The organism is Pseudomonas sp. DF11 (assembly GCF_058148565.1).
In genome coordinates this window covers 166999-222340 of record NZ_JBYVYN010000003.1, presented here as the reverse complement: position 1 = coordinate 222340, position 55342 = coordinate 166999, and the positions used below count along the sequence as shown (strand labels likewise).

54 protein-coding genes and 2 tRNA genes (2 of these 56 running past the window's edge) are annotated in these 55342 nt (G+C 61.6%); 29 read left to right on the top strand and 27 right to left on the bottom strand.

Features of this window, described 5'->3' with window-relative positions:
* The 19 genes from AC30D9_RS11415 to recX form a co-directional block, all read left to right on the top strand.
* Window positions 1-477, top strand: partial view of a phage late control D family protein gene (locus AC30D9_RS11415; protein WP_490144058.1) — the end only. The gene continues 540 nt to the left of window position 1, outside the view; only the last 477 of its 1017 coding nucleotides appear in the window; its start codon lies off the left edge, out of view; the stop codon is at window positions 475-477.
* A 274-nt stretch (window positions 478-751) separates the two neighbouring features.
* A complete protein-coding gene (locus tag AC30D9_RS11410; protein WP_490144057.1) occupies window positions 752-1318 on the top strand; it encodes a phage tail terminator protein in 567 nt (188 codons plus the stop codon).
* The gene (locus AC30D9_RS11405) at window positions 1315-1497 is read left to right on the top strand and encodes a DUF2635 domain-containing protein (RefSeq protein ID WP_003198311.1); all 183 of its coding nucleotides are present in this window, start codon (window positions 1315-1317) and stop codon (window positions 1495-1497) included. The genes AC30D9_RS11410 and AC30D9_RS11405 overlap by 4 nt, the downstream gene beginning before the upstream one ends.
* The gene (locus tag AC30D9_RS11400) at window positions 1497-2993 is read left to right on the top strand and encodes a phage tail sheath subtilisin-like domain-containing protein (RefSeq protein WP_134923016.1); all 1497 of its coding nucleotides are present in this window, start codon (window positions 1497-1499) and stop codon (window positions 2991-2993) included. Before AC30D9_RS11405 ends, AC30D9_RS11400 begins: the two co-directional genes overlap by 1 nt.
* A 66-nt stretch (window positions 2994-3059) precedes the next feature.
* Window positions 3060-3407: a phage tail tube protein gene (locus AC30D9_RS11395; RefSeq protein ID WP_134923017.1), complete on the top strand. Its 348-nt coding sequence runs from the start codon at window positions 3060-3062 to the stop codon at window positions 3405-3407.
* Window positions 3404-3700: a phage tail assembly protein gene (locus AC30D9_RS11390; protein ID WP_047230006.1), complete on the top strand. Its 297-nt coding sequence runs from the start codon at window positions 3404-3406 to the stop codon at window positions 3698-3700. Before AC30D9_RS11395 ends, AC30D9_RS11390 begins: the two co-directional genes overlap by 4 nt.
* 130 nt (window positions 3701-3830) lie before the next feature.
* Entirely contained in the window at window positions 3831-5405 is a 1575-nt protein-coding gene (locus tag AC30D9_RS11385) for a phage tail family protein (protein ID WP_307574969.1), read from the top strand.
* Window positions 5392-6630, top strand: a complete 1239-nt coding sequence (locus AC30D9_RS11380; protein ID WP_490144056.1) for a DNA circularization protein — start codon at window positions 5392-5394, stop codon at window positions 6628-6630. The genes AC30D9_RS11385 and AC30D9_RS11380 overlap by 14 nt, the downstream gene beginning before the upstream one ends.
* A gap of 3 nt (window positions 6631-6633) precedes the next feature.
* A complete protein-coding gene (locus tag AC30D9_RS11375; protein WP_490144055.1) occupies window positions 6634-7674 on the top strand; it encodes a phage baseplate assembly protein in 1041 nt (346 codons plus the stop codon).
* A gap of 650 nt (window positions 7675-8324) precedes the next feature.
* A complete protein-coding gene (locus AC30D9_RS11370; protein WP_490144054.1) occupies window positions 8325-8834 on the top strand; it encodes a phage baseplate assembly protein V in 510 nt (169 codons plus the stop codon).
* Complete coding sequence (locus AC30D9_RS11365; RefSeq protein WP_134923024.1) at window positions 8834-9232, top strand: phage GP46 family protein; 399 nt, start codon at window positions 8834-8836, stop codon at window positions 9230-9232. The genes AC30D9_RS11370 and AC30D9_RS11365 overlap by 1 nt, the downstream gene beginning before the upstream one ends.
* Window positions 9222-10262 (top strand): baseplate J/gp47 family protein, encoded by a 1041-nt coding sequence (locus AC30D9_RS11360; protein WP_490144053.1) that lies wholly within the window; start codon window positions 9222-9224, stop codon window positions 10260-10262. The genes AC30D9_RS11365 and AC30D9_RS11360 overlap by 11 nt, the downstream gene beginning before the upstream one ends.
* On the top strand, window positions 10250-10849 hold the full coding sequence (locus AC30D9_RS11355) for a YmfQ family protein (RefSeq protein ID WP_490144052.1): 600 nt from the start codon (window positions 10250-10252) through the stop codon (window positions 10847-10849). The genes AC30D9_RS11360 and AC30D9_RS11355 overlap by 13 nt, the downstream gene beginning before the upstream one ends.
* Window positions 10850-10859: 10 nt before the next feature.
* Complete coding sequence (locus AC30D9_RS11350) at window positions 10860-12008, top strand: tail fiber protein (protein ID WP_307574957.1); 1149 nt, start codon at window positions 10860-10862, stop codon at window positions 12006-12008.
* A gap of 45 nt (window positions 12009-12053) precedes the next feature.
* A complete protein-coding gene (locus AC30D9_RS11345) occupies window positions 12054-12617 on the top strand; it encodes a glycoside hydrolase family 19 protein (protein WP_490144051.1) in 564 nt (187 codons plus the stop codon).
* Window positions 12599-13135 carry a lysis system i-spanin subunit Rz gene (locus tag AC30D9_RS11340; RefSeq protein WP_490144050.1) on the top strand — a complete coding sequence of 179 codons (537 nt, stop codon included), beginning with the start codon at window positions 12599-12601 and terminating at the stop codon, window positions 13133-13135. The genes AC30D9_RS11345 and AC30D9_RS11340 overlap by 19 nt, the downstream gene beginning before the upstream one ends.
* A 70-nt stretch (window positions 13136-13205) precedes the next feature.
* Entirely contained in the window at window positions 13206-13706 is a 501-nt protein-coding gene (locus tag AC30D9_RS11335; RefSeq protein WP_490144049.1) for a CinA family protein, read from the top strand.
* 83 nt (window positions 13707-13789) lie between these two features.
* Window positions 13790-14842, top strand: a complete 1053-nt coding sequence (gene recA, locus AC30D9_RS11330; protein ID WP_134923029.1) for a recombinase RecA — start codon at window positions 13790-13792, stop codon at window positions 14840-14842.
* An 8-nt stretch (window positions 14843-14850) separates the two neighbouring features.
* Window positions 14851-15318 (top strand): recombination regulator RecX, encoded by a 468-nt coding sequence (gene recX / locus AC30D9_RS11325; protein ID WP_053118941.1) that lies wholly within the window; start codon window positions 14851-14853, stop codon window positions 15316-15318.
* Between the two features lie 45 nt (window positions 15319-15363).
* Here the strand turns inward: recX and AC30D9_RS11320 are convergent, their stop codons facing one another.
* Window positions 15364-16482, bottom strand: coding sequence for an LOG family protein (locus tag AC30D9_RS11320; RefSeq protein ID WP_109755669.1), 1119 nt, complete (start codon window positions 16480-16482; stop codon window positions 15364-15366).
* A 441-nt stretch (window positions 16483-16923) separates the two neighbouring features.
* Here AC30D9_RS11320 and AC30D9_RS11315 point away from each other — a divergent pair, with 441 nt between their 5' ends.
* Entirely contained in the window at window positions 16924-17118 is a 195-nt protein-coding gene (locus AC30D9_RS11315) for a hypothetical protein (RefSeq protein ID WP_109755670.1), read from the top strand.
* On the opposite strand, the gene AC30D9_RS11310 is transcribed toward AC30D9_RS11315, so the two are convergent.
* Window positions 17119-17541 carry a quorum-sensing-regulated virulence factor family protein gene (locus tag AC30D9_RS11310; RefSeq protein ID WP_109755671.1) on the bottom strand — a complete coding sequence of 141 codons (423 nt, stop codon included), beginning with the start codon at window positions 17539-17541 and terminating at the stop codon, window positions 17119-17121.
* A 184-nt stretch (window positions 17542-17725) separates the two neighbouring features.
* On the opposite strand from AC30D9_RS11310, the gene AC30D9_RS11305 reads away from it, so the two are divergent.
* The 3 genes from AC30D9_RS11305 to AC30D9_RS11295 all read left to right on the top strand — a co-directional run bounded on the left by AC30D9_RS11305 (window position 17726) and on the right by AC30D9_RS11295 (window position 19774).
* Window positions 17726-18472: a tRNA-uridine aminocarboxypropyltransferase gene (locus AC30D9_RS11305; RefSeq protein WP_307574947.1), complete on the top strand. Its 747-nt coding sequence runs from the start codon at window positions 17726-17728 to the stop codon at window positions 18470-18472.
* 213 nt (window positions 18473-18685) lie between these two features.
* Window positions 18686-19339: a response regulator transcription factor ErdR gene (gene erdR / locus AC30D9_RS11300; RefSeq protein ID WP_003198362.1), complete on the top strand. Its 654-nt coding sequence runs from the start codon at window positions 18686-18688 to the stop codon at window positions 19337-19339.
* A gap of 72 nt (window positions 19340-19411) precedes the next feature.
* A complete protein-coding gene (locus AC30D9_RS11295) occupies window positions 19412-19774 on the top strand; it encodes a diacylglycerol kinase (protein ID WP_063322710.1) in 363 nt (120 codons plus the stop codon).
* A 4-nt stretch (window positions 19775-19778) separates the two neighbouring features.
* Here the strand turns inward: AC30D9_RS11295 and AC30D9_RS11290 are convergent, their stop codons facing one another.
* Window positions 19779-20705, bottom strand: a complete 927-nt coding sequence (locus tag AC30D9_RS11290; protein WP_167659300.1) for a LysR family transcriptional regulator — start codon at window positions 20703-20705, stop codon at window positions 19779-19781.
* A 122-nt stretch (window positions 20706-20827) separates the two neighbouring features.
* Between AC30D9_RS11290 and fpr the strand changes: the two genes are divergently transcribed.
* Window positions 20828-21607, top strand: a complete 780-nt coding sequence (gene fpr, locus AC30D9_RS11285) for a ferredoxin-NADP reductase (RefSeq protein WP_003198368.1) — start codon at window positions 20828-20830, stop codon at window positions 21605-21607.
* Window positions 21608-21811: 204 nt separating this feature from the next.
* Here fpr and tsaA read toward each other — a convergent pair whose 3' ends face one another.
* From tsaA to rimO, 5 genes are all read right to left on the bottom strand, one after another.
* Window positions 21812-22510, bottom strand: a complete 699-nt coding sequence (tsaA, locus tag AC30D9_RS11280; RefSeq protein ID WP_212801954.1) for a tRNA (N6-threonylcarbamoyladenosine(37)-N6)-methyltransferase TrmO — start codon at window positions 22508-22510, stop codon at window positions 21812-21814.
* A gap of 261 nt (window positions 22511-22771) precedes the next feature.
* A complete protein-coding gene (locus AC30D9_RS11275; RefSeq protein ID WP_490144048.1) occupies window positions 22772-23233 on the bottom strand; it encodes a YehS family protein in 462 nt (153 codons plus the stop codon).
* Window positions 23234-23290: 57 nt separating this feature from the next.
* Complete coding sequence (locus tag AC30D9_RS11270; protein ID WP_109755675.1) at window positions 23291-24001, bottom strand: rRNA pseudouridine synthase; 711 nt, start codon at window positions 23999-24001, stop codon at window positions 23291-23293.
* A gap of 82 nt (window positions 24002-24083) precedes the next feature.
* Window positions 24084-24557, bottom strand: coding sequence for a GNAT family N-acetyltransferase (locus AC30D9_RS11265; RefSeq protein WP_490144047.1), 474 nt, complete (start codon window positions 24555-24557; stop codon window positions 24084-24086).
* A 278-nt stretch (window positions 24558-24835) separates the two neighbouring features.
* A complete protein-coding gene (gene rimO, locus AC30D9_RS11260; protein ID WP_003198379.1) occupies window positions 24836-26176 on the bottom strand; it encodes a 30S ribosomal protein S12 methylthiotransferase RimO in 1341 nt (446 codons plus the stop codon).
* Between the two features lie 334 nt (window positions 26177-26510).
* Here rimO and AC30D9_RS11255 point away from each other — a divergent pair, with 334 nt between their 5' ends.
* On the top strand, window positions 26511-28352 hold the full coding sequence (locus AC30D9_RS11255) for a potassium transporter Kup (RefSeq protein ID WP_373459247.1): 1842 nt from the start codon (window positions 26511-26513) through the stop codon (window positions 28350-28352).
* A 257-nt stretch (window positions 28353-28609) separates the two neighbouring features.
* On the opposite strand, the gene AC30D9_RS11250 is transcribed toward AC30D9_RS11255, so the two are convergent.
* The 4 genes from AC30D9_RS11250 to AC30D9_RS11235 form a co-directional block, all read right to left on the bottom strand.
* A complete protein-coding gene (locus AC30D9_RS11250; protein WP_134923035.1) occupies window positions 28610-29899 on the bottom strand; it encodes a virulence factor family protein in 1290 nt (429 codons plus the stop codon).
* On the bottom strand, window positions 29899-32541 hold the full coding sequence (gene mprF, locus AC30D9_RS11245; protein WP_490144046.1) for a bifunctional lysylphosphatidylglycerol flippase/synthetase MprF: 2643 nt from the start codon (window positions 32539-32541) through the stop codon (window positions 29899-29901). Before mprF ends, AC30D9_RS11250 begins: the two co-directional genes overlap by 1 nt.
* Before the next feature lie 152 nt (window positions 32542-32693).
* Window positions 32694-32770: transfer RNA gene (locus AC30D9_RS11240), tRNA-Met, on the bottom strand.
* A 207-nt stretch (window positions 32771-32977) separates the two neighbouring features.
* Window positions 32978-33054: transfer RNA gene (locus AC30D9_RS11235), tRNA-Met, on the bottom strand.
* A 284-nt stretch (window positions 33055-33338) separates the two neighbouring features.
* Between AC30D9_RS11235 and dinB the strand changes: the two genes are divergently transcribed.
* Entirely contained in the window at window positions 33339-34400 is a 1062-nt protein-coding gene (gene dinB / locus AC30D9_RS11230) for a DNA polymerase IV (RefSeq protein WP_134923037.1), read from the top strand.
* 157 nt (window positions 34401-34557) lie between these two features.
* On the opposite strand, the gene AC30D9_RS11225 is transcribed toward dinB, so the two are convergent.
* From AC30D9_RS11225 to AC30D9_RS11210, 4 genes are all read right to left on the bottom strand, one after another.
* Window positions 34558-35511: a hypothetical protein gene (locus AC30D9_RS11225; RefSeq protein ID WP_490144045.1), complete on the bottom strand. Its 954-nt coding sequence runs from the start codon at window positions 35509-35511 to the stop codon at window positions 34558-34560.
* A gap of 17 nt (window positions 35512-35528) precedes the next feature.
* Window positions 35529-37244, bottom strand: a complete 1716-nt coding sequence (locus tag AC30D9_RS11220; RefSeq protein WP_134923039.1) for a proline--tRNA ligase — start codon at window positions 37242-37244, stop codon at window positions 35529-35531.
* Between the two features lie 129 nt (window positions 37245-37373).
* Window positions 37374-38933: an AmpG family muropeptide MFS transporter gene (locus AC30D9_RS11215; RefSeq protein WP_134923040.1), complete on the bottom strand. Its 1560-nt coding sequence runs from the start codon at window positions 38931-38933 to the stop codon at window positions 37374-37376.
* 44 nt (window positions 38934-38977) lie between these two features.
* Window positions 38978-39331 (bottom strand): MGMT family protein, encoded by a 354-nt coding sequence (locus AC30D9_RS11210; RefSeq protein WP_134923041.1) that lies wholly within the window; start codon window positions 39329-39331, stop codon window positions 38978-38980.
* 154 nt (window positions 39332-39485) lie between these two features.
* Between AC30D9_RS11210 and AC30D9_RS11205 the strand changes: the two genes are divergently transcribed.
* Window positions 39486-40493, top strand: coding sequence for a DUF481 domain-containing protein (locus AC30D9_RS11205; protein WP_109755686.1), 1008 nt, complete (start codon window positions 39486-39488; stop codon window positions 40491-40493).
* A gap of 195 nt (window positions 40494-40688) precedes the next feature.
* On the opposite strand, the gene AC30D9_RS11200 is transcribed toward AC30D9_RS11205, so the two are convergent.
* On the bottom strand, window positions 40689-40898 hold the full coding sequence (locus AC30D9_RS11200; protein ID WP_002554837.1) for a cold-shock protein: 210 nt from the start codon (window positions 40896-40898) through the stop codon (window positions 40689-40691).
* Between the two features lie 354 nt (window positions 40899-41252).
* On the opposite strand from AC30D9_RS11200, the gene dcd reads away from it, so the two are divergent.
* Entirely contained in the window at window positions 41253-41819 is a 567-nt protein-coding gene (dcd, locus tag AC30D9_RS11195; RefSeq protein WP_003184751.1) for a dCTP deaminase, read from the top strand.
* A 102-nt stretch (window positions 41820-41921) separates the two neighbouring features.
* On the top strand, window positions 41922-42137 hold the full coding sequence (locus AC30D9_RS11190) for a hypothetical protein (protein ID WP_109755687.1): 216 nt from the start codon (window positions 41922-41924) through the stop codon (window positions 42135-42137).
* Between the two features lie 36 nt (window positions 42138-42173).
* Here AC30D9_RS11190 and pdeM read toward each other — a convergent pair whose 3' ends face one another.
* From pdeM to AC30D9_RS11140, 10 genes are all read right to left on the bottom strand, one after another.
* On the bottom strand, window positions 42174-42830 hold the full coding sequence (gene pdeM, locus AC30D9_RS11185; protein WP_134923043.1) for a ligase-associated DNA damage response endonuclease PdeM: 657 nt from the start codon (window positions 42828-42830) through the stop codon (window positions 42174-42176).
* Window positions 42830-45316: a ligase-associated DNA damage response DEXH box helicase gene (locus AC30D9_RS11180; RefSeq protein WP_490144044.1), complete on the bottom strand. Its 2487-nt coding sequence runs from the start codon at window positions 45314-45316 to the stop codon at window positions 42830-42832. Before AC30D9_RS11180 ends, pdeM begins: the two co-directional genes overlap by 1 nt.
* Window positions 45317-45439: 123 nt before the next feature.
* Complete coding sequence (locus tag AC30D9_RS11175; protein WP_134923045.1) at window positions 45440-46204, bottom strand: ABC transporter ATP-binding protein; 765 nt, start codon at window positions 46202-46204, stop codon at window positions 45440-45442.
* 13 nt (window positions 46205-46217) lie between these two features.
* The gene (locus tag AC30D9_RS11170) at window positions 46218-47336 is read right to left on the bottom strand and encodes a succinylglutamate desuccinylase/aspartoacylase family protein (RefSeq protein ID WP_490144043.1); all 1119 of its coding nucleotides are present in this window, start codon (window positions 47334-47336) and stop codon (window positions 46218-46220) included.
* Between the two features lie 27 nt (window positions 47337-47363).
* Window positions 47364-48074, bottom strand: a complete 711-nt coding sequence (locus tag AC30D9_RS11165) for an ABC transporter permease (RefSeq protein ID WP_109755692.1) — start codon at window positions 48072-48074, stop codon at window positions 47364-47366.
* Window positions 48071-48799, bottom strand: a complete 729-nt coding sequence (locus AC30D9_RS11160; protein WP_109755693.1) for an ABC transporter permease — start codon at window positions 48797-48799, stop codon at window positions 48071-48073. Before AC30D9_RS11160 ends, AC30D9_RS11165 begins: the two co-directional genes overlap by 4 nt.
* A gap of 57 nt (window positions 48800-48856) precedes the next feature.
* Window positions 48857-49639, bottom strand: a complete 783-nt coding sequence (locus AC30D9_RS11155) for a transporter substrate-binding domain-containing protein (protein ID WP_134923048.1) — start codon at window positions 49637-49639, stop codon at window positions 48857-48859.
* A 388-nt stretch (window positions 49640-50027) separates the two neighbouring features.
* Window positions 50028-51716, bottom strand: coding sequence for an ATP-dependent DNA ligase (locus AC30D9_RS11150; protein ID WP_307574913.1), 1689 nt, complete (start codon window positions 51714-51716; stop codon window positions 50028-50030).
* Entirely contained in the window at window positions 51713-52738 is a 1026-nt protein-coding gene (locus AC30D9_RS11145; protein WP_490144042.1) for a ligase-associated DNA damage response exonuclease, read from the bottom strand. The genes AC30D9_RS11150 and AC30D9_RS11145 overlap by 4 nt, the downstream gene beginning before the upstream one ends.
* A 241-nt stretch (window positions 52739-52979) precedes the next feature.
* Window positions 52980-55342 carry the 3' portion of a penicillin acylase family protein gene (locus AC30D9_RS11140; RefSeq protein ID WP_490144041.1) on the bottom strand. 88 nt of this gene lie beyond the right edge of the window, so the window shows 2363 of its 2451 coding nt (coding positions 89-2451); its start codon lies off the right edge, out of view; the stop codon is at window positions 52980-52982.

The window sequence follows — 55342 nt, the reverse complement described above, 5'->3', positions numbered from 1 at the left end:
CGGCGCGGTCAGGCGAAGTCGTTGTCGGGCAAGGTCTTGCCGGAGATAAAGTTGTCGGTGACCACCAATAATCGCCCGGGGGATAACGCCTTTATCTCGGCCAAGCTGGAAGAAACCGCCCGGGCGAAATACCAGGGTTGCAAGACCAGTTGGTGGGACGCGGCGACCGGCAAAGTGCGCGTCGAGGAGAGCGGCCTCGCGCCGTTCAAGACCCTGCGCCAACGTTTCCAGAGCGCAGACGATGCCCGCGCCGCTGGCGAAGGCGAGGTGCGGCGGATGATGCGCGAAGCCCTCAAGGTGAAGATTGGCTGTCCTGGCAACCCGGGATTGTCCGCCGAAGGCATCGTGCTGTTGGACCCTTCCTGGCCGGACTTCATGCGCGGTCGTTGGTCGATCGACAAAGTCACCGCCAGCGGCGACCGGGAAAAAAGCTACCGCTGCGAGATTGATGCAACCTGCCTGGATGCCAGGGCCTAAACACCACTCCCCTGTGGGAGCGAGCCTGCTCGCGATGAGGCCGTCATAGCCAGCATTGATGTTGCCTGACACACCGCCATCGCGAGCAGGCTCGCTCCCACAGTTCTGTCCCGCGTTGCACATACCTTCGCGCCTAACCGAGTTCTTCTGTGGGAGCGGGCTTGCTCGCGAAGACGCCGGCACATCCAACGTCCAGGTTGCCTGGCCCACCGCTTTCGCGAGCAAGCCCGCTCCCACAGGGGGCACTCGCACCTTCAGATACTGGAGCACCTCCATGAAGATCACTCCGATCCTCACGCAACTGCGTGAGCAATGCCCCGCGCTCGCCAATCGTGTGGTGGCAGGTGCTGACCTCGCCACCTTGCAAGCCCCCTGCGCCTACGTAGTGCCGATCAACGATCTGGCCAGTGCGAACACTGCGCAAAACGCCACCCGGCAAGCGATCCGCGACCGCTTCGAAGTGACCCTGGTACTCGACTCCACCGACGCGACAAAAGCGCTGGATCAGTTACACGACCTGCGTGCCGAGCTGTGGCGTGCGCTGGTGGGGTTCAAGGTCGGTGGCGATTACACCGGCATCGAGTACGACGGTGGCGAGCTGGTTTCCATCAACAGCAGCCGTGTGTCGTACCGGCTGCGCTTTTTCGCCGAGTTCCAGCTGGGCCGCAACCTGGCGAGCCAGCCTGCCGAAAGCTGGCACGAGCGTGAACTGGACGGCTTGTCGTCCTTTACCGGGGCCACCGTGCGGGTCGATGCCATCGACCCGGCGGACCCCAACCTGAAACGTCCCGGCCCTGATGGGCGCGTGGAACTGACCTTCTCTGGAGACGTAACCCCATGAGCAAACGCATCACCGTGCTGCCGGCCCCGGGCCGTGCCGTACCGGACCCGGAAGCGGGCGATCTGCTGCCCCTCGAAGGCCGTGAAGTGCCGGACAACGCCTGGTGGCGTCGACGTCTGGCCGATGGCGATATCACCACAAAAGCCGTGAAAGCGGCAAAACCACAGGGAGCCAAATAATGGCGATCGGATTCAGCAACATTCCCGCGGATATTCGTGTTCCGCTGTTCTACGCCGAAATGGACAATTCGGCCGCCAATAGCGCGTCGTCGGCCATGCGCCGGTTGATCGTCGCCCAGGTCAATGACAACGTCGCCCCGACCGAGGTCGGCAAACTGGTGCTGGTATCCAGCGTCGCGCTGGCCAAGAGCATCGGTGGGCAGGGCTCGATGCTCGCCTCGATGTACGAGACCTGGCGCAAGACCGACCCGCTCGGTGAAATCTGGTGCCTGCCACTGCACAACACTGAAGGCTCTATCGCACAGGGCGTGCTGACCCTCACCGGTACCGCCACCGAAAGCGGCGTGCTCAACCTTTACGTGGGCGGCGTGCGTGTCCAGGCGGCTATCGTCAATGGTGCGACGGCAGCTCAAGCCGCCACCGCGCTGGCCTTGAAAATCAACGCCGCCGCCGACCTGCCGCTGACCGCTGCGGCCGCTGAAGGTGTCGTCACTCTCAGCGCCAAATGGACTGGCGCCAGTGGCAACGACATCAGCCTGCAGTTCAATCGCCTGGGCAAGAGCAATGGCGAAGATACCCCGGCTGGCCTGACCACAGCCATCACTGCGATGGCCGGCGGCGCCGGTGTGCCGGACCAGACGGCTGCGGTTGCGGCCCTGGGCGACGAACCGTTCGAATTCATCGCCATGCCATGGTCGGACCTGGCGAGCCTCAACACCTGGCAAGCAGTCATGGACGACAGCACCGGTCGCTGGTCCTGGGCCAAGCAGTTGTTCGGCCATGTCTACAGCGCCAAGCGCGGCACCATCGGTACGCTGGTGGCGGCCGGTCAGGCGCGCAATGACCAGCACATGACCATCCAGGCCCTGGAGTTGGGTGTACCGCAACCGTTCTGGGTCCAGGCCGCCGCGTTGGCCGCCCGCACTGCGGTGTTCATCTCCGCCGACGCCAGTCGTCCGACCCAGAGCGGCAGCCTGCCGGGCTTGGATCCGGCCCCGGCCAGCGAACGTTTCACCCTGACCGAGCGGCAGTCGCTGCTCAACTACGGCATCGCCACCGCTTACTACGAAGGCGGTTATGTGCGCATCCAGCGTTCCATCACCACCTATCAGAAAAATGCCTTCGGCCAGGCTGACAACTCCTACCTGGACAGCGAAACCATGCACCAGTCGGCGTTCATCGTGCGCCGTCTGCAAAGCGTGATCACCAGCAAGTACGGTCGCCACAAACTGGCCTCCGACGGCACCCGTTTTGGCGCCGGTCAACCCATCGTGACGCCGAGCACCATTCGCGGTGAACTGATCGCCCAGTACGCCAAGCTCGAACTGGAAGGTCATGTGGAAAATGCCGAGCTGTTCGCCGAGCACTTGATCGTCGAGCGCGACAGTCAGGACCCGAGCCGAGTCAACGTGCTGTTCCCGCCGGATTACATCAATGGCCTGCGGGTGTTCGCGCTGCTCAATCAATTCCGCCTGCAATACGACGATGCCGCCTGAAGGTCGCGCTCAATCGTATGAACTCAGCCCACTTCACGTGGGCTTTTTATTGAAGGGAGAAACACCATGGGTCAACTGATTGCGGGCACCTGCTACGTCAAAGTGGACGGCGCTCAATTGACCATCAACGGCGGCTGCGAAGCGCCACTGATGTTCACCAAACGCGAAACCGTCGTACCGGGCTTCTACAAGGAAACCGACCTCGCCCCGTCCTTCAAGGTGACGGCGCTGCACACTGCGGACTTCCCGCTCAAGCAACTGGTCGCCGGCACCGACATGACCGTCACTTGCGAATTCAATAACGGCAAAGTCTACGTGCTGGCCGGCGCCTACCTGGTGGAAGAGCCGGTGTCCAAGGGCGACGACGCCACCATCGAACTGAAATTCGAAGGCATCAAGGGGACCTGGCAATGAGTGATGTCGTGACGTTGCGCGTGGCCATCGAGGCCCACGGCGAGCCGCTGAGCGAACTGACCCTGCGCCGTCCGACGGTGCAGGAGGTCCGGGCGATCAAGGCGCTGCCGTACAAGATCGACAAGAGCGAGGAGGTGAGCCTGGACATGGATGTCGCGGCCAAATACATCGCAGTCTGCGCCGGCATCCCGCCGTCGTCGGTCAACCAGTTGGACCTGGCTGACCTCAATGCGTTGAGCTGGGCCGTCGCGAGTTTTTTCATGAGTGCGGCGTCGCAGCCATCGGCGACCTGATCGCCGCCGCCTATGACCTGGCCTGGTTCTGGAAGGTTGACCCCGAACAGATGATGGCCAGGCCACTGGATGTGCTCCGTGAATCCCTGGAGCACGCGCAACGGATCAATGCGATGCAGCAGGTGCAGTGATGGCAGACACACAAAAGGTAGAGAAAAAAGCGCTGCTGCTGACTGGCATCGACGAGCTGTCACCCAAGCTCGCCAACCTTCGAGCGAAGGTCGCGAGCTTCAAGCAGAACCTCGATGCCACGGGCCTGGGCAGCCTGGATATTTCCGGCCTGCTGCCCAGCGGTGGCTTGGCCCAACCGTTTATGGACGGGCTCAAGTCGGCGCTGGCCTTCAAGGATGAAGCGGGCGCAGCGAGCGCGGCGGGCAGCGCCGTCCAGGCGCCTGAAGCGCCCCGTATAGCGGCACAGAGCCTGGATGGATTGAAGACTTCCATCAGCAATGTGTCGGTGCAGTTCGGCTCGGCCCTGGGACCGGCGGTCAACGCGGTGGCGGTCAGTTTGCAGCCCATGGTCAGCGGCGTGGCCCAGATGCTTCAGGACAACCCGCAACTGGTGCAGGGCCTGGCGACTGGTGTGGTGGCGTTCAACGCGATCCAGACGGCCGTCAGCGGTGCGAGCCAGGCCCTGGAGGTGGTCAGCCTGGCCTTGAAGATGAATCCCATCAGCTTGATTGCCATGGGCATCGCCTTGGCGGCAGGCATGATCATCGCCCACTGGACGCCGATCTCGGCGTTCTTCGCCGGGCTCTGGCAGAGGCTGGCGCCGATCGTTATGCCGATGGTCGAGTTCTTCAAGACGATGTTCGCTTTCACCCCGCTGGGGCAGGTGATCAGCCACTGGGGGCCGATCAGCAGCTTTTTTGGCGCGCTCTGGAACGTGATCGTGGCCGCGGCAACACCTGTCATCGGCTTCATGCAAACGTTGTTCGCCTGGTCACCCTTGGGCTTGATCATCGCCAGCTGGACACCCCTGACCGGTTTGTTCGCGGCGATCTGGGACTTGCTCAAGGCCCTGACTGTGCCGGTGATGGACGCCTTGAAAGGCCTGTTCGACTGGACGCCGCTGGGGCTGATCATGGCCAACTGGGGCACGATTGGTGAAGTCTTCGCCGGGATCTGGGAAGGCATTCGCAATCAGGTGTCGGTCATGCTGGCGGTGTTCAGCGGTTTGTTCGAGTGGTCGCCCATCGAGGGCCTCATCAAACAGTGGGGACCGGTGGGTGAGTGGTTCACTCAGTGGTGGGATGAGCTGCAGGGCGTGATCGCGCCGATCAAGGCGTTCTTCAACGGTGGCCTCGGCGAAATCATCACCACCTTCACCGGCAAGGTCGAAGGGCTGACCGAGGCACAGCGCGCCACCAATGCCGAAGGCAAGGGTGAACTGGCGCCGGCATTTTTTGGCGGGGCCAGCGAGCAGTCTCCGGGCCTGTCGTCCAGCCTGGCACCAGCGTCCGCCAACGTGCCAGCGAAAACCTCACTGGCACCGGGAGCATTGCCGCAAACCTCCAGTGCCCTGGTGCAACAAAGCGCCGCCAATAACCGCACACAACTCGAAGGCGGCCTTACGGTGCGCTTCGAAAACGCCCCGGCCGGGTTGCGCGTCGACCCGCCGCAGACCAATCAACCGGCCCTGGCGGTGAGTTCGCGCATCGGCTATCGCTCACTGTCCACAGGAGGCTCCAATGAGCTGGCGTGATCGTTTGTTGCCGGCGTCGTTTCGCGGCGTCGGGTTCTGGGTCGACCAGGCGAAAAACTCGGTCGGCCACAAAGGCCAGTTGCATGAGTATCCACAGCGCGACCAGCCGTTCTTCGAAGGGCTCGGCCAGCAGGCGAAGATACATGAGCTGACTGCGTTCATCGTCGGCCCCGATTGCCTGGAGCAACGTGACAAGCTGCTCAAGGCGTTGGAGCAGGGCAGCGGCGAACTGGTGCATCCGTGGTTGGGGCGCCTGCAGGTCAAGGTCGGCGAATGCGACATGACCCACACCCGCCAGGACGGCGGGCTGGTGACCTTCGCCCTGAAGTTCTACCCCGATCAGCCGCTGCAATTCCCCTCGGCTGCGATCAACAGCCAGAAACTGTTGCTGGTCTCGGCCGACAGCTTCCTCGGTTCGGCGGTGCGGCGCTTCGAAGACGCCATGACCCTGATCAAGGCCGCGCGAATCGGCATCGCTGATCTGCGCAACAGCCTCAAGGAGGTCTACGGTGTGATCGAGCAGGAGCTCAAGCCGTTGATCGAGACCTATCGGCAACTCAGCGATCTGGTCAAGGCGGTGAAAGAGCTGCCCAAGGAGGTGGCGGCCGAGTTCAAGGGGTTGCTGGGGGACATCCGGGAGTTGAAGGACTTTGCCCGTGACGGCTATCGCGGCGTGATTGCCAGCGTGTCGCAACAGGTGGAAGCGATTCGTAAGGCCGACGCTCCCAAGCTCACCACCGGCAAGGACACCACGGCGGCGGCCCAGGCCGTGGCCGATCTGGTGCAGGACACGCTGCTGGTGCAGGCCGCGCAATGGATTGCGGCGATGCCGGTGGCCGCACCGGCGGTCAAGTTGGGCGCTACGCCCTCGGTGGCGCAACAGGCGGTGCAACCGGTCCAGCGCCGGGACGTGCCGGTGGCCGACGATGTGCTGGCCCTGCGCGATGCCCTCAACGAGGCCATCTGGCAAGCCTCGCTCAAGGCTGATCCGGAGCACTACCAGGCGCTGAACAACCTGCGTCAGCAAATGGCCGCGCATCTGACGGCGGTGGCGTCGTCGGGTGTAAGACTGATCAACCTGTCGTTCAAGCAAAGCCTGCCGGCGTTGGTGGTGGCGTATCAGCAATTCGCCGATGCCACCCGGGTGACGGAAGTGACCCAGCGCAACGGCGTAGCCCATCCGGGTTTCCTGCCGCCCAATGACCTGAAAGTCTCGGGGGAGTAAGCCATGAATGAGCACGACAACGCCGTCTCGCTCACCGTCGGCGGGCTGGATTACGGCGGCTGGAAAAACGTGGAAATCAGTGCGGACCTGGAGCGCCAGTTCCGCACGTTCAAACTCGATATCACCTGGCAATGGCCGGGGCAGATCCAAGCGATGCCGATTCGGCCGGGCGATGAATGCCAGGTGCGCATCGGTGCTGACCTGGTGCTCAGCGGCTATGTGTTCAAGGCGCCGGTCAGTTATGACGGACGCCAGATCAGCCTGAGCATCGAAGGCGGTTCGAAGACCCAGGACCTGGTGGACTGCGCGGCGATCAACCGTCCGAGCCAATGGCGCGGGCAAACGGTGCTGAGCATTGTCCAGGCCCTGGCTTCTCAATATGGCGTGGGGGTGATCAGCGAGATTCCGGAAAACGCGCGGTTGAGTGAGCACAGCATCGTCCCGGGGGAAACGGTCTTTCAATCCATCGACCGTTTGCTGACGTTATTCCGGGTGTTTTCCACCGACGACGCACAAGGGCGCGTGCTACTGGCCAAACCCGGCAGCGGCGGACGGGCCAGTGATGTGCTGGAGCTGGGCAAGAACATTCTCTCCGGCAATGCGCCGATGGACTACAGCCAGGTGTTCTCCGAATACCGGGTCATCGGCCAACACAAGGGTAATGACCGGCAGAGTGGGGCGGCGGTGAGCGAAGTCTCCGGTACCGCTACGGACCTGAGCTTCAAGCGCAAGCGGGTGACGGTGATCAGCGAAAGCGCGCAGTTGACCTTCGAACTGGCCCAGCAACGGGCCGACTGGGAAAGCGCGATCCGCACCGGCAAGGCCCTGACCACCACCTACCGCGTGCAGGGCTGGCGCCAGGCCAATGGTGACTTGTGGCGGCATAACACCCTGGTGCGGGTGATCGATCCGGTGCTGGGGTTTGACAGCGACATGCTGATTTCCAAAGTGACCTACTCACTGTCCGCCCAAGGCTCCATCACTACCTTGCAAGTCGCACCGCCGCATACCTTCGATGCCAACCCGGTGCCACCCAAAACCTGAGCCAACGCACAGCGCCTTGTGGGAACGGGCTTGCTCGCGAAAGCGGTGGGTCAGCTTGCCTCAATGTTGGATGTGCCTGCCCCTTCGCGAGCAAGCCCGCTCCCACAGTATTTCGAGATCGCCTCCACGTTTCTGCCCACCGCAAATCCCTTGTGGGAACGGGCTTGCTCGCGAAAGCGGTGGGCCAGCTTGCCTCAATGTTGAATGTGCCTGCCCCTTCGCGAGCAAGCCCGCTCCCACAGTATTTCGAGATCGCCTCCACGTTTCTGCCCACCGCAAATCCCTTGTGGGAGCGGGCTTGCTCGCGAAAGCGGTGGGTCAGCTTGCCTCAATGTTGGATGTGCCTGCCCCTTCGCGAGCAAGCCCGCTCCCACAGTATTTCGAGATCGCCTCCACGTTTCTGCCCACCGCAAATCCCTTGTGGGAGCGGGCTTGCTCGCGAAAGCGGTGGGTCCGCTTGCCTCAATGTTGAATGTGTCTGCCCCTTCGCGAGCAAGCCCGCTCCCACAGTATTTCGAGATCGCCTCCACGTTTCTGCCCACCGCAAATCCCTTGTGGGAGCGAGCCTGCTCGCGATGGCGGTAGCCCAGCCAATAGAGATGTTGATTCGAACACCGCGTTCAAGTCCCCGATTCTCAAGGAAATCCTCAATGAGCCTACTGACCCGCCTCCTGGCGCGCGGCACTGTCGTGCTCGCCAATTCGGCCACCAAGTTGCAATCGCTGCAAATGCGCCTCACCGCCGGCGAAGTGAACGACGACATGGAGCACTTCGAACCCTACGGCTTCACCAGCAACCCGCTGGCTGGCGCCGAGGGCATCGCCACGTTCCTGGGCGGTGATCGTTCCCATGCCGTGGTGCTGGTGGTCGCCGACCGTCGTTTCCGCCTCAAGGCCCTGGCCCCTGGCGAAGTGGCGATCTACACCGACGAAGGCGACAAGATCCACTTCAAGCGTGGCCGCGTCATCGATATCGACACCGCAACCCTGAACATCCGCGCCAGCAGCGCGGTGAACATCGACAGCCCGATCATCAACCACACCGGCAAACTCGTTTCCCAGGGCGACCAGGTCGCCGCCGGCATCAGCCAGATCAAGCACGTGCATGGTGGCGTACAGGCCGGCAGCGGGCAGACCGGCGCGCCGGCGGGAGGCCAGTGATGTTCATCAGCCAGAACCTTCGTGCCGCGCTGACCCGCGCGGTGCTGATCAGCCTGTTCACCTGGCGCCGCGCCGCTGACGACGATGCCGTCGATGATGAGGAACGTTTCGGCTGGTGGGGCGACACCTTTCCGACTGTCGCCGATGACCGTATCGGCTCGCGGCTGTGGCTGTTGCGCCGGGTCAAGCTGACCCGCCAGACCCAACTCGACGCCGAGTTCTACGCTCGCGAAGCCCTGCAATGGCTGATTGACGACGGCCACTGCAGCGCCATCGACATCATCAGCGAACGCCTCGACGCCCAGCGCCTGAACCTGCGCACAGTCCTGACCCTGGCCGACGGCGAGCGTCTGGACATCAACCCCGATAACAGTTGGCAGGTGACCTATGCCGTTTGAAACCCCTTCGCTGCCGGTGCTGATCAAACGCGCCCAAAGCGACCTGGCCAGCGACTCGCTGCGCCAGTCCGATGCCCAAGTGTTGGCCCGTACTCTTGGCGGCGCCGCCTATGGCCTGTATGGCTACCTGGATTGGATCGCCGAGCAGATCCTGCCGGACAAGGCCGACGAATCGACCCTGGAGCGCATTGCCGCCCTGCGCCTGAACCAGGCGCGCAAAGCGGCCCAGGTCGCCAGCGGCAGCGTCAGCTTCACTGCCTCAGCGGGTGCTGTGCTGGATGTCGACACGCTGCTGCAATCCACCGATGGCCGCACCTACAAGGTGACCAGTGCCCGCACCACCAGCAACGGTCTGAACAGCACCACCATCGCTGCACTGGACGCTGGCAGCCTGGGCAACGCCGACGCCGGCCTGGTGCTGACGCCCGTTCAACCGATCCTCGGTATCGGCAGCAGCTTCACCGTGCTGGCCCCAGGGCTGACCGGCGGTGTCGCCCGAGAAAGCCTCGAATCCCTGCGAGCGCGGGTGATCCGCTCCTACCGCATCATCCCCCACGGCGGCTCGGCCCAGGACTATGAAACCTGGGCCCTGGAGTGCCCCGGCGTCACCCGCGCCTGGTGCCGTGGCAGCTATCTGGGCCCTGGCACCGTTGGCCTGTTCATCATGCGCGACGACGACCCGCAGCCGATCCCCAATGCCGAGCAACTGGAGGAAGTCCGCGCCTATATCGAACCGCTGCGTCCGGTGACCGCCGAGGTCCATGTGCTGGCGCCGACCCAGGTTCCCGTGACCTACCGGTTGCGCATTACCCCGGACACCAGCGCCGTGCGCGCGGCCATCGAAGCCCAACTGCGTGACTTGCATAACCGCGAAGCCGGTCTTGGCGAAACCCTGTTGCTGACTCACATCGCCGAAGCCATCAGCAGTGCTACCGGCGAAACCGATCACAAACTCACTGCGCCGAGCGCCGATGTGGTTGCGGCCAGCAATCAACTGCTGACTTTCGGAGGCTGCGTATGGCTGGAATAAGAACCGCCGAACAGTACCAGGCCCAGCTGCGCAGCCTGCTGCCCAGCGGCCCGGCGTGGGACCCGGAGCGTGTGCCGGAACTGGAAGAAGTGCTAGGCGGCATCGCCCAGGAACTGGCCCGCCTCGACGCCCGCGCTGCCGACCTGCTTCACGAAATGGACCCGGCGGGAGTGAGTGAGCTGGTGCCGGACTGGGAGCGGGTGATGAACCTGCCTGATCCGTGTCTTGGCGCTACACCGCTGTATGACGATCGTCGTTTGGCGGTGCGTCGGCGGTTGCTGGCGGTAGGCAGTCAGGCGGCGGCGTATTTCGTCAGCATCGCACGCAGCCAGGGTTACCCCGATGCGACTGTGACCGAGCACCGGGCGCCGCGAATGGGGCTTTCGAGGTTTGGTCAGACGCATTTCGGGACCTGGCGAGTTCAATTCATGTGGACCCTCAACACTGGCGGACGCCTCTCGCTCGGCCGCCGTTTCGGCGCCAGCTATTGGGGCGAACGTTTCGGCATGAATCCAGGCTCGGCTCTGGAATGCCTGATCCATCGCAGCGCACCCGCTCATGCGCAGGTGCACATCAATTATGACTAAGGAGTAGAAAATGGATTATCCAAAGAGCGTGCCCAGTGTTGGCTTGGTCAATGGCAAGTTTGTCGATGAGAATCCAGTAACCGGTGCACCGGGGTCGTTGATCCCGGCGGCTTGGGGCAATTCCGTTACCCAGGAGCTATTGGGGGTAATTGCTGGGGCAGGGATAGTTCCTGACGAAACCGATCTTGGGCAGTTGCTGTTGGCGGTACGCAAAATCAACCAGTCGGGATTGGTCGATTACGCATTGGACACCGGCACGGACAACGCTTACAGCGCTACTTACAAACCCGCTCCCTTGGCATTGGTGGATGGCTTGGTATTGCGTTTCAAGGCGGCGCGGGCAAATACCGGTGCCAGCACATTTTCCCCGAACGGTTTGCCGGCCAGGCCAATTGTAGGGGTAGACCATAACGCCATTCAGAGCGGAGAAATCACTGTCGGTGGTGATGTCTGGGTGCAATGGAACAGCTCGATCGCCAGCGGTGCGTGGGTGATGGTCGCGAGCACCGGGATGGTCAAGCAGACGGGCAGCGACGCTGGTGACATTAAAGCCGTTGCAACAGCTGAACCGCCCAGCGGTTGGCTCAAATGCAACGGCGATACCGTTTCACGCACACAGTATGCTGCGCTGTTCGCTGCGATAGGTACACGCTTCGGGGCGGGTGATGGCAACACAACCTTTGCTTTGCCAGATCTGCGTGGTGAATTCATTCGTGGCTGGGATGATGGGCGTGGAGTCGACTCGGCGCGGGCACTGGGGAGCGCACAAGGTGGGCAGAACGCGTCGCACACCCACACAGCCACCACAGCGGCTGCGGGAACCCACACCCACGGTGCCTCGACGGGGGCCGCGGGTACTCACACCCATACCGGTGTTACAAACAACTCCGGGGATCACCAGCATGGCATTCTGGCTAACGGTAACAATACCTCTTATGGCCGTCAGGGCACCGGTAGCGGGCCGGGCGACTACGTCGCAGTGAGTGCTGCGGGGGGTAACCATGCTCACACTCTGACAATCAACGCGGTGGGGGATCATGCTCACACTGTCGCGATAGCGGCCGTTGGCGATCATGCCCACACCGTCTCCGTGGTGGCGACCGGCGGTAATGAATCGCGTCCTCGAAACGTGGCGTTGTTGTATGTAATCAAATACTGAGGTTCAAGCCTTTTGCCAGCCATTCATTAATCACGGGAGTGAGTGATGCCCGTCACCTATCTTCAGTTGCGCACCATTTACCCCAACGCCCGCTCCCAAGCGGGCGTTTTTGTTTCCGCACTTAACAACGCCATGTCTCGCTACCGTATCGACACCCCCAAACGTATCGCTGCTTTTCTGGCGCAGGTCGGTCATGAATCGGGACAGTTGCGCTATGTGCGCGAGCTCGGCGGTGATCAATATCTCAGCAAATACGACACAGGATCGTTGGCCGCTCGCCTGGGCAATACGCCCCAGGCCGACGGTGACGGTCAGAAGTATCGTGGTCGCGGACTGATTCAAATGACCGGCCACGACAACTATCTACGTTGCAGTCTTGGCCTGTTTGGTGATGACCGTCTGCTGGCCTTGCCTGAGCTGCTGGAGCAACCGCAATGGGCCGCGGAGTCCGCTGCATGGTTCTGGGAGCAAAACGGCTTGAACGAACTGGCCGACCGCGATCAGTTCAATACCATCACCCGCCGTATCAACGGCGGTTTGAACGGGTTGGAGGATCGCCTGCAACTCTGGGCACGGGCGAGGGCGGTGTTATGTCAGCCTTCGACCTGATGCCATTTTCTTCCCGCACCCTTGTTGTCCTGATGTTGCTGGCGCTGTTGGCGGGTGGTCCGGCGGTGTTGGCATGGCGGGTCCAGGATTGGCGTTATGGCCAACAACTGGCGCAACTGGCGCAGTCCCAGGCCACAACGCTGAATCAAATAACCCAGGCTGCTGCCTTGCAACAAAAGGCCGAGCAAGACAAACGCCAAGCCTTGGAGCAACAACTGGCCGCCAGTGAACAAACCCATTACCGAGCCTTGAGCGATGCCCAACGTGACCAGGATCGCTTGCGCGATCGCCTTGCTACTGCCGATGTCCGGCTGTCAGTCCTCCTCGACGCCGACGATATTGCCGCCGGCTGTGCAGTGCCTGCCACCACCCGCCCCGGCGGCGTGGATCATGGCGCCCCACGCGCCCGACTTGACCCGGCGCATGCTCAACGAATTATCGCCATCACCGACGCCGGTGATCGCGGATTGATTGCCTTGCAGGCCTGTCAGGCCTATATCAGAGCGCTGGGTCGGTAATCCGGCGAGCCTTGCAAGCTTCGGCTGCTCGTGTACGGTAGGCCCCATTGTGTCGAATCAGGAGAGCATCATGGACGACATTACCGAACTGGCCGCCGAACTGGGCAGGCGCCTGCAATTGCTCAATGCCCATGTGACCACGGCCGAATCCTGTACGGGCGGGGGGATTGCCGAGGCAATCACCCGGATTCCCGGGAGCTCGGCCTGGTTCGAGGCGGGGTTCGTGACCTATTCCAATCGTCAGAAGACCCAGCAGTTGAACGTGCCGAGCGAGTTGTTCGAGACGGTGGGGGCGGTCAGCCGCGAGGTGGTCGAGGCCATGGCGCGCGGTGCCCAGCACAAGAGCCTGGCGCGTTTTGCCGTGGCGGTCAGTGGTATAGCGGGACCGGACGGTGGTTCGCCGAACAAACCGGTGGGCACGGTCTGGCTGGCCTGGGGCGTTGGCGAGAAGGTCGTCAGCGAGCAGCAGTTCTTTGCGGGCAACCGTGACGAGGTCCGCCGACAAACGGTGAAGGCCGCGCTAGAGGGGCTGCTGCAACATACCGCTGTAGAAATCTCAAATCAGGGGTAGGCGATCCTCGAACGCTGTGGAATAATACTGGCTACTTATACAGGTGTTGGCCGTCAGGCCTTATTGATTACGTGAGGACTTTAATGGACGACAACAAGAAGAAAGCCTTGGCTGCGGCCTTGGGTCAGATCGAACGTCAATTCGGCAAGGGTGCCGTAATGCGTATGGGCGATCAGGACCGTCAGGCTATTCCTTCCATCTCCACCGGCTCCCTGGGCCTGGACATCGCGCTCGGCATCGGCGGCCTGCCAAAAGGCCGTATCGTTGAGATCTACGGTCCTGAGTCGTCCGGTAAAACCACACTGACCTTGTCCGTGATCGCCCAGGCCCAAAAAGCCGGCGCGACCTGCGCCTTCGTCGACGCCGAACACGCCCTGGACCCGGAATACGCAGGCAAACTGGGGGTCAACGTCGATGACCTGCTGGTTTCCCAGCCGGACACCGGCGAGCAGGCCCTGGAAATCACCGACATGCTGGTGCGTTCCAACGCGGTCGACGTGATCATCGTCGACTCCGTGGCGGCACTGGTGCCAAAGGCGGAAATCGAAGGTGAAATGGGCGACATGCACGTGGGCCTCCAGGCTCGCCTGATGTCCCAGGCCCTGCGCAAGATCACCGGTAACATCAAGAACGCCAACTGCCTGGTGATCTTCATCAACCAGATCCGTATGAAGATCGGCGTGATGTTCGGTAGCCCGGAAACCACCACCGGTGGTAACGCGCTGAAGTTCTACGCCTCGGTTCGCCTCGACATCCGCCGTACTGGCGCGGTGAAAGAGGGTGATGAGGTTGTTGGCAGCGAAACCCGCGTCAAGGTCGTGAAGAACAAGGTGGCTTCGCCGTTCCGTCAGGCCGAGTTCCAGATTCTTTACGGCAAGGGCATCTACCTCAATGGCGAGATGATCGACCTGGGTGTGTTGCACGGTTTCGTCGAAAAATCCGGCGCCTGGTATGCCTACAACGGCACCAAGATCGGTCAGGGCAAGGCCAACTCGGCCAAGTTCCTGGCAGACAATCCGGAAGTTGCCGCGGCCCTCGAGAAGCAACTGCGTGACAAGCTGCTGAGCCCAGTGGCAGACGTCAAGTCGGTAGCCAACCGCGAGACCGTTGATGACCTGGCTGACGCTGATATCTGATCGATCCGATGACCGCCGTACTCGATACCCTCGTCGCGGTGCGGCGAACTGCGATGGACCTGCTCGCCAGGCGCGAGCACGGGCGAGTCGAGCTGACGCGTAAACTACGTCAGCGTGGCGCGCCCGATGAGTTGATCGACACAGCCCTCGACCGTTTGACTGAAGAGGGCCTGCTGTCGGAGTCCCGTTACCTGGAAAGCTTCGTCGCTTATCGCGCCCGCTCCGGCTACGGGCCTTTGCGCATTCGTGAGGAGCTGGGCCAGCGTGGTTTGCAGCGCCCGGATATCGAACTCGCCTTGCGCGAAAGCGGTATCGATTGGCAGGAGCAACTGACGGACACCTGGCGGCGCAAGTTCTCAGGGCATTTGCCCATCGATGCACGAGAACGCGCGAAACAAGGGCGTTTCCTGGCGTACCGAGGCTACTCCATGGAAATGATCAACCGCTTGTTCAGCGGTCGCGGTATGGACGATTAAATAAAACGGCCCGCTATTTCGATAGCGGGCCGTTTTTTTATGGGCTCAGGTTACCTTGATCGGCTCCCACGTGAGGGGATGGGGCTTTTGGGCGGGTTGGGCCCAGTTTTCCGGCAAATTGATGAAGTCCACCAGTTCCCTCAAGCGGCCGTGGTCGCGGGCATTGAAAGTAAACGCCAGTCGCGTCAGATGACTGAAGCGAGGCTCGTCGTGCTCTTCACCGCTGTACTCATGTTGATGGAAGCAGTCGTTCAGGCACAGGTCGGCAAAATCCGCCTGCATCTGCTGCAATGCCTGTTCGCTTAGCTTGTGATTCATGCGGATCACGAACTGATGCTTGAGCCAGCGACTGGAGTGGAAGTTGCGGTAGAACTGGTTGATCTCTTCCACGGCGTCTTCAGCGTTGTAAACCAGGCGCATCAGTTTCATGTCAGTGGGCAGGATGTAGCGGTTTTGCTCCAATTGCTCACGGATAAAATCCAAGGCACCTTGCCAGAACTTGCCCCCTGGGACATCCAGCAGGACAACCGGTACCAGCGGGCTCTTGCCTGTCTGCACCAGCGTCAGGACTTCCAGAGCCTCATCTAGCGTGCCGAAACCGCCGGGGCAGAGCACCAGTGCATCGGCCTCTTTGACGAAAAACAGTTTGCGGGTGAAGAAGAAGTGGAACGGCAGCAGGTTCGGCGTGCCTTCAACGGTCGGGTTTGCGTGCTGCTCGAAAGGCAGGGTGATATTGAATCCCAGGCTATGGTCACGCCCCGCGCCTTCGTGGGCAGCGGCCATGATGCCACCGCCTGCACCGGTGATGACCATCATGTCCGAGCGGGCCAGCGCAGCCCCCAGCTCTCGGGCCAGGCCATACAAAGGATGTTCGATGGGCGTTCGGGCCGAGCCGAAGACGGTGACCTTGCGTCGGCCCTTGAACTGTTCGAGTGTACGGAAGGCGTGTTCCAGTTCCCTCAAGGCCTGTAGCGTGATCTTGGCATTCCAGCGGTTGTGATCTTCCTGGGCCATGCGCAGCACGGTCAGGATCATGTCTCGGTAAATGGGGAGGTTGGGACTGTTGGGGGACACCAGGTTGAGTTGCTCTTCGACCTTGCGGGTGAGGTCGTGGCCGTGGTTCTCAAAATGACGACTGAGCAGGTCATTCGGTTTGTAAGGCATTCAACTTCTCCTTCTTAACAGAACCCTTGGCCCGAACGAGAGATTCGTCAGGGCCACGACACTCCGTGTGTCGTTGTCGGCCCAGGCCCGTGCCTGGACGTTCGACCTGGCTCGACGCGGTGTGCAGCAAAGCGATCAAGCCATCCAACAGGTTCTGTTTTTCCCTTGGATGAAAACAATCACACGGCAAGGTACTGGCAGGGCAGCCTCGTTCTGCCCGATGACAAAAGATACTTCTGAATCTAGCTGATCTTCGTAGCCCTGATCATGGCGCTCAAAAGTGACCGTTGGCAACCGCTGAAATACCCCACCGCTCGTCAGATTGGTGACTGGCTACGTGCCGCTCTGATTTACTGATAACAAGCGTGCCAATGCAATTCGGCGCTCAGGGCTGGGCGTCAGGCGATGGACTGAAGCGGATAGGGCATGGAGGCGGGAGAGATGGCCAGGGTGACTCTGGAACTCGACAGGCAGTTATACCTGACGTTGTTGGAAGCGGCTAAGGCCAATCAGGTAAGTCTTGAAGAGGAATGCTGCCGACGGCTGGAAGGCCGGACCTGGCGCTCGCGTTATCTGCAAGCGCTGGTAGCCGAACTGCGCGCCGACGATGAGCAGCGGCGCGCACGCTTGGGTTGATTACTTCTTGGTCTTGGCCGGTTTCGGGCAGTCCGATTCCTGGAAGCGCTCGGTCGCGACCGGTCGGTTGGTCTTAACTTCGGTGAATTCGTAGCGCATGGTCGCGCCCTTGGCCATCAACTTGCGAAAGCCCGGATTGGTGCACACGGTAGAGCCCAGCTGGAAATACACGGCCTTGGGGTCAGCGCGCATTTTCTGGGCATGACTGCTTTGCACGCTCAGGTGATTGATCAACTCGGTGCCTTCGACGGTATAGCCCTGGTCGAGGATGTCTTCGTTGATCGCCCGTGGCGTACCGACGCTACTTTCCCTGGCGACGTTCTGCAGCATCTTGTTCAGTTCGAGTTCTTTCAGCGAGGCAGCCTGAGCGCTGAGGGACGTTGCCAGCAAAACGGCAACGGTAGGGACGATAAGGCGCAGCATGAAACTCTCCTGGTTCAGTGACTGGTGGTTCGACCGATCACATGACTGTGCGTTCAGTGGCGGGGAATTATAGGGGAGCCTGGGCGGGCGGTACAGGCTTGCAGGCTCTGGTAGACTGCCGGCCTTCATTGCCCTGCCGAGTGTTGTTTGTGTCGAGTTTTCCTGCTTGTTGGCGTCGCCCACAATGAATCATGCCCCAAACGCCGTAGCCCGCCTGCGCGACCAGCGCATCGATGAAGGAATCAGGCCGATCCAGGCCCGTGGTTGGCGCGCCCCCCGTTGCAGCGCCTGCCGAGTGATCGAGAGCCATTGCCTGTGCGCCTGGCGTCCTAGCGTCGAGACCCGTTCCGGGGTTTGCCTGATCATGACCAACAAGGAAGTGTTCAAGCCGAGCAACACCGGTTGGCTGATTGCCGATGTGGTGCGCGACAATCATGCATTCATCTGGTCGCGCACCGACGTCGATGAACAACTGCTGGCATTGCTGAACGATCCGCAATGGCAACCGTACCTGGTGTTTCCTGGCGAATACGTCGAGCCATCGCGGGTCACCCACGCGGTTGACCTCGATCATTCCAAGCGCCCGTTGTTCATTCTGCTGGACGCGACCTGGACGGAGGCGCGGAAGATTTTCCGTAAGAGCCCGTATTTCGACCGGCTGCCGATCCTGAGCCTGCTGCCCGACAGACTGTCGCGCTACCGCTTGCGTCGTTCGACTCGCAGCGAGCACCTGTGCACCGCCGAAGTGGCGGCGTTGTGTCTGGAACTGGCGGGAGACAGCGACGCCGCCTCGGCCCTGGACGCCTATTTCGATGTGTTCAGCCAGCATTACCTGGGTGCCAAGGAGCAACAGGAGGTGAACCTGTCGACCCCGGCCCATGCGCAGTTGCAAGCCTTTATCCGTAGACCGCAAGCGGTATTGGCCCAATAGTGGCCCATACTGGACACAGTGGCGGTCGTGCTGCTTGACCACCCCGGCTTCGCTGGGCATGCTTGGCGCCGACCCGGGTGCAGCCGATGTTTGAAACGCCATGTTTGGCGTTGAACGTGCCCCTGTGGATGCCGCTGCATGGCGGCGTCTTGAGCTGTCTTGGCGAGGCGCGAATGCATCGGGCCTGCCATTAAAAACAGGATCATTGAAAAAATGGCCACATACGAAATCCTGATTGCCGATGACCACCCGCTCTTTCGCAGCGCGTTGCATCAGGCAGTGACCCTGGGCCTTGGCCCGGCTGTCCGGTTGACGGAGGTGGCCAGCATCGCGGAACTGGAGGTCCAACTGACGGCGAAGGCCGATTGGGACCTGGTGCTGCTGGACCTGAACATGCCCGGTGCCTATGGGTTTTCCGGGCTGGTACTGTTGCGTGGCCAATACCCGCAGATCCCCGTGGTCATGGTCTCGGCCCAGGAAGAAGCCTCGGTGATGGTCAAGGCCCGGGAGTTCGGTGCCAGTGGATTCATCCCCAAGTCCAGTTCTTTGGAGATGATCCAGAAGGCTGTGAAAGCGGTCCTGGACGGCGATGTCTGCTGGCCGCCCCAGGCGTTCGAAGCGGTGAGCGTGTCCGAGGAAGCCAAGGCCGCCAGCGAAGGACTGGCCAGCCTCACACCGCAGCAGTTTCGGGTGTTGACCATGGTCTGCGAAGGCCTGCTGAACAAGCAGATTGCCTATGAGCTGAACGTGTCGGAGGCCACTATCAAGGCCCACGTCACGGCGATCTTTCGTAAGCTGAACGTGCGCACCCGGACCCAGGCAGCCTTGCTGTTGCAACAACTTGAGTCAATTTCACCGCAGGCCTAGTGTTCCGGTTCACGCTTTTTTGACCGGGTTTGAATTAGCTTCTCCACTCCTTTTCGATCAGTTGCCCACTCTATGTCACCTTTTAAAGGCCAGACCGGCCTGAAACGCATCCTCAACGCCTCCGGCTATTCCTTGGACGGACTGCGTGCGGCTTTTGTCGGCGAAGCGGCTTTCCGTCAGTTGGTGCTGCTCAACGTCGTGCTGATTCCGTTGTCATTCTTCCTGAACGTCAGTCGTGTCGAGCAGGCGCTGCTGATTGCCGTGTGCCTGCTGGCATTGATCGTGGAACTGCTCAATTCGGCGGTGGAGGCGGCCATCGACCGTATCTCCCTGGAGCTGCACCCATTATCGAAAAACGCCAAGGACATGGGCAGCGCCGCCCAGCTCGTCGCCCTGACAATGATCGCGTTGGTCTGGGGCGTGGTGCTGTTGTAACGGCTCAGGCAATGGTCGGCAGCACGATTTCGTCGCTGCGTTGGGCCCCGGCGGTGAACGCTCGGCACAGTTCGAGGAATTCACGCATGGCCGAGGTCTGGTACTTCTGTTTATGCCAGATGAAATAAAACTGCCGCGCCAGGTCCATGTCCGGGGTTTCCACCGCGACGAGGCTGCCGCGGCGGAAGGCGTCGCGCAAGGCCAGGCGTGAGATGCAGCCAATGCCCAGGCCGGACTCCACGGCGCGCTTGATGGCTTCGGTGTGTTCCAGTTCCAGGCGGATGTTCAGCGCGCTGCGGTGGTGGCGCATGGCTTGGTCGAAGGTCAGGCGGGTGCCGGAGCCCTGTTCCCGCAGGATCCACGCCTCATGGGTCAGTTCCTCCATGGTCGCCTGGCCGCGCTTGGCCAGCGGGTGTTGAGGAGCGCAGAACACCACCAGTTCGTCCTCGACCCAGCTCTGCACCTCGATGTCCGGATGGCTGCAGTCACCTTCGATTAGACCCAGATCAATTTCATAATGGGCAACCTGGTGCACGATATTGGCGGTGTTCTGCACGTGCAGCTTCACCTGGCTCTCCGGATGGCGCTGCATGAAGCCGCCGATCAATAGGGTCGCCAGGTAATTGCCGATGGTCAGCGTGGCGCCGACCGCCAGCGAGCCGAAACCGGACTTGCCATTGAGCAGGTCTTCGATTTCCTTGGCCTGGTCCAGCAACGCCACGGCCTGGGGCAGCAGCTGTTTGCCCAGGGCATTGAGGCTCAGGCGTTTGCCGGCACGGTCGAACAACTGGCAGCTGGATTGGCGCTCCAGTTCAGTAATGGAGGTGCTGGCGGCCGACTGCGACAGATTGAGCAGGCCCGCGGCACGGGACACACTCTCTTGCTGAGCGACGGCGACGAAGACTTGAAGTTGACGGAGAGTAAATCGCATATCGATATAACCGATAACCCTTATCTTAATAATCCATTTAACAGATATTGTCGCCGCCATTAGAATGCGATGCAATTGCGCAAATTAACGACGCAGGCATCATTCCCCAGGAGTCACCGTACATGAGCAACATGAACCACGAGCGTGTCCTCAGTGTTCATCACTGGAACGACACTCTGTTCAGCTTCAAGTGCACCCGCGATCCGGGCCTGCGCTTCGAGAACGGCCAGTTCGTGATGATCGGCCTGCAACAGCCCAACGGCCGCCCGCTCATGCGCGCTTACTCGATTGCCAGCCCGAACTGGGAAGAGCATCTCGAATTCTTCAGCATCAAGGTGCCTGACGGTCCGCTGACTTCCCAGTTGCAGCACCTGAAGGAAGGCGACGAGATCATCATCAGCAAGAAGCCTACCGGCACCCTGGTGCTGGACGATCTCAAGCCTGGCAAGCATTTGTACCTGCTCAGCACCGGCACCGGCCTGGCGCCGTTCATGAGCGTCATCCAGGACCCGGAAACCTACGAGCGTTTCGAAAAGGTGATCCTGTGCCACGGCGTACGTTACGTCAATGAAGTCGCCTACCGCGAATTCATCACCGAACACTTGCCGCAGAACGAGTTCTTCGGCGAAGCGCTGCGTGAAAAGCTGATCTACTACCCGACCGTGACGCGCGAACCGTTCGAGAACGAAGGTCGCCTGACCGACCTGATGCGCAGCGGCAAGCTGTTCCGCGACATCGGCCTGCCGCCGATCAACCCGCAGGACGACCGCGCCATGTTGTGCGGCAGCCCAAGCATGCTCGACGAGACCAGCGAAGTGCTCAACAGCTTCGGCCTGACCGTTTCGCCGCGTATGCGCGAGCCAGGTGATTACCTGATCGAGCGGGCGTTTGTAGAGAAGTAAACCTCGACATCTGCGGTGGCTGAATGATCGCCATCGCGAGCAGGCTCGCTCCCACAATGAATCCTGTGTGAACACAAATCTCGTGTCCACTGCATATCAAATGTGGGAGCGAGACTGCTCGCGATGGTCGTGACTCGGTCCAGACAGCCAAAAAAAGCCCGCGCTACCTGAAGAAGGCAGCGCGGGCTTTTTCGTTTCTGGCGGTTACGATTTCGCCGGAATCACTTCCAGCACCCGGATCACCCCCGGCTGTGGGTAATGCCAGCGAACGTCCAGGTCCCAGAACTGCGCGCCGTATTCCCGCTCGGCTGTAGGAATCTGGTACGCCGGGCGTGGGTCTTGGGCCAGGCACTGTTCAATCAGCGCTACCAAGGGCTCTTCCAGGCGCGTGGCGTGATCTTGGGCCTGCAGCAGGGCGGTGTCCGCCCATTGCACGGGGATCAGCTCAGGCGCGGCGCTGGCAATGTCGTTGGACGCCGAGTCGATGATGTCGGCGTAGGGCACGTAGGGCTTGATGTCCAGCACTGGCGTGCCGTCCAGCAAATCGATACCCGAGATCCACAGGCGCCCGGCTTCGACCCGTTCCAGCTTCACCACCGACTGGCCGATGCCGTTGGGGCGGTGGGTGGCGCGGGTGGCGAACACACCCATGGATTTGTTGCCACCCAGGCGTGGCGGCCGCACTTTCAACCGCGGCTTGTCTTCCAGGGCCTGGTGAAACAGAAACAGCAGCCAGACATGACTGACCTGCTCCAGCCCTTGCACCGCATCACCCTGATCGAACGGCGCCACCAGCTCCAGCACACCGCGCGCGGCCGGAGCCAGTTGCGGTTGGCGGGGAATGGCGAACTTCTCCTTGAAGCAGGAGCGGACGAAGCCGATGGGGGAGACGGTGTAGGTCATGGGTTGGGATCGAGGCGAGGTAGAAAGGGCATCATAGCGCGCGGCCAAGATTGACACTGTTCGTATGGTGAGAACGTTTTGTGGCGAGGGGATTTATCCCCGTTGGGCTGCGCAGCAGTCCTAAAAGCAGTGAACTCAATCTGCCTGGTACACCGAGTTGTCTGGTTTGGGGGCCGCTTCGCAGCCCAGCGGGGATAAATCCCCTCGCCACAAAAGCTCTGCAAACATCAGCAGTGCTTAGGAATCAGCAGCCCCTTGGCATCAGCCGCGCACGCGCAGCGTCAGGCCCTTGAGGAAGTTGCGCAGCAACTGGTCGCCACACGGGCGGTAGTTGGTGTGCCCGAATTTGCGGAACAGTGCGCTCAGCTCCGGCTTGGACACCGGGAATTCGGCGGCCTTGAGGATGGCGTGCATATCATCTTCCTTCAGCTCGAAGGCCACCCGCAGCTTCTTGAGGATGATGTTGTTGGTCACCGGCACTTCGATCGGCTGCGGCGGACGGCTTTCGTCCTTGCCACGCTTGAAGATCACCAGGCCATCGAGAAAATGCGCCATGACCTCGTCAGGGCAGAACACGAAGCCTTCTTCCTCGTCTTTCTTGAGGTAGCCCGCCAGTACCGCCAGGGAGACTTCCAGGCCGCCAAGCTTGATGATCTCGATGACTTTCTTGTCGCTGATGTCGAGCATGTAGCGCACGCTGCGCAGTACGTCGTTGTGAATCATGTGTGCAGTCCTGATCAATCGACAATGGGCGCCCCGGCTCGGCGGGGCGCCGGAAAATTAGAATTTCTCTTTGGCGGACAGGTAGCGCCACTGGCCCAGCGGCACCTTGCCGATGGACACGCCGCCGATGCGGATGCGGCGAATGGCGACCACCTTGAGGCCGACCGCCTGGCAAAACAGTGCGATCACACCCGGTTGCGGGTTTTTCATGGCAAAGCGCAGGCGGTTCTCGTTCTGCCAGCTGGCCTTGACCGCCGGCAGCTCCTTGCCCTTGTAGCTCAAGCCATGGTTCAGGCGATTGAGGCCATGGGCGACCATCTCGCCTTCGACTTCGACCACGTATTCCTGCTCGATCTTGGCGGCATCGGCGGTGAGCTTGCGCAAGATCTTCCAGTCCTGGGTGAACACCAGCAGCCCGCTGGCGTTGGCCTGCAGGTCGGCGCTGGCGGTCAGGCGCAGGAAGTGGCCCTTGAGCGGCCGCTTGCCGAAGCGATGTTCTTCGCTCAGGGTCTGCGGTCCAAGGGAGGCCATAGCGGTGTCCACATCGGTGCCTGCCGGGACGTTCAGCAGCAGGGTCACCGGTTCCGGCGCGGTAGCCTTGGCCTCGGGGTCGAGTTCGACTTTCTGGGTCGTGACCTTGAACTGCGGTTCATCGATCACTTCGCCATCCACGGTGACCCAGCCGCCCTCGATGAACAGCTCAGCCTCCCGACGGGAACAGCCGACGAGTTCGATGAGGCGTTTGGAGAGACGAATCGGGTCAGTCATGACAGGGCCGTAACAAAAAGAGGGTGGGCATTGTACCTGCCTGGCGCGGGTTAATCGCGGGTCCATTTGCCTCGTGTGGCTTTTAGCCGCGTCGGGCCTTCAGGTCCGGCTGTTTGTAGCGCATGTGCAGCAGTGGATAAGGCTGGTTCATGCCGTCCCGCGCCGAGCGCCCAATCACTTCAAAACCCTGCTTGAGGTAAAAGCCCAGGGCTTGCGGGTTTTGTTCGTTGACGTCCAATTGATCGGCGTTCAGGTGTTCCATGGCGTAGTGCAGCAGTTGCTTGCCCAGGCCCTGGCCACGGTGTTGCGGGGCGATGAAGAGCATTTCGATCTTGCCGGCGGCAACACCGGCGAAACCGGTGATTCGCTGACGAGTGTCGCGGGTGCAGATGAGCATCACTGCATCGAGGTAACGGGTGAGCACCAGGTTTTTCAGCAGCTCGATGTAGCTATCCGGTAGAAAGTCATGAGTGGCCCGCACCGAAGCCTCCCAGACCTGGGTCAGTTCCTGATAATCGCTCGGTTTCGGTGTATGGATGACCGAATGCTGGCGCATGTCCGCCTGTTCCTTGTGCTGGATGTGCTGGGTTTCTCCATACGATAGCCGTAAAAAAGCCCCGCATCTTGTCGCAGAGCGGGGCTTTTCAATTTTTCATGCGGGAGGAGCCAATACACGCAAGGAACCTTGTGCGAGGGGATTTATCCCCGCTGGACTGCGAAGCAGTCCCAAAGCAGGCGACTCCATCGAACTGGAGCACCGGGGGCTCAGGTTTTAGGGGCGGCGCCCAGCGGGGATAAATCCCCTCGCCACAAAAGCTACCCGGCATGTGCGGATCAGCCGATCTGTTCAGCCCACAAGTCGTACTCGTCGGCGTCGGTCACCTTGCACCAGACCTTGTCACCCGGCTTGAGGTTGCTGCCATTGTCGATGAAGACGTTGCCGTCGATTTCCGGAGCGTCGAAGAAGCAGCGGCCGACGGCGCCTTGCTCGTCCACTTCATCCACCAGCACTTCGATTTCACGACCGATGCGCATTTGCAGGCGGGCCGAGCTGATGGCTTGCTGGTGTGCCATGAAGCGTTCCCAACGGTCCTGCTTGACGTCGTCCGGGACCACGTCCAGGTCCAGGTCGTTGGCCGGTGCGCCTTCGACGGGCGAGTACTGGAAGCAGCCGACGCGATCGAGCTGGGCTTCGGTCAGCCAGTCCAACAGGTACTGGAAGTCTTCTTCGGTTTCACCCGGGAAGCCGACGATGAAGGTCGAGCGGATGATCAGGTCCGGGCAGATTTCGCGCCAGTTCTTGATCCGAGCCAGAGTCTTGTCTTCGAACGCCGGGCGCTTCATGGCCTTGAGGACTTTCGGGCTGGCGTGCTGGAACGGGATGTCCAGGTACGGCAGGATCTTGCCGGCGGCCATCAGCGGGATCAGTTCGTCGACATGCGGGTACGGGTAAACGTAATGCAGGCGGACCCAGACGCCGAGGGTGCTGAGGGCTTCGCACAGTTCGGTCATGCGGGTTTTCACCGGCGCGCCGTTCCAGAAGCCGGTGCGGTATTTCACATCGACGCCGTAGGCGCTGGTGTCCTGGGAGATCACCAGCAGTTCCTTGACGCCGGCCTTGACCAGGCGCTGGGCCTCGTCGAGCACATCGCCCACCGGGCGGCTCACCAGTTTGCCGCGCATCGAGGGGATGATGCAGAAGCTGCAGCTGTGGTTGCAGCCTTCGGAAATCTTCAGGTAGGCATAGTGGCGCGGGGTCAGCTTGATGCCTTGCGGCGGCACCAGGTCGATCAGCGGGTTGTGGTCCTGGCGCGGTGGCACCACGTCATGGACGGCGTTGACCACTTGTTCGTACTGCTGCGGACCGGTCACGGACAACACGCTCGGGTGCACGTTGCGGATGTTGCCTTCTTCCACGCCCATGCAGCCGGTGACGATGACCTTGCCGTTTTCCTTGATGGCTTCGCCAATCACTTCCAGGGACTCGGCCTTGGCCGAATCGATGAAGCCGCAGGTGTTGACCACCACCACGTCGGCGTCCTGGTAAGTAGACACTACGTCATAGCCTTCCATGCGCAGTTGGGTCAGGATGCGCTCGGAGTCGACCAGAGCCTTCGGGCAACCCAGGGATACGAAGCCAACCTTCGGATTGGCTGGCGCGGTAGTGGTGGACATGTCTAACCTCGGTGTAGGGGGATCGTCTCTTGCCGAGACAGGGCGCCTGGCGCGCCTCTGATCAAAAAGTGCGCAATTCTATCCATGGCCGACGCACTTGACCAGCTTTATACCGGGAAATGCGACGAGTGCTGCGCTATGCTTCGCGCCTTTGCGTTCCGACGATTGCTACAGTCAACGAAACGTCTGTAACAATACGTAAAACAGCGCATGCTGCCTCAACAAAACAAAGTGCTTCGTTCAAGAAGACAGGTCTGGGAATCGGGAGTGTTGGATGGGTCATGCAAGTAGTCAGGCGGCGGGTGCCGAGCATTCGGCAGCGAAGCCGCTGAGCATGCTGGTCGCGGCGGTCGGAGTGGTTTATGGCGATATCGGCACAAGCCCGTTGTACACCCTCAAGGAAGTGTTTTCCGGTGCCTATGGCGTGCCTGTCAATCACGATGGGGTGCTGGGGATTCTCTCGCTGATTTTCTGGTCGCTGATCTGGGTCGTGTCGATCAAGTACATGATGTTCGTCCTGCGCGCCGACAACCAGGGCGAGGGCGGGATCATGGCGCTCACCGCCCTGGCGCGGCGAGCTGCGGCGGGAAAGGCACGACTGCGGACGTTCCTGGTGGTCTGCGGCTTGATCGGCGCGGCGCTGTTCTACGGCGACAGCATGATCACCCCGGCCATTTCCGTGCTTTCGGCGATCGAAGGCCTTGGCCTGGCGTTCGAAGGCATCGATCACTGGGTGGTGCCGTTGTCGCTGGTGGTGCTGGTGGGGCTGTTCCTGATCCAGCGCCACGGCACCGCACGGATCGGCACCCTGTTTGGCCCGATCATGGTGACCTGGTTCCTGGTGCTCGGCGCTCTGGGTGTGTACGGCATCGTTCAACATCCGGAAGTGTTGCACGCGGTGAACCCGGCCTGGGCCGTGCGTTTCTTTATCGTCCACCCGGGCATGGGCGTGGCGATCCTCGGCGCGGTGGTGCTGGCGCTGACCGGTGCCGAAGCGCTGTACGCCGACATGGGCCATTTCGGCCGTAAACCAATTGCCCGTGCCTGGTTCATCCTGGTGCTGCCGGCGCTGGTGCTCAATTATTTCGGTCAAGGCGCGTTGTTGCTGGGCGATCCGGAAGCGGCGCGCAACCCGTTCTATCTGCTGGCGCCGAGCTGGGCGCTGCTGCCGTTGGTGGGGTTGTCGACCCTGGCCACGGTGATCGCTTCGCAAGCGGTGATTTCCGGCGCGTTCTCCCTGACGCGCCAGGCGATCCAGCTTGGTTACATCCCGCGCATGTACATCCAGCACACCTCCAGCGCCGAGCAGGGTCAGATCTACATCGGTGCGGTGAACTGGTCGCTGATGGTCGGCGTGGTATTGCTGGTACTGGGTTTCGAATCTTCCGGCGCGCTGGCTTCGGCCTACGGCGTGGCAGTGACCGGTACCATGCTGATGACCACGATCCTGGTGTCTGCCGTGATCCTGCTGTTGTGGAAATGGCCGCCGCTGTTGGCGGTCCCGGTGTTGTTCGGTTTCCTGCTGGTGGACGGTCTGTACTTCGCTGCCAACGTGCCGAAGATCATCCAGGGCGGCGCTTTCCCGGTCATCGCCGGCATTGCCCTGTTCGTGTTGATGACCACCTGGAAGCGTGGCAAGCAATTGCTGGTGGATCGCCTGGACGAAGGCGCGTTGCCGCTGCCGATCTTTATCAGCAGTATTCGCGTGCAACCGCCCCATCGCGTACAAGGCACCGCCGTGTTCCTGACCGCGCGCTCGGACGCCGTGCCCCACGCGTTGTTGCACAACCTTTTGCACAATCAGGTGCTGCATGAGCAAGTCGTGCTGCTGACGGTGGTCTATGAAGATATCCCCCGGGTGCCGCCGCAACGGCGCTTCGAGGTCGATGCCTACGGCGAAGGGTTCTTCCGGGTGATCCTGCACTTCGGCTTTACCGACGAGCCGGACGTCCCGCAGGCGCTCAAGCTTTGCCATCTGGATGACCTGGACTTCAGCCCGATGCGCACCACCTACTTCCTCAGCCGCGAGACAGTCATCGCCTCGAAACTCGAAGGCATGGCTCGCTGGCGCGAGGCGTTGTTCGCCTTCATGCTGAAGAACGCCAACGGCAATCTGCGCTTCTTCAATCTGCCGCTGAACCGGGTGATTGAATTGGGAACGCAGGTGGAGATGTAGCAACCCGCAAGTCAAAAAGCCCTCGTTGCCTTGTGGCGGCGGGGGCTTTTTTGTGGGCGATACAAATTGAAGATGCTAATGAATCCTTGTGGGAGCGAGCCTGCTCGCGATAGCTGAGGGTCAGTTGACGGTGATGTTGACTGTGCTGCCGTCATCGCGAGCAGGCTCGCTCCCACAGGGGTATGTGTAAATCGAACGACCACAAAAAAGCCCCTGCAACCGTAAAGGCTGCAGGGGCTTCTCGTTAAGCTTTCAGGTCACTGGTCGGCAGGCTTGCTCTGGCGCTTGTTGATCTCATCGATCAGGCGCTTGGCCAGGGCCGGGTAGTTTTCGTCGAAGTGGTGGCCGCCAGGCAGTTTGATGACTTCGCCCACGGCGGTCTTGTCGGTGCAACCGCTTTCGTCGGCCTCTTCGCCGCCATAGATGCACACCACTTTCTCGGCAGGCAGCTTGGCCATTTCCGGGCCGGTGGCCGCTTCGGTACCAGCGTTGCCGAGCCAGCCTTCGACTTCGATCTCGAAGCTGCCGGTGCGGGCGAAGGCCAGCAGGATGATCGCGTCGACCCGCTGTTGTTCGGTGGCTGGCAGGCGATTGTAGATGGCCGGCAACACGTCGGCGCCGAAGGAGTAGCCGGTCAGGATGAAGCGCTTGGTGCCCCAGATCTGACGGTAGTGCTGCATCAGTTCGGTCAGGTCGGCCGCGCTCTGTTCAGGGCTCTTGTGCTGCCAGTAGTAGCGCAGGGTATCGATGCCGACCACCGGGTAGCCGATCTTGGCCATCTCATCGGCCACGTCGCGGTCCAGGTCACGCCAGCCGCCGTCGCCGGAGAGGAACAGGGTTACGGTGTCCCGCGCCTGGCTGGCGGGGACTTCCACCACCGGGATGCTCAGGCCGCCCTTGGCTTTGTCGGTGCCCACCAGAATCTTGCGCAGTTCGTTGTTCAGCACTTGCGGCAGGTTGATGTCGTAGTCGCTGATGCTGGTTTCGGCATTTTTCTGATCCCGTACGAAACCGGCGCTGGTGTCGTCAGGGTTATCGTTCCACGCCACCAGCCAGTGGCCATGGGCCGCGCTTTTGGGCAGCAAGTGCGTGCAGCCGGGTTTTTCCAGGGCCAGGTCCACCGAAACGGCCTTGGCCTTGTCGTCTTTCTGCTCGGCCAACCAGCGCCAGGCCAGCACGGCGCCAGGGCCGATGCCGCTGACCAGCGTGGCCGGCCCCTGGAGCTGCCGCAGGCCCGCTTGCAGGGCGCGGCCTTGCAGCATGCAGTCCTTGGGCAGGATCACCTGGACGATCTGCGCCGAGCCGCTGCGGCTGAGGGTCGTCAATTGGGTGTCGCTGAGTTTCTGGTCTTCATTGACCGCCACCAGCACCTGGGCGCGTGGCTTGGTGCCAGGGATGACCCGGGTCATCGGCACGCCGTCGGCGGGCGCCAGTTGTTCCAGGGTGGGTTGTGGAGCGGGGCGGTTCCAGTACCAGTAACCGCCGCCGAGAATCACCGCCAGCATCAGCAGGGCGGCCACTACGTATCGCCAGGAGCGTTGCATCATCAGCGTTTCACCAGTCCAGTCAGGCCGCCTGCAATCAAGGCGGCAGTATCGGCCAGCGCCACCAGCGGATCGAGTCCGGCGGGCACGGCCATGTAACGAGGTTCCCAGTCAGGCTGGAATTTATCTTTGAAGCGGCGCAGCCCCTGGAAGTTGTAGAGCTGCTCGCCACGGCGGAACACCATCGAGCCTAGGCGCTGGGTCAGCGGCGCGCCACGACGTGGCTGCAAGCCCGACAGTGGGACCATGCCCAGGCTGAAACGGGCGTAGTCATGATTCTTATAGTGTTGGATAAGACCGACCATCATGAACTCCATGGTCAGCTTCGGGGCTTCGGGGTGGGCGCGCATCAGGTCGAGGCTGGCCAGATCATGGCTGTGGGTCTCCAGCAGGTTGGCGAATGCGACCGGGCGGCCTTCGAAACGAATCACCGCGATACGAAAGTGCTTGAGGTAGTCATCGCTGAAACGACCCAGGGAAAAACCTTTCTCGCGCACGTTCTTGCCGGTCAGCCAGGCATCGGAAATGACCTTGAGCTCATCCATCGGCGCCTGGCCCGGTTCGTGGATCTCCAGCGACAGACCGTCACGGGTGCCGCGGTTCCAGGTGTAACGCAAGTCCTTCATCTCTTTGCCCTTGGCTTCGAGATCGAAACGCTTGAGGTCGACCCGTGCTTCCTCGCCCAGCTTGATGGCTGTCAGGCCGATGTCCATGTAGTACGGCAGGTTCTCGGCACGCACCTGGTAGAACACCGGGCGGGCATGGTGGATGTCACACAGGTCACGGAACTGCCAGATCATTTCGGCCCGTTGCTGGGTAGGCCCGATCGGGTCATACAGCGCCACCAGGCTGCGACCACGGCGGGCATACATCAGGAAGGCTTCGTCGTTGGGGTGAAACAGCAATGCCTTGTCACCGGTCAGGGCCAGGCCACCGTCGGGTTGCGAAGACGCCATGAGGATCGTCTTGGCCCGCTCCAGTTCTTCTGCGGTCGGCAAATGGATCACCGGCCGCGCGGTGCGCAGCAACCAGGTCAGGGACACCACCACCAGCAGCACTGCCGCGCCCAGTAGCGAGCGCAGGCCACGAGGGGCGTCGGCGTCGAGGGTGAACTGCCACCACAGTTGATGGCTGTAGGGCACGTCCTGGTAAGCAAACAGCAACAGCCAGATCGACGCGCCCAGCACGCAAAGGCTGGCGATCAGGAACAGTGGGGAAAACGGCAGCTCGGTCAGGCGACTCGGACGATAGAAGGAACGCCGGAATACCGCCAGCAGGGAGGCCGTCAGCGTCAGCAACGTGGCTTCTTCCCAATCAAACCCCTTGAGCAGGGAGAGCAGGGCGCCCACCAACAGCAGAATGGTGGTCAGCATCCAGGCGGCAGAGAGGCGGCGGCGCAGGCCTTGGGCAAGCAGCAGGCACAAAACGCCCACCAGGCTGGCGCCGAAGTGCGAAGCGTCGACCAGTCGATGAGGGATCAGGAAGCCGATGTGCTCCAGGCGGGTGTCGATTTCTGGTGTCACCCCGGAAAACAGCAGTACCACGCCCGAGAGAAACACCAGCACCGCCAGGATCGGTGCCGCGAGGCCCGACGCCGCCCGCAGGGTCTGGCGCGTCTGGAACAGCCGTTGCGCCTCACTGATCAGCAGCAGTACACAAGCCACCAGCATCGGTAGCAGCACGTAGATCAAGCGATACAGTAACAGCGCGGCGGCCAGTGGCGCGGCGCCGAGTTTGTCGGCAAACGCGGCCAGCAGGATCGCTTCGAAGACCCCGACGCCGCCCGGTACATGGCTGAGCACCCCGGCGGCCAGCGCCAACAGGTACACCAGGAGGAAAGCGCCGAACGGCGGTGCTTCGGGCAGCAACAGATACAACACGGTGGCGGCGGCCGCGACATCCAGCGCGGTGATGACCAATTGCAGGAGCGTCAGGCGTCGCCCCGGCATCCGCAGCGTGCGGCGCCCGGCCTTGACCAGGAGAGCGTCGCGATAAGGCTGCTCCGGCAGGCGCCGACGATAGATACCAATGGCCAGCACGCAGGTGAGCAGCAGCACCGCCAGGGCAATCGCCCCCAGTAAGGTAGCCGGCAAGTGCAGCGCCGCAGACGCGGCGGGCAAGTTACTGAGGGTTGCCAAGGCAGCCAGGGGGGGCAATGCGCAGCCCAGGGACAGGCTGGCGAACAACGTCATGTGGGCGACATCCGACGCCCCGAGGCCATGACGCGCATACAGGCGGTAGCGCACCGAGCCGCCCGACAGCAGTGACAGGCCAATGGCATTGCCGATGGCGAACGCGGTGAATCCGCCAAGGACCATGGTTTGTGGTGGCAGCGTCACTCCGGCATAACGGCTGGCGGACCATTCGTAGCCCAGGAGAATGATGAAGCCGACTACCGTGGCGGCGACCGCACCGAGCAGGGCTGGCCGGGGCACTTCCAGAATAGAGTCGTGCAGGGCGTACAGATCGAGCTCGCTCAGCAGGTGGCGGCAGGCAATCAATGCGATCGCAAACAGCAGCAGCGTCACGGCGAGGCCGATGGGCTGGCGGTACTGGCTGATCCGATCCAGCCAACGCAGTCGCTCGGCTTTGATCGGTTGTGTCGCAGTAGCGGAGTCTTGCGGGTCAGACGAGTGGGCGCGCATCAATCACCTCTTGAGCTATGCGCGACAGGATGGGGGTATCCAGCCAAGTTACCAATCCCTGCGGCAGAAAATAATTACAAAACATTTGTAATGAAGTCTTTTTCGCACAGACACAAAAAAGGCCACTCTTTCGAGCAGCCTTTCTTGATATTTGGTTGCGGGAGCCGGATTTGAACCGACGACCTTCGGGTTATGAGCCCGACGAGCTACCAGACTGCTCCATCCCGCGTCTGTGTGGCGGCATTCTACAGGCGAACGCATGAGTGTCAACCGTTAAAAGAACATGGGATCAAATAAACGGACAATCTGTGTAAATGCGCGAAATCAAAAGAAAATTGTCCTACAGCTTTCGCCTTGGCGTGTGCAGCGACTGTCCTCGTGGCAAAACAGGCGCGCACAAAAAAGGCCACTCTTTCGAGTAGCCTTTTTTGATGTTTGGTTGCGGGAGCCGGATTTGAACCGACGACCTTCGGGTTATGAGCCCGACGAGCTACCAGACTGCTCCATCCCGCGTCTGTGTGGCGGCATTCTACAGAGGATCGTCTTGCTGTCAACCCCGGCGTCACAAAAATCTGTTCCGCTTCAAGCGCTTAGCCTTGATAAAGGACATTGTGACAGCGCTGTGACGCAGGCCTGGCAAGGGCTGGCGCTCTATCGGATGGTTCGTTGCGATTGAATAAATAAATTTATGTAGGCGCTTTCCCTGGTGAGCGAAGGATCTTTCAAACTACTGGTGCTATATACAGGTGCGAGTGCGATACTGGTGACCCGATTCGTCGCACACTCCGCTTCTTTTTATGACGCAACGTAAAATCATCCACGTCGACTGTGACTGTTTCTATGCCGCTATCGAGATGCGCGATGACCCGCGGCTGGCCGGCAAGCCCCTGGCAGTGGGTGGTTCGGCCGATCGGCGGGGCGTGATTGCCACCTGTAATTATGAGGCGCGTGCCTATGGCGTGCGCTCGGCCATGTCCTCTGGTCACGCGTTGAAGCTCTGTCCGGACCTCACCATCGTCAAGCCACGAATGGATGCCTACCGGGAAGCGTCGAAGGAAATTCATACGATTTTCAGCGATTACACTGACCTGATCGAGCCGCTGTCGTTGGACGAGGCCTACCTGGATGTCTCCGCCAGCGCTCATTTCGGTGGCAGCGCCACCCGCATCGCCCAGGATATTCGCCGACGCGTTTCCAACCAGTTGCACATCACCGTGTCCGCAGGCGTCGCGCCGAACAAGTTCCTGGCCAAGATTGCCAGTGACTGGAAAAAGCCCAACGGGCTGTTCGTCATTACCCCGGACCAGGTCGAGGACTTCGTCTCGGCCTTGCCGGTCAGCAAGCTCCACGGTGTTGGAAAGGTTACCGCCGATAAGCTGAACCGGCTTGGTATCGTCGATTGCCTGCAATTGCGTCAATGGGACAAGTTGGCGCTGGTGCGCGAATTCGGCAGTTTCGGTGAGCGGCTCTGGAGCCTGGCCCGTGGGATCGATGAGCGTCTGGTGCACAACGACAGCCGACGGCAGTCCATCAGTGTGGAAAATACCTACGATGTCGACCTGCCCGACCTGGTGAGCTGCCTCGACAAGCTGCCGGAACTGATGGAAACCCTTAACGGGCGCATGGCGCGGATCGACAGCAGTTATCGGCCGGGCAAGCCGTTCGTCAAAGTGAAGTTCCACGACTTCACCCAGACCACTCTGGAGCAGGCTGGGGCAGGACGAGACCTGGGCAGCTACCAATTGCTGTTGACCCAGGCGTTCAACCGCGGTGGCAAACCGGTGCGATTATTGGGGATAGGCGTGCGGTTGGAAGATTTGCGCGGTGGGTTCGAGCAGTTGGAGCTGTTTGAGCGGTGAGGCTGCCGATGAGTGCCCTGCTTGGCGCGGTCCTTGTGGCAAGGGAATCCTGTGGGAGCAAAGCTTGCTCGCGATGGCATCCTTGAAACCGCCATCGCGGGCAAGCCTTGCTCCCACAGGTCTTGCCTTCACACAACCTCTTGCCGGAGGAGGTATTTCAATTCGCCCCTGGATCCGCCACCAGCCGCCCGCCATCCTTGGTCAGCGCTTTCATGAATTCGGCTTGCAGCTCCGGATCATTGCGTGTCAGTTCGATCAGGCTTTGTTCCAGTTCGCTGGCTTCTTCTTCCAGCCCTAGCTCCGACAGGCGCTTGACTCGATGAACCCACTGGCTCACCTCGTCATCTTCCAAGTCGTCGTAGATCAGCGCATGGGCTTCCAGCAGCTTGCTGCGCAAGGTGCTGCTGATGCTCAGGGATGAGTCGGTGTGCACTTCGTCCTGGGCATCCGTCACGCTGATCTGCAATTTGCCGAACTGGCTCAGGTCCTGTTCGGCGAACGGGCTTTCCAGCAGGTTTAAGCGCAGCACACCGTTACGGTCGGTGCTCAGCTCGAAGGTCTGCCGGGCGGCCTTGACCTCCACCGGGCGTTCGCTCCAAGGCAGGCTCGAGTGTTCCGTGCGCTTGTCGCGCTGGACTTCGTCGATGCCCGCCAGGTTCTGCTGGGCACGACCATGGGAAGGGACGTTCATGAATGGGTTGAGCCCGGCGAAACCATAGCTGATCCAGTCACGGGTCACGGTGTCCGGCAGGCTGCCGAGGGCGAACACATTGACCACGTTCGCGCCGACACCGGCCACCACGGCCACGGCCCCCAAGGGGATTTCGTAAATCTCCCGCCAGGGTTGGTACGGCGTGTAGCGATCGTAATGGCGCGTGACCTCGAACTCAGTGACTTCGAAGGTCTTTTGCTCGTTGATTCGCACCCGCCGCTGGGGCAGGTCGAGCACCTTGGGTTCGCCCACGTCGATCTGCAGGCTGTGGTCGAGCAATTTACGCTCGACCCGCTCTTCGTGCTCGCTGCGTTGTGACATTTGATTGGCACAGCCGCTGACCAGCAGGGCGCCGCACAGGGCGGCGCCACCGAGGCCTAAGGTGTTTCGCTTGAACATGACGTCTCTATCTGGTGTCAGCGGCGGATACGGGCCTGGAGGAACGACAGCACGTCGGCGACCGGCAGCGCTTGCGGCTCGGCCTCGGTGCGGCTCTTGTATTCCAGGTTGCCTTCGGCCAGGCCACGGTCACTGACGACGATCCGATGGGGGATGCCGATCAGCTCCATGTCCGCGAACTTGATGCCGGGGCTGGTTTTCTTGTCGCGGTCGTCCAGCAGCACTTCGAAGCCGGCGGCCGTCAGTTCGGCGTAGAGCTTGTCGGTGGCTTCACGCACCAGGTCGGTTTCATAGCGCAGCGGTACCAGGGCAATCTGGAACGGCGCCAGTGTGTCGCTCCAGATGATGCCTTTCTCGTCGTTGTTCTGCTCGATGGCGGCGGCCACCACGCGGGAAACGCCGATGCCGTAGCAACCCATTTCCAGGGTGACCGGCTTGCCGTTCTCGCCCAGCACTTCGCACTTCATCGCCTTGCTGTACTTGTTGCCCAGCTGGAAGATGTGCCCGACTTCGATGCCGCGCTTGATTTCCAGGGTGCCCTTGCCGTCCGGGCTCGGATCGCCGGCCACGACATTGCGCAGGTCCGCGACGGTTGGAACCGGCAGGTCGCGTTCCCAGTTCACGCCGAAATAATGCTTGTCGTCGACGTTGGCACCGATGGCGAAGTCGCTCATCAACGCCACCGAGCGGTCGATGATGATCGGCAGTGGCAGGTTCAATGGGCCGAGGGAACCGGCACCGGCGCCAATGGCGTCGCGCAGCTCGGCTTCGGTGGCCATGACCAGCGGGCTGGCGACGCCTGGCTGGTTGGCGGCCTTGATTTCATTCAGCTCGTGGTCGCCACGGACGATCAGGGCAATCAGCTTGCCGGCTTCTTCCGCGCGGACGATCAGGGTCTTGATGGTGCGCTCGATCGGCAGGTTGTAGCCTTCCACCAACTGGGCAATGGTCTTGGCGTTCGGGGTGTCTACCAGGCGCAGCTCTTCGGTCGGCGCGGCGCGGGAGGTTTCCCGTGGCACGGCTTCGGCTTTCTCGATGTTGGCGGCGTAATCGGAGCCATTGCTGAAGACGATGTCGTCTTCGCCGGACTCGGCCAGTACGTGGAACTCGTGGGAGCCGGCACCGCCGATGGAGCCGTTGTCGGCTTCAACCGGGCGGAATTTCAGGCCCAGGCGGGTGAACACGTTGCAATACGCCTGGTGCATGCGGTCGTAGGTGACTTGCAGCGAAGCCAGGTCGGCGTGGAACGAGTAGGCGTCCTTCATGATGAATTCGCGACCGCGCATCAGGCCGAAGCGTGGACGGATCTCATCACGGAATTTGGTCTGGATCTGGTACAGGTTGATCGGCAGCTGCTTGTAGCTGCTCAACTCGTTGCGCATCAGGTCGGTGATCACTTCTTCGTGGGTCGGGCCTGCACAGAAGTCGCGACCGTGACGGTCTTTGATGCGCAGCAGCTCAGGGCCGTACTCTTCCCAGCGCCCCGATTCCTGCCACAGCTCGGCCGGTTGGGTGCTCGGCATCAACACTTCCAGGGAGCCGGCGGCGTCCATCTCTTCGCGAACGATGGCTTCCACCTTGCGCATGACTCGCAGACCCATCGGCAGCCAGGTGTACAGGCCCGAGGCAAGTTTGCGGATCATGCCGGCGCGCAGCATCAGCTGATGGCTGATCACGACGGCGTCGGAAGGCGTTTCTTTCAGTGTGGCGAGCAAATATTGACTGGTGCGCATGGTTGGCCGTTGTCGGTTGCTGATGACGAGAAGTGACGGAGCATTGTACGGGCGAGATGCCCTGGCGTACAGGCGCGTGGCCGGTGGCCAGGTGCGAACGCCGGTTTCCCCGGCGTCTGCTGAAGTTTCCTACGACTCTTCCGCTGGCCGGGTGGGTGCCGGTTCCTCGGTCGGGGGCGAGTCTTGGCGACGGTTTTCCTGGAACCAGTGCACGGCGATCAGCAGCAGCGTCGGAACGCCAAGCAGCGCAGTGATCAGGAAGAAGTTGTGATAGCCGAACTTCTCCACCATCACCCCTGAATAACCACCGATCAAGCGCGGCAGCAATAGCATGATCGAGCTGAGCAGGGCGTATTGGGTGGCGGAGAACTTCAGGTTGGTCAGGCTCGACAGGTAGGCGACGAACGCTGAAGTGGCCAGGCCGGAGCTGAAGTTGTCCAGGGAGATGGTGACAATCAACATCTTCAGGTTGGCGCCCATGTCGGTGAGCATCAGGAAGAGGATATTGGTGGCGGCCGAGGCGACACCGCCGATGAACAGGATGGGCAGGATGCCGAAACGGACGATCAGCAGGCCGCCCATGCCGGCGCCGACGAGGGTCATGATCAGCCCGAAAATCTTGCTGACGCTGGCGATCTGGTCCTTGGTAAAGCCCTGGTCGATGTAGAACACGTTGGCCATGACGCCCATGACCGTGTCGGACATCCGATAGGTTGCGATCAGCCCGAGCAGCAGCAGGGCCTGCCAGCGGTAACGGAGGATGAAATCGTTGATCGGCGTCAGCACCGGCGCCAGTCCGCGGCGCCCCATGGTCGACAGGCACAGGGCAGTCAGGATGGTGTAGAGAATGGCCCGCAGGAACGCACGGTCTTCGAGCAACAGGTCGAGCAGGCTGACGCCCTCGAACAGCACGCTGGCGAAATCGGTGTTGTAGAGCTGGGTGAACATCGCCGGGACTGACACCAGCAGCACGATGAGCACGAACACCGACGCCAACTGATGCACGAACGTGTAGCGTCCGGCCTGCAATTGGGTGCGCAGCGGCACCGGCGGCTCGCGCATGAACAGCGAGGTCAGCAGCGCCGGGATCATCAAGACGCCGAACAGCAGGTAGGTACCGGCCCAGGCCGAGTGCTTGTAGCTGAAACCGGTGGAGCCAAATCCTTCGGCGAAGAACAGGGCGCCAGCGGTGGCCAACAGCGCGGCGATGCGGTAACCGGACATGTAGCTGGCGGCGAGGGCGGCCTGGCGGGTGTCGTCGGCGATCTCCAGGCGATAGGCGTCGACGGCGATGTCCTGGGTCGCGGAGGCGAAGGCGACGATGACGGCGATGGCGATCAACCAGGACAGGTGTTTTTGTGGGTCGCAGAAGCCCATGCCGATCAGGCCGAGGATCACCAAGGCCTGGGAGAGCACCAGCCATGAGCGGCGACGCCCCAGTTTGCCCAGTAGCGGCAGGCGCCATTGGTCGAGCAGCGGCGACCAGACCCACTTGAAGGCATACGCCAGCCCGATCAGGCTCGCATAGCCAATGGTTTCGCGGGCCACGCCGGCCTCGCGCAACCAGACCGAGAGCGTGGAAAACACTAGCATGTAGGGCAAGCCGGCGGCGAAGCCAAGCAGCAACAGCACGAGCGTCGAGGGACTGGCATAGGCGGCGAGGGCGGCGCGCCAGGTTTTACGGGGCATGGGCTGGAGTCTGCCTCAAAAATTGCGAAAACAAAGCGCGCACTCTAACCGCTGTGCTCTACCGGGCGCCAGCCATGGCGCTGAATATCAACACGATTGTTCAGGACACTGACCCCCTCCATACGCAGGCGAGCGCGCTGTTCATCTCCTGAGGTGCTGCCCACCGGCAGGCTGATCCGACCGCCGGCACCCAAGACTCGGTGCCAGGGCAGCTTGGTGTCGTTCGGCAATTGGCTGAGGGTCCGCCCGACCCAGCGCGCCGCACGGCCCAGACCGGCCATTTCGGCGAGTTGGCCGTAGGTGACGACCTTGCCCGCCGGCACCTGGGCCAGGGTCAGGTAGAGGGTGGTGCGGCGGATTTGGGCGGCGTTCTCGGTATCCGCTGGGGTATCAGTCACGTTGGGGGCTCCTCGGGTGTCCGTCTGTAGATTAATTCCTACAAGGTTGATTGAGAAATGAACTCATCACCCATACACGGGTCAGTCCTTGCTGAGGTGTCATCCTGGGGGATAATGCCGCCTTTTCACCGCAAACTTGAGCCCTTTATCGCTTATGTTGTCTAGAACCCTGCTATGCCTGGCTGTTGCCAGCGCCTCCACGCCCTTGCTCGCCGACACTGTCTGGTTGAAGAATGGGGACAAACTCAGTGGCAAGATTACCGTTTTCGATGGCGGCAAGCTGCTGATCCAGACCGATTACGCCGGTGCGATTCCCATTGACTGGAAACAGGTCAAGACCCTGGAGAGTGACCAGCAACTCCTGGTCAAGCAGGATGCCTATACCGGCGAGAAAGCCAAGGCGTTACAGGCGGCCGAGGATGGCAAGGTCACCTTGGCCAACGGTGATGCGCCCAAGACCGTCGAGCTGGCCAGTATCCAGCAGATCCTAAAGCCCAAGCCGGTGGTCGAAGACCTGGTGTGGAAAGGCAATATCGATGCCGCGCTGGATTATCAGCGTGCGGAAAACGATACCGACGATTACGACATCGATTTCAAGACCTCGGCACGCCACGGCAGATGGCGGCACACCGCCGAAGGCGAATACAATCGTGAGTTCCAGGACGATGTGGTTTCCGCCGATAACTGGCGCCTGGAGTATTCCCTCGACCGGTTCCTGACGGACAAATGGTTTTGGCAAGGCCGCCTGAACTACAAGCGGGACAAAGTCGAAGACCTGGCGCGCCAGCGCGTGGTGGGTACCGGTCCGGGCTATCAATTCTGGGATGACGAACTGGGAGCGTTCTCGCTGGGCTCGTTGTTGAACCGCACCGATTATGAGTACCGCGACGGCGGCAAGGACAACTTCTATTCCGTCGCGATGAAGTGGGACTACAACCGCTACCTGATCGGCAAGCGCGTCGAGTTCTTCACCAACGGTGAAGTGGGTAAGCCCCTGTCCGACGTAGCGGATTACGCTTATGACGCAGAGATCGGGTTGCGCTATAAGGTGACCGATTGGGCGTCGCTCAACCTCAAGGCCGAGAAGGATGTCATCGAGGGCACCGAAGACAGCGACTTGAGCAAGACGCGCTACACGGCTGGGTTTGGCGTTACCTGGTAATCCCAGGCTAACCAGCAAACCCATGTGGGAGCGGGCTTGCTCGCGAAAGCGGTGTGTCAGTCAACGTTGATATTGCTGATCCACCGCTTTCGCGAGCAAGCCCGCTCCCACAGTTTTTTGTGCACAGTAGAAAACTGACAGGCACAAAAAAGCCCCGCTTTTGAGGGCGGGGCCTTTTACTAAAGCAAGGACAAGTTAGATAACTTGAACTTCTTCAGCTTGCATGCCTTTCTGACCGCGGGTAGCGATGAAAGAAACCTGTTGGCCTTCTTTCAGGCTTTTGAAGCCGTCGGATTGGATAGCTTTGAAGTGAACGAACAGGTCGTCACCGGATTGTGGAGTGATGAAGCCGAAGCCTTTTTCATCGTTGAACCACTTAACGGTACCGGTTTGGCGATTAGACATGGTGTAACTCCTTGAACAAAGATAACTGCGACTCAGGAAGAACCCTGGCCGAGACTGAGTGCAAAGAGCAGGAAAAATTCTTGTAGATGGTTGGATCGAAATTCAACATATCGTGTAGAGATTCTCAGTGACACAAGCAGCACAGTGGCGCCACCTTAACCCTTTTTCCGGAACGTGCCAATGGTCTTTGCGAAGGTTTCTCGGATTTAGTGACTGGCGGTGCGCGGTATTGCCGTCAGGACCTGGAAATCAAGGTGGATCGGCGAGAATTGCGTGCCGCGCTTTGAACCCGGCCCCGTGCCCCGGTAAGATGCCGGACGTATTTTTTCCACCTCGCTATTTCAGGAAACCGCCATGAGCATCAAATCGGACAAGTGGATTCGCCGCATGGCGCAAGAGCACGGCATGATCGAGCCCTTCGTCGAGCGCCAGATGCGTGGCGAGGGCGCCGACCGGCTGATCTCCTTCGGTGTCTCCAGCTACGGCTACGACGTGCGCTGCGCCGACGAATTCAAGGTGTTCACCAATATCAATTCGGCCACCGTCGACCCGAAGAACTTCGACGAGAAGAGCTTCGTCGACGTCAAGAGCGATGTCTGCATCATCCCGCCGAACTCCTTCGCCCTGGCCCGCACTGTCGAGTACTTCCGCATTCCGCGCAACGTGCTGACCATTTGCCTGGGCAAGAGCACCTACGCCCGTTGCGGCATCATCGTCAACGTCACGCCGCTGGAACCCGAGTGGGAAGGCCACGTGACCCTGGAATTCTCCAACACCACGACCTTGCCGGCGAAGATCTACGCCAACGAGGGTGTGGCGCAGATGCTGTTCCTTGAATCCGATGAAGAGTGTGAAGTGTCCTACAAGGATCGTGGCGGCAAATACCAGGGCCAGCGCGGTGTAACGCTGCCACGGACCTGAATCTGACGAGCTGTTGGAATTCCTGGGCGGGTAGACACTCTATTGCGTGTACTGCCCGTTTTTGTGCGTCAGCGCAGCGGGCCTTCGCTCAGGAGTTGCTCTATGAAGATCGATCCGCGAATCAGTGCCGAACTGGCAAGGCTTGAGCCCAATCAGATCGGCGTCATGGCCTGGTCATTGCTGGCCCATCCTGCCGAAGCGGCGGGCGGCATCCCCGGCCAGCCCGACCCCGATACGCCCAACGAACAACCCAACGATCCCACTGAACCCGGCGAACCGACCTTGCCGGATGAGCCGCCTCCTGCGCCTGTTGCCTGATGAGACAATGGCCCGTCAGCGATAGCACCGCGTGCTTCAGTTGACGGGCCATATTTCGTTATCGCCGATGACAAAAATCCTGCAATCGCTGTCCTGCCCGACCCGATAGCCGCCCGTGAATGCACCGAAGGCCGGCAGCAGGCTGATTTCACTGCCCAGCCGGAAGCAGGCCAGGCGCAGGTGTTGTCGGCCCTTGCCGCTCAGGTGATAGACCGGATGTACGTGGCCGGCCAGCACATGGCGGCTGGGATGTGGGTCAGGCTCGTGTTGTACGGCAAAAGGGCCCAGCAGCAAGGGCTCCGGTACGACGCGAATGTTCAGCGCTGACGGTGGGTCGCCGGCGCGTTTGTCGTGGTTGCCACGAATCAGCGTCATGGCCAGGTGCGGATGTCGCTCACGCCAATCGGAAAGTGCCTGCAAGGTGCCGGGCGCGTGAGAGCCTGGGCCGTGGAGAAAATCCCCGAGGAAAAGCAGCTGTCGACACGGCAGGCTGGCCAGTATTGCATCGAGTACGGCGATGTTGCTGGCGGTAGTGCCATGGGGTACCGGTTGCCCGAGCTTGCGGTAGGCGGCGGCCTTGCCGAAATGAACATCGGCCACCATCAGGGTTTCCTGGGCGGGCCAGTACAGGGCTTTTTCCGGGAGCAACCAGAGTTCTTCTCCGGCCAGGCTGACAGGATAGGGCGCTGGCATCAGGCGTCACCGCGATCGGCAGTCTTTTCCAGCTCGCTGACCATTCGCCGGATACGGTCGGCAAGCTTTTCCGAGCTCATGCTTTCCCGGAACCGCTCCACCAGCAGCGGGAACCCGAGCGGGGTGGGGCGCTTGATGACATGCAGGTCCAGCTTCAAGGTATTGAGGCGTTCCAAGGTTTGCTCCAGTCGACGGATATCCAATTCTTCGCGCAAGACTTCCTCCCCAGCCTGGGCCAGCAGCAGATTCTCGGCGTCGTATTGCTTGAACACCTGGAAGAACAACCCACTGGACGCCTGGACTTGCCGGGTGCTTTTTGGCGCACCGGGGTAGCCGGCGAAGACCAGCCCGGCGATCCGGGCGATTTCGCGAAAGCGCCTGAGGGCCAGTTCCCCGGCATTCAGGCTCGCAAGCACGTCGGCCAGCAGGTGGTCGACGCTCAGCAGGCCCGGGGTCAGGTACTGCGACCAATCCACTGCCGTGGCACTGAGCAGTTCCAGGCCGTAATCGTTGACCGCAATGGAAAACGTCAGCGGCTGTTGCCGACTGACACGCCATGCCAGCAGGCTGGCCAGGCCCAGATGAACCTGGCGTCCGGCAAACGGGTACAGGAACAGGTGCCAGCCTTCCCGGGACTTGAGGGCTTCGGCCAGCAATGTGCTTTGCGTGGGCAAGCCGGACCAGCGTTGCTGAGTCAGCAGCAAGGGCTGCACGGCCTGCATCTCCGGACCCTCGAAACGGCCCGCGGCGGCTTCGCTCAAACGGGCCACGACGGCGGCCGCCAGTTCGCTGGAGAGCGGCATGCGCCCGCCGTTCCAGCGCGGTACGGCGGCTTTTTTGGCCTGGCTGCGTCGCACGTAGGCGGTCATGTCTTCGACCCGGACCAGTTCCAGCAGTCGCCCGGCGAACAGGAAACCGTCACCGGGGCGCAGACGGGCGATGAAGCCTTCCTCTACGCTGCCCAGGGTCTTGCCGCCGCCGCCCTTGCTCCAGAACTTCAATTGCAGGCTGGCATCGCTGACGATGGTGCCGATGCTCATGCGGTGGCGGCGGGCCAGGCGTGCGTCGGGGACGCGCCAGATCCCGTGTTCGTCCGGCTCGACCCGTCGGTAGTCAGGGTAGGCGGTCAAGGACAGGCCGCCATGACGTACGAAAGCCAGGGCCCAGGCCCATTCGGCTGGGTTGAGGTCGCGGTAGGCCCAGGCGCCGCGCACTTCCCGAAACAGTTCATCGGGCACGAAGCCGCCCCCCAGGGCCATGCTGACCAGGTGCTGCACCAGGACGTCCAGCGGCTTGTGGGGCGATTCGCGAGGTTCGATGCGCCGATGGGCCACGGCGTCCTGTGCGGCGGCGGCCTCGATCAATTCCAGGCTGTGGGTCGGCACCAGTGTCACTCGCGAGGCGCGCCCCGGCGCGTGGCCGGAGCGCCCGGCCCGTTGCATCAGACGTGCTACGCCCTTGGCCGAACCGATCTGCAGCACCCGTTCCACCGGCAGGAAGTCCACCCCCAGGTCCAGGCTGGACGTGCAGACCACCGCTTTGAGCTGGCCGTCCTTCAATGCCTGTTCCACCCAGTCCCGGGTATCACGCGACAGTGAGCTGTGGTGCAGGGCGATCAGCCCGGCCCAATCGGGCCTCGCCTCAAGAAGCGCCTGATACCAGATTTCCGACTGTGCCCGGGTATTGGTGAAGACCAGGCAACTGCCACTGGCGTCGATTTCGGCAACGACCTGGGGCAGCATTTTCAGGCCGATGTGCCCGGCCCATGGGAAGCGCTCGAGGGCCGGGGGTAACAGCGTGTCGACCTGCAGCGCCTTGCCGTCGGCCCCCTGCACGCTGATCCCGTTGCCCTGCGGGATCAATACCTGCTCGGCGTGGGCCTGGTTGCCCAGGGTCGCGGACACGCCCCATACGATCAGTTCGGGATGCCAGTGCCGCAAGCGCGCCAGGGCCAGTTGCAATTGCACGCCACGTTTATTGCCGAGCAACTCGTGCCATTCATCCACCACGACCATGCGCAGGGTCGAGACGGCGACTTGCGCATCGGCCCGGGCGAGGATCAAGGTCAGGCTTTCGGGAGTGGTGATCAACGCGGTCGGCAGGCGCCGGCCCTGACGGGCGCGTTCGCTGGCACTGGTGTCGCCGGTACGCAGGCCGACGCTCCACGGCAGGTTCAGGTCTGCCAGGGGCGCTTCGAGGGCTTTGCCGGTGTCGGCAGCCAGTGCCCGCATTGGCGTGATCCACAGCACCGTGAGCGGCTCGGCCGGCGGTTTGCGTTTGCGCGGTTTAACCGGCGGTGGGGCGGGGCGGGCGTAGCGGTTGAGGGCGGCGAACCACACGGCGTAGGTCTTGCCGGCACCGGTGCTGGCATGCAGTAAACCGGATTTTCCTCGCTTGACGGCGGTCCAGACCTGCTTCTGAAAGGCGAACGGCTTCCAGCCGCGGGCGCTGAACCACTGGTTTGCGAAGTTGTTGGATGTCGCCATGCCTGCCGCGTGCGCCCTGAAAGTCCTTCTTCAGTGACCACGGCGAGCGATGAAAGGTTTTATTCCTGTGGCGAGGGGATAAATCCCCCTCGCCACAGGAGCTGCTTGCGGCCCATGCCAGGGTTATTTCAGATTGCCACTGAGAAACTGCTTGAGCCGCTCGCTCCTGGGATTGCCCAGCACGTCTTCCGGGCTGCCTTCTTCTTCCACCAGGCCCTGATGCAGAAACAGCACTTGATTCGAGACTTTGCGGGCGAAGCTCATTTCGTGGGTCACCATGATCATGGTCCGGCCTTCTTCGGCCAGGCCCTGGATCACCTTCAGCACCTCGCCCACCAGCTCCGGGTCCAGGGCCGAGGTGGGTTCGTCGAACAACATCACTTCCGGCTCCATCGCCAGGGCACGGGCAATGGCCACGCGTTGTTGCTGGCCGCCGGAGAGGAACGCCGGGTATTGCTCGGCGACCCGCGCCGGCAGGCCGACCTTGTCGAGATAACGACGGGCGCGGTCGTCGGCTTCCTGCTTGCTGACCCCCAACACCCGGCGCGGCGCCATGGTGATGTTTTCCAGCACGGTCATGTGGCTCCACAGGTTGAAGTGCTGGAACACCATGGCCAGGCGCGTGCGGATGCGTTGCAGTTCGTCGGCGTCGGCCACGTGCATGCCGTGGCGGTCCTTGATCATCTGGATCGGCTGGCCGTCCAGGCTCATGGCGCCGTCGTTGGGTTGTTCCAGGAAGTTGATGCAGCGCAAAAAAGTGCTTTTGCCCGAGCCGCTGGCGCCGATGAGGCTGATGACGTCGCCGGTCTTGGCCTTGAGCGACACGCCCTTGAGCACTTCATGTTCGCCATAGCTTTTATGCAGGCCTTCGATGGTCAGTTTGTACATGGAGCATGCATCCTCAAGGCGAAAGTAAGTAGCCGCTGCGGTAGGCTTCGGTGCCGGCGACATGGGCGATGACCATGCCGGCAGTCGCCATGCGGCGTAGCGAGCGGGCGTACATCAGCCCGGCGTTACGGCAATGGACAGGAGTGACAGTATCGTTGACCGGGTCAATGACTTCCGCCACCAGTTGCCCGGCTTCCAGATATTCCCCGGGCAGGGCGCTATAGACCAGCAACCCGCCCACGGGCGTCGCCACCGGCTCGACAGCGGCCAGCGGCGTGGCGGGGTAGGGCAGTTCGGGCATTGGCATCGGTTCGCCGTCGATGGCGCCGAAGCGAATCAGGTACTCGATCAGGGCTTGGCAGTCGAGGCTCGCCAGGCCGTGGTTGACGTCACCCTGGCCACGCAATTCCACCGTGACCGAAAAGCTGCCCAGGGGAATCTCGAAGCGTTCGCCGAAGCGTTCCTTGAGTTGCCACCAGAGCAGGGTGAAGCACTCATCGAACGACTGGCCGCCCGAATCGGTCGCCAGCAGGCTGGCTTCGGCACCGATGTAGCGGGCCAGCGGCTCGACCTGCGGCCAGGCTTCGGGCGTGGTGTAGAGATGGGCCACGGCTTCGAAGTCGCAATGCAGGTCCAGCACCATGTCGGCGTCGCACGCCAGCCGTTGCAGGGTCAGGCGCAGGGATTGCAATTGCGTGCCTGGGGTCTGCCGGGCGAGGGCGTCGCGCAAACTGGTGCGGATCACTTCCAGGTTGTGCTGCGGATTGTCGGTGAGCAGCTCTTCGACATCGTTGCCGATCTCTTCACTCAGGTCGACGAAGCGCCGGTTGAAGTTCTGCCCGCTCTCGGTTTCGTAACGGCCCAGGGGCACGTCCATCAACACCTGTTCGAGGCCGATGGGATTGGCGACGGGCACCAGCACGATCTCGTGCCGCAGGTGACCCGACGCTTCGAGTTCGGCCAGGCGCTGCTTGAGGTGCCAGGCGACCAGCATGCCGGGCAGTTCATCGGCGTGCAGGGACGACTGGATGTAGATCTTGCCCTCGGCTTTTTCCGGGCCGAAGTGGAAGCTGTGGATCTTGCGCGCGGTCCCCGGTACGGGGCCCAGCAAGTCATGGATCTGGTGGCGCATTTGCGTGTGTGTCCTGGAACAAAAGCCCTAGTGGGTCGGCCCGAGAAAGGCCAGCCAGCGGCGTTCGGCGAGGCGGAAGAGGCCCACCAGCGCAAAGGTGACTGTCAGGTAGATCAACGCGGCGATGCCAAACGACTGGAACGTCAGGAACGTGGCCGAGTTGGCGTCCCGGGCGACTTTCAGCACATCAGGAACGGTAGCGGTGAACGCCACGGTCGTCGAGTGCAGCATCAGGATCACTTCGTTGCTGTAGTACGGCAGCGAGCGGCGCAGGGCCGACGGCATGATCACGTAGGCGTATAGCTTCCAGCCGGTGAGGCCGTAGGCCTTGGCCGCTTCGACTTCGCCATGGTTCATGCTGCGGATCGCCCCGGCGAAAATCTCCGTGGTGTAGGCGCAGGTGTTCAGGGCGAAGGCCAGGATCGTGCAGTTCATTGCATCGCGGAAGAAGCTGTCGAGCAATGGCTGGGCACGCACCGCCGCGATGCTGTAGATGCCGGTGTAGCAGATCAGCAACTGGATGTAGAGCGGAGTGCCACGGAACAGGTAGGTATAGAACTGCACCGGCCAGCGTACGTAGAACTTGGGCGAAACCCGGGCGATGGACAGCGGGATCGACACCACGAAACCGATCAGCAGCGAGGCGCTGAGCAGCCACAGGGTCATGGCCAGGCCCGTGACGTTGACGCCGTCGCTGTAAAGGAACGGTCGCCAGTATTCTTGCAGAAGTTCGATCATCGCACGGCCTCCCGGGCTCCGGCGGCGTAGCGACGTTCAAGCCAGCGCAGGACGAAATTGGACGCGCTGGTGATCAGCAGGTAGATCAGCGCCGCCAGTACCAGGAAGTAAAACAGTTGGTAGGTGCTCTTGCCCGCATCCTGGGCGGCCTTGACCAGATCGGCCAGGCCGATGATCGACACCAGCGCGGTGGCCTTGAGCATCACCATCCAGTTGTTGCCGATACCCGGCAGGGCAAAGCGCATCATTTGTGGAAACACCACGAAGCGAAAGCGCTGGCCACGCTTGAGGCCATAGGCCGTGGCGGCTTCGACCTGGCCCCGGGGCACCGCGAGGATCGCACCGCGAAAGGTTTCGGTGAAGTACGCGCCATAGATGAAACCCAGGGTGATCACCCCGGCGCCGAATGGGTCGATTTCGATGTATTCCCATTCCATGAAGTCGGTAAACGAGGTCAACCAGGTTTGCAGGCTGTAGAAAATCAGCAGCATCAGCACCAGGTCTGGCACGCCGCGAATCAGCGTGGTGTAGAGCTGGGCAGGAATTCGCAGCAGTTTGACGCTGGACAGCTTGGCGCTGGCGCCCAGCAGGCCGAGCAAGACGCTCAGCAACAAGGACAGGGCCGACAGCTTGATGGTCATCCAGGTGCCTTGCATCAGCAACGGGCCAAAGCCCTGCAGGCTGAAGGCGGAGAGCCCCAGATTTTGTAGGAGTTGTTCGAACATGAAAGAGGCCTTTGGCAGGAGAAAAGCGCCCATCCGAGGCCGGATGGGCGCCGCGCATTATTTGCCGCTGTACAGATTCAGATCGCCAAAGTGTTTTTTCTGGATTTCGGCGTACGTGCCGTCGTCGTGTAACGCTTTGATACCTTTATCCAAAAGTGCCTTCAGCTCTTTGTTACCTTTGCTGATACCGATGGCGGTCTTGGAAGGCAGCAGTTCGCTGTCCACCGGCTTGCTGATTTCATAACCTTCGCCTTTCGGCGATTTCAGGAAGCCCAGCTCGGCTTGCAGCATGTCCTGGATCGCTGCATCGAGTCGGCCGGAGGTCAGGTCGGAATAGACCTGGTCCTGGTTCTGGTAGGCCTGGGTCTTGACGCCGGCCTTGTCCAGCACGGCCTTGGCGTAGGCTTCCTGGATGGTGCCTTGCTCGTAGCCAACGGTTTTGCCCTTGAGCGAGGCAACGTCTTCGCTCAGGCCTGAGCCTTTCTTGAACACATACGCCGTCGGGCCTGAGAACAGCTCGTTGGAGAAGTCGATGACTTTCTCGCGGGCCGGGGTCACGGTCATGGAGGAGATCACACCGTCGAACTTCTTGGCTTTCAGGCCTGGGATCATGCCGTCGAAATCGCTTTCGACCCATTTGCATTTGACCTTCAGTTCCGCGCAGATCGCATTGCCCAGGTCAATGTCGAAACCGACCAGGCTGCCGTCGGCGGCCTTGGATTCAAACGGGGCGTAGGAGGGGTCGACACCAAAACGCAGTTCCTTGTATTCCTTGGCCGTGGCGACGCCGGCGGCCATGCACAACGCCAGTGCAGAAAGGGTCAGCAGTGCTTTTTTCATTATTCAATCCCTAAAACCAATATGAGCGCTTGTGGCGCGTAAGTATTGTTACCGGTGAAGGCGAGAACGGTATGACGGCATAAAGGTAGCAATTTCCGAACCAGAGTGCCGAACAAGTGTTTTAAAAGCACGGACGGCTGTGGACGGAACGCGATGGTGCGCGAGGGTGAGCGTACATCAAAAAGCGCACCGGGATGGAGCGTGCGTTGTTTGGGGAAACACTATGGGGGGAGCAATTATTTGTGGCGAGGGGATTTATCCCCGCTGGGCTGCGCAGCAGATCCAACAGTCAGCCGCCTCGGAGTGTCAGGTTGTTCATCTCAGGCTTTTTGGGGGCTGCTTCGCAGCCCAGCGGGGATAAATCCCCTCGCCACAAAGGGAGTGCCTGCTATTTCAGTAGGTCCTGGAGCGTTGCCAATGTGTCGGCTTCGTCGACGCGCTTGTCCTGGCGCCAACGCAACATCCGCGGAAAGCGTACGGCGATCCCACTCTTGTGGCGCTTGGACAGGGCGATGCCCTCGAAGCCCAGCTCGAATACCAGGGTCGGCGTGACACTGCTCACCGGGCCGAACTTTTCCACGGTGGTCTTGCGCACGATGCTGTCGACCTGGCGCATTTCTTCATCGGTCAGCCCCGAATACGCCTTGGCGAAGGGCACCAGGCTGCGTTCGCGACTGCCCGGCGGGTTGTCCCACACGGCGAAGGTGTAGTCGCTGTAGAGGCTGGCGCGCCGACCGTGGCCGCGCTGGGCGTAGATCAACACCGCGTCGACACTGAACGGGTCGATCTTCCACTTCCACCACACGCCCATGTCCTTGGTCCGACCGACGCCATACAGGGCATCGCGGGCCTTGAGCATCATGCCTTCCACACCGAGGCTGCGAGAGGCTTCGCGTTGTCGGGCAAGGTCGAACCAATCCGGGCCGGTGACGATCGGCGATGGCAACAGCACCGGGCTGTGGGCACGGGTTATCAGCGCTTCCAGTTGCTCGCGGCGCTCGGCCTGGGGGCGATTGCGCCAGTCCTCGCCTTGCCATTCCAGCAGGTCGTAGGCCATCACCACCACGGGCGCATCCTCAAGGATTTTCTTGCCCAGGGTCTTGCGCCCGATGCGCTGTTGCAGCAGGGCGAAGGGTTGCACCGCCGGTTGCAGCGGTGCCTCCGGGTCGAAGGCGTCATCGGTCAACGGCTCGGTGGTTTTCCACACGACGATTTCCCCGTCGATGACCGTGCCGTCGGGCAGCGCCTGGGCCAGCACCTGCAATTCAGGGAAGCGCTCGGTCACCAGGTCCTCACCCCTGGACCAGACCCAAAGCTGGCCGTCACGCTTGATCACCTGGGAACGGATACCGTCCCACTTCCATTCCACTTGCCAGTCACTGGCCGGCCCCAGCAGCGCGTCGAATTGCTCCACCGGCGCGGACAACCCATGGGCCAGGAAGAAGGGATAAGGCTGGCCGCCACGCTGGGCGTGCTCATCGGCGGATTCGGCGGCGATCAACTTGAGGTAGCCGGCGGCGGTCGGACGATGGGACAGGTCGGTATAGCCCACCAGGCGCTGGGCCACCCGCTTGCTGTCCAGCTTGGCCATGCCGGCCAGGGCCCGGGTTACCAGCAGTTTGGATACGCCGACGCGGAAACTGCCGGTGATGAGCTTGATGCACAGCATCAGGCTCGGTCGGTCCAGTTGTGCCCACAATGCTGGCAGCCGTTGCGCCAACACCTCGGGCGATTCGCCACGCAACGGCAGCAATTTCTCCTCGATCCACAGCGCCAGGCCTTCGTCGGAGCTGTGGGGCGATTCCGGCAACACCAGCGAAATGGTCTCGGCCAAGTCGCCCACGGCCTGGTAGCTCTCTTCGAACAACCACGTCGACAAGCCCGACACCTGCACTGCCAATTCCCGCAGAATCTTGACCGGTACCAGTTGCCGTGGGCGTCCACCGGAAAGGAAATACACGGCCCACGCCGCGTCCTGGGGCGGGGCCAGGGTGAAATAATTTTGCATGGCGGCAAGCTTGGCGTTGCTGGAGGTCGTAGCGTCCAATTCAGCGTACAGCTCGGCGAAGGCCTTCATGACGCCCCCTCGTCGGTGTCGGCACCGAGCTCTTCTTCATCGTCGCCGTATTCGGTGATGAAGCCCTGGGCGTCGAGGCCTTGTTCGCACAAATGGCGCACCAGCACGCCGACCGAACCGTGGGTGACCATGACCCGTTCGGCGCCGGTCTGTTCGATGGCCCAGAGCAGGCCCGGCCAGTCGGCGTGATCGGACAGCACAAAGCCCCGGTCCACGCCACGCCGCCGACGCGTACCGCGCAGGCGCATCCAGCCGCTGGCGAAGGCGTCGCTGTAGTCACCGAAACGGCGCATCCAACTGCTGCCCCCGGCGGAGGGCGGGGCAATGACCAGCGCCTGGCCCATGATCGGGTCGTTCTTCTTCACGTCGCCGGCATAGATCGTCGGCGGTAGCCGCACGCCGGCCTCGCGGTAGACCCGGTTCAGCGGTTCCACCGCGCCATGGGCCAGGATCGGTCCGAGGCTTTCATCGATGCCGTGGAGAATCCGCTGGGCCTTGCCGAAGGAATAGCAGAACAGCACGCTGGCGCGACCGGCTGCGATGTTCCCGCGCCACCATTGGTTGATCTCGTCGAAGACCTGCGCCTGGGGCTGCCAGCGATAGATGGGTAGGCCGAAGGTCGATTCCGTAATGAATGTATGACATTTCACCGGCTCGAACGGCGCACAGGTACCGTCGGGCTCGACCTTGTAATCCCCCGAGGTCACCCAGACCTCGCCTTGGTATTCCAGCCGCACCTGGGCCGAACCCAGTACATGGCCGGCGGGATGGAAACTCAAGGTCACGCCGTGATGCCGCAAGCGCTCGCCGTAGGGCAGGGTTTGCAGGGTGATGTCCTGGCCCAGGCGTGAACGCAGGATGCCTTCGCCGGGGGCCGCTGCCAGATAGTGTTGGTTGCCGCTGCGGGCATGATCGCCGTGGGCGTGGGTGATAACCGAACGTTCGACCGGGCGCCACGGGTCGATGTAGAAATCTCCTGGCGGACAGTACAGGCCTTCGGGGCGGGCAATGACAAGATCCATGCAGTCACCGGGGCGATGGGCTTGTCAGGTAGAGGCTCAGGCGAGAGGGGAAGTTCTATCGGATTTTTGGCGGACAGGATCAGGTGACAGGAGCGAAAAATGTGGCGAGGGGATTTATCCCCGCTGGGCTGCGAAGCAGCCCTGAAACCAAGCAACTCGATCTTTCAGGCAAATTGAGTTGGCTGATTTGGGACTGCTTCGCAGCCCAGCGGGGATAAATCCCCTCGCCACAGTGGAGAGTCTATTTGCCCGGCACCAGGGTCAACCGTGTCTTGCCATAGGCCCGATCGAAGTTCTGCGGCTGCAAGGGCAGGTTCTGATACTGCCCCTTGATCCACGGATCGATGCCATTGGCATAGTTCGGGCTGACCGGGTTGCCGGACTGGCCGGTGCCGTCCTGGATCATCAGCGGTTCAGGCTGGCCGAAATCAACTATTAAACGCATGGCCGGTGCCAGGGTGGTATTGAAATCCTGCCCCACGGCGAACGCCGCGGTGTTGAGCGTGGTGGCGTCGCCACCGGCCGGCAGCGGTCCGCGCACGATCTGGCCGTTACTGTTTTTCCACTCGTAGCGATGCAACTTGCCCCACTGCCAAGCCTTGTGGTCACCGCCCAACTGGCTGTCACCGGCGCTGATGGTCGCGGCGAGGCTGCGGGCCAGGATGACGGCCTTGTCTTCCTTCTGCGGTGTCCGCACGTCGTCCCAGAACGGGCTGTCCTCGCGAGCCAGCAGATGATCGGCCTGGGCCGAGTAGGACAATTGGCCATTGGCGATCAGCGCTTTCCACGCCGGGCTGCTCTCCGGGCCCAGTTCATCGAGGAAGATCTGCTTCATGCTTTCCTGCAGGAACAGCTCATAGATCGCCGCGTCGGCGGAGGTCGGGCTGAGCCGGCCATCGAACGCCATCAGCCGGGTATAGGCCTCGCGGGCCTTGGCCCGGTCAGCCACCGGCAGGGCTTCGATCGCCTGTTTGAGCGGTTGGGACATGCCCGGGGCTTCAAAGACTTTCTTGAGCTTGGCGGCGAATGTCGTGGTCTGGTCGTATTGCATGGCGGTCAGGCTGCGGGAGTCGTGCTTACCCGCATTGGCCAGTTCGGCCAGGCGCTCGCCACGCTCCGGTGCGGCCCAGGAGTTGGACAACTGCATGCCGTAGCCGTGGGGAATGACCCGTTGGTTGGCGGTGCCGAGCCAGCCTTGGGCCGGATCCTGGTCGTACGGGTGCAGCATCGGGTCGGCGTAACCGTCCCAATCGTAGCGACCGTCCCAGCCTGGGGACGGTAACAGGCCTTCGCCTTCGCGGCGGTTGGGGTAGCGACCGGTGACTTGCCAGCCGATGTTGCTGGCGTCGGCGAACAGCATGTTCACGGCCATGGCGCGGATTTCCCGGCTGGCATCGGAGGCTTTCTCGACGTTTTGCGCCCGGGACAGGTCGAAGAACGCGTCCAGGGTTTTGTCGTCGGTAAAGCTTGGTGTCTGCAAGGCCAGGCCAAAGCCGTTGGCCATGGCCGGGCCTTGGGCGCTGTTGAGCAGCGGGCCGTGGCGGGTCTCGAACACCGCTTCACGAATCGGCCGTTGGCCTTTGATGAAATAGGTTTCGTTGCGCACGATCGCCGGTTGCCATTTGCCGTTGGCCTCGTAGGACAAACCGTTGCCCTGGCGACGGATTTTTTCCAGGAACAGGTCCTGGTTATCGCCCAGTACGCTGGTCATGCTCCAGGCCACTTTGCCGTTGAAACCGGCCAGGATCATCGGGATACCGGCCACGGAAACCCCGGCGGCCTGGTACTTGGGCGCCCGGATCTGTACGGGGCTCCACAGCCCCGGCATGCCCAGCGGGCCATGGCTGTCACTGGCCAACAGGCTCTTGCCGCTGCGGCTGCGTTGCGGCGCGATGGCCCAGTTACTCGAAGAGGCAGCACTCAAAAGGTTCAGACCGGCCAGCTGGCTGGTGGCCTTGCTGATCTCGTTCAGGCCGGGAATCTGGCCGTTGAGCCGCACGCCCTGGAGTTTGTCGGCCTCGGCCAGGGGCAGTTGTTCATCCGGGTAGGATGGGCTCAGCCAGGCGAGTTTGTCGTTGGTGACCGTCTGGGCCAACACCAGGCTGGCGATTTCTTCCGGCAGGTTGGCCGATTGGCTGAAATTCAGCAGACAGAACATCAGCGCCGAGTCTTCCGGTTTCCAGTATTCGGGTTTGTAGCCGGTTGCGGCCAGGTCCGCCGGCAACTTGTCGCGGTAGCGGAACAGGTAGGCGTTGACGCCGCGGGCATAGACTTCGAAGAAGCGCTTGAGCCGTGGCGAAGATGCCTTGTACAGCTCGTCGGCGTTTTTCTTCAGGTTGACGGCGCGCATGTAGCGGTCGACGTCCAGCCGTTCGGCGCCGGACATCTCTGCCAACCGTCCCTGGGCCAGCAGGCGCAGGGTCACCATCTGGGTGATGCGATCACTGGCATGGACGTAGCCGAGGGTGAACAGGGCGTCATGAAAACTGTTGCTTTCGATCAGTGGCATGCCCGTGGCATTGCGACGGACCGAGACGTTCTGCGCCAGCCCCTTGAGCGGCTGTACGCCGGAAGTGGGCGGGACGGTGTCCTGGGCATTCCAGG

Excerpts from the sequence above, each read along its gene's own strand:
- AC30D9_RS11380 (WP_490144056.1), top strand. The coding sequence starts at position 5,392 with ATGAGCTGGCGTGATCGTTTGTTGCCGGCGTCGTTTCGCGGCGTCGGG.
- dcd (WP_003184751.1), top strand. The coding sequence starts at position 41,253 with ATGAGCATCAAATCGGACAAGTGGATTCGCCGCATGGCGCAAGAGCAC.
- AC30D9_RS11355 (WP_490144052.1), top strand. The coding sequence starts at position 10,250 with ATGGCTGGAATAAGAACCGCCGAACAGTACCAGGCCCAGCTGCGCAGC.
- AC30D9_RS11385 (WP_307574969.1), top strand. The coding sequence starts at position 3,831 with ATGGCAGACACACAAAAGGTAGAGAAAAAAGCGCTGCTGCTGACTGGC.
- AC30D9_RS11225 (WP_490144045.1), bottom strand. The coding sequence starts at position 35,511 with ATGTTCAAGCGAAACACCTTAGGCCTCGGTGGCGCCGCCCTGTGCGGC.
- AC30D9_RS11160 (WP_109755693.1), bottom strand. The coding sequence starts at position 48,799 with ATGTTCGAACAACTCCTACAAAATCTGGGGCTCTCCGCCTTCAGCCTG.
- AC30D9_RS11340 (WP_490144050.1), top strand. The coding sequence starts at position 12,599 with ATGTCAGCCTTCGACCTGATGCCATTTTCTTCCCGCACCCTTGTTGTC.
- AC30D9_RS11250 (WP_134923035.1), bottom strand. The coding sequence starts at position 29,899 with ATGATGCAACGCTCCTGGCGATACGTAGTGGCCGCCCTGCTGATGCTG.
- AC30D9_RS11345 (WP_490144051.1), top strand. The coding sequence starts at position 12,054 with ATGCCCGTCACCTATCTTCAGTTGCGCACCATTTACCCCAACGCCCGC.
- AC30D9_RS11315 (WP_109755670.1), top strand. The coding sequence starts at position 16,924 with ATGGCCAGGGTGACTCTGGAACTCGACAGGCAGTTATACCTGACGTTG.
- AC30D9_RS11145 (WP_490144042.1), bottom strand. The coding sequence starts at position 52,738 with ATGGATCTTGTCATTGCCCGCCCCGAAGGCCTGTACTGTCCGCCAGGA.
- tsaA (WP_212801954.1), bottom strand. The coding sequence starts at position 22,510 with ATGACCTACACCGTCTCCCCCATCGGCTTCGTCCGCTCCTGCTTCAAG.
- AC30D9_RS11395 (WP_134923017.1), top strand. The coding sequence starts at position 3,060 with ATGGGTCAACTGATTGCGGGCACCTGCTACGTCAAAGTGGACGGCGCT.
- AC30D9_RS11165 (WP_109755692.1), bottom strand. The coding sequence starts at position 48,074 with ATGATCGAACTTCTGCAAGAATACTGGCGACCGTTCCTTTACAGCGAC.
- AC30D9_RS11335 (WP_490144049.1), top strand. The coding sequence starts at position 13,206 with ATGGACGACATTACCGAACTGGCCGCCGAACTGGGCAGGCGCCTGCAA.
- AC30D9_RS11305 (WP_307574947.1), top strand. The coding sequence starts at position 17,726 with ATGAATCATGCCCCAAACGCCGTAGCCCGCCTGCGCGACCAGCGCATC.
- fpr (WP_003198368.1), top strand. The coding sequence starts at position 20,828 with ATGAGCAACATGAACCACGAGCGTGTCCTCAGTGTTCATCACTGGAAC.
- AC30D9_RS11205 (WP_109755686.1), top strand. The coding sequence starts at position 39,486 with ATGTTGTCTAGAACCCTGCTATGCCTGGCTGTTGCCAGCGCCTCCACG.
- AC30D9_RS11155 (WP_134923048.1), bottom strand. The coding sequence starts at position 49,639 with ATGAAAAAAGCACTGCTGACCCTTTCTGCACTGGCGTTGTGCATGGCC.
- erdR (WP_003198362.1), top strand. The coding sequence starts at position 18,686 with ATGGCCACATACGAAATCCTGATTGCCGATGACCACCCGCTCTTTCGC.
- recX (WP_053118941.1), top strand. The coding sequence starts at position 14,851 with ATGACCGCCGTACTCGATACCCTCGTCGCGGTGCGGCGAACTGCGATG.
- AC30D9_RS11200 (WP_002554837.1), bottom strand. The coding sequence starts at position 40,898 with ATGTCTAATCGCCAAACCGGTACCGTTAAGTGGTTCAACGATGAAAAA.
- AC30D9_RS11220 (WP_134923039.1), bottom strand. The coding sequence starts at position 37,244 with ATGCGCACCAGTCAATATTTGCTCGCCACACTGAAAGAAACGCCTTCC.
- AC30D9_RS11150 (WP_307574913.1), bottom strand. The coding sequence starts at position 51,716 with ATGAAGGCCTTCGCCGAGCTGTACGCTGAATTGGACGCTACGACCTCC.
- AC30D9_RS11290 (WP_167659300.1), bottom strand. The coding sequence starts at position 20,705 with ATGCGATTTACTCTCCGTCAACTTCAAGTCTTCGTCGCCGTCGCTCAG.
- AC30D9_RS11190 (WP_109755687.1), top strand. The coding sequence starts at position 41,922 with ATGAAGATCGATCCGCGAATCAGTGCCGAACTGGCAAGGCTTGAGCCC.
- mprF (WP_490144046.1), bottom strand. The coding sequence starts at position 32,541 with ATGCGCGCCCACTCGTCTGACCCGCAAGACTCCGCTACTGCGACACAA.
- AC30D9_RS11390 (WP_047230006.1), top strand. The coding sequence starts at position 3,404 with ATGAGTGATGTCGTGACGTTGCGCGTGGCCATCGAGGCCCACGGCGAG.
- AC30D9_RS11400 (WP_134923016.1), top strand. The coding sequence starts at position 1,497 with ATGGCGATCGGATTCAGCAACATTCCCGCGGATATTCGTGTTCCGCTG.
- AC30D9_RS11180 (WP_490144044.1), bottom strand. The coding sequence starts at position 45,316 with ATGGCGACATCCAACAACTTCGCAAACCAGTGGTTCAGCGCCCGCGGC.
- AC30D9_RS11310 (WP_109755671.1), bottom strand. The coding sequence starts at position 17,541 with ATGCTGCGCCTTATCGTCCCTACCGTTGCCGTTTTGCTGGCAACGTCC.
- AC30D9_RS11265 (WP_490144047.1), bottom strand. The coding sequence starts at position 24,557 with ATGCGCCAGCATTCGGTCATCCATACACCGAAACCGAGCGATTATCAG.
- AC30D9_RS11215 (WP_134923040.1), bottom strand. The coding sequence starts at position 38,933 with ATGCCCCGTAAAACCTGGCGCGCCGCCCTCGCCGCCTATGCCAGTCCC.
- AC30D9_RS11350 (WP_307574957.1), top strand. The coding sequence starts at position 10,860 with ATGGATTATCCAAAGAGCGTGCCCAGTGTTGGCTTGGTCAATGGCAAG.
- AC30D9_RS11320 (WP_109755669.1), bottom strand. The coding sequence starts at position 16,482 with ATGCCTTACAAACCGAATGACCTGCTCAGTCGTCATTTTGAGAACCAC.
- recA (WP_134923029.1), top strand. The coding sequence starts at position 13,790 with ATGGACGACAACAAGAAGAAAGCCTTGGCTGCGGCCTTGGGTCAGATC.
- AC30D9_RS11370 (WP_490144054.1), top strand. The coding sequence starts at position 8,325 with ATGAGCCTACTGACCCGCCTCCTGGCGCGCGGCACTGTCGTGCTCGCC.
- AC30D9_RS11405 (WP_003198311.1), top strand. The coding sequence starts at position 1,315 with ATGAGCAAACGCATCACCGTGCTGCCGGCCCCGGGCCGTGCCGTACCG.
- AC30D9_RS11375 (WP_490144055.1), top strand. The coding sequence starts at position 6,634 with ATGAATGAGCACGACAACGCCGTCTCGCTCACCGTCGGCGGGCTGGAT.
- AC30D9_RS11275 (WP_490144048.1), bottom strand. The coding sequence starts at position 23,233 with ATGATTCACAACGACGTACTGCGCAGCGTGCGCTACATGCTCGACATC.
- AC30D9_RS11170 (WP_490144043.1), bottom strand. The coding sequence starts at position 47,336 with ATGCGCCACCAGATCCATGACTTGCTGGGCCCCGTACCGGGGACCGCG.
- AC30D9_RS11410 (WP_490144057.1), top strand. The coding sequence starts at position 752 with ATGAAGATCACTCCGATCCTCACGCAACTGCGTGAGCAATGCCCCGCG.
- AC30D9_RS11270 (WP_109755675.1), bottom strand. The coding sequence starts at position 24,001 with ATGACTGACCCGATTCGTCTCTCCAAACGCCTCATCGAACTCGTCGGC.
- AC30D9_RS11360 (WP_490144053.1), top strand. The coding sequence starts at position 9,222 with ATGCCGTTTGAAACCCCTTCGCTGCCGGTGCTGATCAAACGCGCCCAA.
- AC30D9_RS11175 (WP_134923045.1), bottom strand. The coding sequence starts at position 46,204 with ATGTACAAACTGACCATCGAAGGCCTGCATAAAAGCTATGGCGAACAT.
- pdeM (WP_134923043.1), bottom strand. The coding sequence starts at position 42,830 with ATGCCAGCGCCCTATCCTGTCAGCCTGGCCGGAGAAGAACTCTGGTTG.
- AC30D9_RS11295 (WP_063322710.1), top strand. The coding sequence starts at position 19,412 with ATGTCACCTTTTAAAGGCCAGACCGGCCTGAAACGCATCCTCAACGCC.
- dinB (WP_134923037.1), top strand. The coding sequence starts at position 33,339 with ATGACGCAACGTAAAATCATCCACGTCGACTGTGACTGTTTCTATGCC.
- rimO (WP_003198379.1), bottom strand. The coding sequence starts at position 26,176 with ATGTCCACCACTACCGCGCCAGCCAATCCGAAGGTTGGCTTCGTATCC.
- AC30D9_RS11365 (WP_134923024.1), top strand. The coding sequence starts at position 8,834 with ATGTTCATCAGCCAGAACCTTCGTGCCGCGCTGACCCGCGCGGTGCTG.
- AC30D9_RS11255 (WP_373459247.1), top strand. The coding sequence starts at position 26,511 with ATGCTGGTCGCGGCGGTCGGAGTGGTTTATGGCGATATCGGCACAAGC.